At 36.5% G+C, this 57671-nt stretch carries 55 protein-coding genes and 15 tRNA genes (2 of these 70 cut by a window edge); 49 read left to right on the plus strand and 21 right to left on the minus strand.

Annotated features, from left to right (window positions below; translation table 11 throughout):
* From ABJN95_RS16690 to ABJN95_RS16700, 3 genes are all read left to right on the plus strand, one after another.
* On the plus strand, positions 1–211 hold the 3' portion of the coding sequence (locus tag ABJN95_RS16690) for a DUF664 domain-containing protein (RefSeq protein ID WP_348372077.1). Its footprint begins 353 nt before the window's first position; the window shows 211 of its 564 coding nt (coding positions 354–564); its start codon lies beyond the left edge, outside the window; the stop codon is at positions 209–211.
* Between the two features lie 319 nt (positions 212–530).
* A complete protein-coding gene (locus tag ABJN95_RS16695; RefSeq protein WP_348372078.1) occupies positions 531–869 on the plus strand; it encodes a PadR family transcriptional regulator in 339 nt (112 codons plus the stop codon).
* 2 nt (positions 870–871) lie between these two features.
* Entirely contained in the window at positions 872–3499 is a 2628-nt protein-coding gene (locus ABJN95_RS16700; RefSeq protein ID WP_348372080.1) for an ABC transporter permease, read from the plus strand.
* Positions 3500–3883: 384 nt separating this feature from the next.
* Here the strand turns inward: ABJN95_RS16700 and ABJN95_RS16705 are convergent, their stop codons facing one another.
* The 8 genes from ABJN95_RS16705 to ABJN95_RS16740 all read right to left on the minus strand — a co-directional run bounded on the left by ABJN95_RS16705 (position 3884) and on the right by ABJN95_RS16740 (position 13862).
* Complete coding sequence (locus tag ABJN95_RS16705) at positions 3884–4606, minus strand: phytanoyl-CoA dioxygenase family protein (RefSeq protein ID WP_348372081.1); 723 nt, start codon at positions 4604–4606, stop codon at positions 3884–3886.
* A gap of 27 nt (positions 4607–4633) precedes the next feature.
* Positions 4634–5095: a DUF416 family protein gene (locus ABJN95_RS16710; protein ID WP_348372084.1), complete on the minus strand. Its 462-nt coding sequence runs from the start codon at positions 5093–5095 to the stop codon at positions 4634–4636.
* Between the two features lie 32 nt (positions 5096–5127).
* On the minus strand, positions 5128–5538 hold the full coding sequence (locus ABJN95_RS16715; protein WP_348372085.1) for a hypothetical protein: 411 nt from the start codon (positions 5536–5538) through the stop codon (positions 5128–5130).
* 28 nt (positions 5539–5566) lie between these two features.
* Complete coding sequence (locus tag ABJN95_RS16720; RefSeq protein ID WP_348372087.1) at positions 5567–6289, minus strand: SMI1/KNR4 family protein; 723 nt, start codon at positions 6287–6289, stop codon at positions 5567–5569.
* Positions 6286–8724 carry a DUF4132 domain-containing protein gene (locus tag ABJN95_RS16725; protein ID WP_348372089.1) on the minus strand — a complete coding sequence of 813 codons (2439 nt, stop codon included), beginning with the start codon at positions 8722–8724 and terminating at the stop codon, positions 6286–6288. Before ABJN95_RS16725 ends, ABJN95_RS16720 begins: the two co-directional genes overlap by 4 nt.
* A 63-nt stretch (positions 8725–8787) precedes the next feature.
* Positions 8788–9180 carry a hypothetical protein gene (locus tag ABJN95_RS16730; protein ID WP_348372090.1) on the minus strand — a complete coding sequence of 131 codons (393 nt, stop codon included), beginning with the start codon at positions 9178–9180 and terminating at the stop codon, positions 8788–8790.
* Between the two features lie 118 nt (positions 9181–9298).
* The gene (locus ABJN95_RS16735) at positions 9299–12745 is read right to left on the minus strand and encodes a VIT domain-containing protein (protein ID WP_348372092.1); all 3447 of its coding nucleotides are present in this window, start codon (positions 12743–12745) and stop codon (positions 9299–9301) included.
* A gap of 100 nt (positions 12746–12845) precedes the next feature.
* Positions 12846–13862: a WYL domain-containing protein gene (locus ABJN95_RS16740; protein ID WP_348372093.1), complete on the minus strand. Its 1017-nt coding sequence runs from the start codon at positions 13860–13862 to the stop codon at positions 12846–12848.
* Between the two features lie 162 nt (positions 13863–14024).
* Here ABJN95_RS16740 and ABJN95_RS16745 point away from each other — a divergent pair, with 162 nt between their 5' ends.
* From ABJN95_RS16745 to ABJN95_RS16850, 22 genes are all read left to right on the plus strand, one after another.
* Positions 14025–15428, plus strand: coding sequence for an RtcB family protein (locus ABJN95_RS16745; protein ID WP_348372095.1), 1404 nt, complete (start codon positions 14025–14027; stop codon positions 15426–15428).
* On the plus strand, positions 15379–15798 hold the full coding sequence (locus ABJN95_RS16750; protein WP_348372096.1) for a hypothetical protein: 420 nt from the start codon (positions 15379–15381) through the stop codon (positions 15796–15798). The genes ABJN95_RS16745 and ABJN95_RS16750 overlap by 50 nt, the downstream gene beginning before the upstream one ends.
* Before the next feature lie 181 nt (positions 15799–15979).
* Entirely contained in the window at positions 15980–16267 is a 288-nt protein-coding gene (locus ABJN95_RS16755) for a hypothetical protein (RefSeq protein WP_348372098.1), read from the plus strand.
* A 628-nt stretch (positions 16268–16895) separates the two neighbouring features.
* Positions 16896–17666: a hypothetical protein gene (locus tag ABJN95_RS16760; RefSeq protein ID WP_348372099.1), complete on the plus strand. Its 771-nt coding sequence runs from the start codon at positions 16896–16898 to the stop codon at positions 17664–17666.
* Positions 17651–19042 carry an RtcB family protein gene (locus tag ABJN95_RS16765; RefSeq protein ID WP_348372101.1) on the plus strand — a complete coding sequence of 464 codons (1392 nt, stop codon included), beginning with the start codon at positions 17651–17653 and terminating at the stop codon, positions 19040–19042. The genes ABJN95_RS16760 and ABJN95_RS16765 overlap by 16 nt, the downstream gene beginning before the upstream one ends.
* A gap of 92 nt (positions 19043–19134) precedes the next feature.
* Entirely contained in the window at positions 19135–19827 is a 693-nt protein-coding gene (prfH, locus tag ABJN95_RS16770; RefSeq protein WP_348372103.1) for a peptide chain release factor H, read from the plus strand.
* Complete coding sequence (locus ABJN95_RS16775) at positions 19818–20363, plus strand: hypothetical protein (protein WP_348372104.1); 546 nt, start codon at positions 19818–19820, stop codon at positions 20361–20363. Before prfH ends, ABJN95_RS16775 begins: the two co-directional genes overlap by 10 nt.
* A gap of 839 nt (positions 20364–21202) precedes the next feature.
* Positions 21203–21291, plus strand: a tRNA-Ser gene (locus tag ABJN95_RS16780).
* A 4-nt stretch (positions 21292–21295) separates the two neighbouring features.
* Positions 21296–21368, plus strand: a tRNA-Cys gene (locus tag ABJN95_RS16785).
* 11 nt (positions 21369–21379) lie between these two features.
* Positions 21380–21516: transfer RNA gene (locus ABJN95_RS16790), tRNA-OTHER, on the plus strand.
* 4 nt (positions 21517–21520) lie between these two features.
* Positions 21521–21591: transfer RNA gene (locus tag ABJN95_RS16795), tRNA-Trp, on the plus strand.
* A 3-nt stretch (positions 21592–21594) separates the two neighbouring features.
* Positions 21595–21667, plus strand: a tRNA-Asp gene (locus ABJN95_RS16800).
* Positions 21668–21672: 5 nt separating this feature from the next.
* Positions 21673–21745: transfer RNA gene (locus ABJN95_RS16805), tRNA-Pro, on the plus strand.
* A gap of 5 nt (positions 21746–21750) precedes the next feature.
* Positions 21751–21821: transfer RNA gene (locus ABJN95_RS16810), tRNA-Glu, on the plus strand.
* A gap of 5 nt (positions 21822–21826) precedes the next feature.
* Positions 21827–21899 (plus strand) — tRNA-Lys (locus ABJN95_RS16815).
* Between the two features lie 6 nt (positions 21900–21905).
* Positions 21906–21979, plus strand: a tRNA-Leu gene (locus ABJN95_RS16820).
* Between the two features lie 5 nt (positions 21980–21984).
* Positions 21985–22101: transfer RNA gene (locus tag ABJN95_RS16825), tRNA-Leu, on the plus strand.
* A gap of 6 nt (positions 22102–22107) precedes the next feature.
* Positions 22108–22179: transfer RNA gene (locus ABJN95_RS16830), tRNA-Arg, on the plus strand.
* Positions 22180–22184: 5 nt separating this feature from the next.
* Positions 22185–22256 (plus strand) — tRNA-Gln (locus ABJN95_RS16835).
* A 5-nt stretch (positions 22257–22261) separates the two neighbouring features.
* Positions 22262–22336, plus strand: a tRNA-His gene (locus ABJN95_RS16840).
* Between the two features lie 4 nt (positions 22337–22340).
* Positions 22341–22413 (plus strand) — tRNA-Phe (locus tag ABJN95_RS16845).
* A 4-nt stretch (positions 22414–22417) separates the two neighbouring features.
* A tRNA-Arg gene (locus ABJN95_RS16850) sits at positions 22418–22490 on the plus strand.
* A 305-nt stretch (positions 22491–22795) separates the two neighbouring features.
* Here the strand turns inward: ABJN95_RS16850 and ABJN95_RS16855 are convergent.
* Positions 22796–23119 (minus strand): hypothetical protein, encoded by a 324-nt coding sequence (locus ABJN95_RS16855; RefSeq protein WP_348372106.1) that lies wholly within the window; start codon positions 23117–23119, stop codon positions 22796–22798.
* A gap of 226 nt (positions 23120–23345) precedes the next feature.
* On the opposite strand from ABJN95_RS16855, the gene ABJN95_RS16860 reads away from it, so the two are divergent.
* Positions 23346–24446: a slipin family protein gene (locus ABJN95_RS16860; protein WP_348372107.1), complete on the plus strand. Its 1101-nt coding sequence runs from the start codon at positions 23346–23348 to the stop codon at positions 24444–24446.
* Positions 24447–24483: 37 nt separating this feature from the next.
* On the opposite strand, the gene ABJN95_RS16865 is transcribed toward ABJN95_RS16860, so the two are convergent.
* The 4 genes from ABJN95_RS16865 to ABJN95_RS16880 form a co-directional block, all read right to left on the minus strand.
* Positions 24484–25437: an ADP-ribosylglycohydrolase family protein gene (locus ABJN95_RS16865; protein WP_348372109.1), complete on the minus strand. Its 954-nt coding sequence runs from the start codon at positions 25435–25437 to the stop codon at positions 24484–24486.
* A 3-nt stretch (positions 25438–25440) separates the two neighbouring features.
* On the minus strand, positions 25441–26364 hold the full coding sequence (locus ABJN95_RS16870) for a sugar kinase (RefSeq protein ID WP_348372111.1): 924 nt from the start codon (positions 26362–26364) through the stop codon (positions 25441–25443).
* A gap of 1 nt (position 26365) precedes the next feature.
* The gene (locus ABJN95_RS16875; RefSeq protein ID WP_348372112.1) at positions 26366–27382 is read right to left on the minus strand and encodes an SPFH domain-containing protein; all 1017 of its coding nucleotides are present in this window, start codon (positions 27380–27382) and stop codon (positions 26366–26368) included.
* A 122-nt stretch (positions 27383–27504) separates the two neighbouring features.
* On the minus strand, positions 27505–28179 hold the full coding sequence (locus ABJN95_RS16880) for an NUDIX domain-containing protein (protein ID WP_348372114.1): 675 nt from the start codon (positions 28177–28179) through the stop codon (positions 27505–27507).
* 482 nt (positions 28180–28661) lie between these two features.
* On the opposite strand from ABJN95_RS16880, the gene ABJN95_RS16885 reads away from it, so the two are divergent.
* From ABJN95_RS16885 to ABJN95_RS16950, 14 genes are all read left to right on the plus strand, one after another.
* Positions 28662–29870: a site-specific integrase gene (locus tag ABJN95_RS16885; RefSeq protein ID WP_348372115.1), complete on the plus strand. Its 1209-nt coding sequence runs from the start codon at positions 28662–28664 to the stop codon at positions 29868–29870.
* A gap of 295 nt (positions 29871–30165) precedes the next feature.
* Positions 30166–31125, plus strand: coding sequence for a hypothetical protein (locus ABJN95_RS16890; RefSeq protein ID WP_348372117.1), 960 nt, complete (start codon positions 30166–30168; stop codon positions 31123–31125).
* A 21-nt stretch (positions 31126–31146) separates the two neighbouring features.
* Positions 31147–32739, plus strand: a complete 1593-nt coding sequence (locus ABJN95_RS16895) for a nickel-dependent hydrogenase large subunit (protein WP_348372118.1) — start codon at positions 31147–31149, stop codon at positions 32737–32739.
* Positions 32740–32820: 81 nt separating this feature from the next.
* Complete coding sequence (locus ABJN95_RS16900) at positions 32821–33300, plus strand: hydrogenase maturation protease (RefSeq protein ID WP_348372120.1); 480 nt, start codon at positions 32821–32823, stop codon at positions 33298–33300.
* On the plus strand, positions 33297–33614 hold the full coding sequence (locus ABJN95_RS16905) for a hypothetical protein (protein ID WP_348372121.1): 318 nt from the start codon (positions 33297–33299) through the stop codon (positions 33612–33614). Before ABJN95_RS16900 ends, ABJN95_RS16905 begins: the two co-directional genes overlap by 4 nt.
* Before the next feature lie 9 nt (positions 33615–33623).
* The gene (locus ABJN95_RS16910) at positions 33624–33881 is read left to right on the plus strand and encodes a hypothetical protein (RefSeq protein ID WP_348372123.1); all 258 of its coding nucleotides are present in this window, start codon (positions 33624–33626) and stop codon (positions 33879–33881) included.
* Positions 33856–35337: a hypothetical protein gene (locus tag ABJN95_RS16915; protein WP_348372125.1), complete on the plus strand. Its 1482-nt coding sequence runs from the start codon at positions 33856–33858 to the stop codon at positions 35335–35337. The genes ABJN95_RS16910 and ABJN95_RS16915 overlap by 26 nt, the downstream gene beginning before the upstream one ends.
* Positions 35337–35684, plus strand: coding sequence for a hydrogenase maturation nickel metallochaperone HypA (locus tag ABJN95_RS16920; RefSeq protein WP_348372126.1), 348 nt, complete (start codon positions 35337–35339; stop codon positions 35682–35684). The genes ABJN95_RS16915 and ABJN95_RS16920 overlap by 1 nt, the downstream gene beginning before the upstream one ends.
* 30 nt (positions 35685–35714) lie before the next feature.
* Positions 35715–36410 (plus strand): hydrogenase nickel incorporation protein HypB, encoded by a 696-nt coding sequence (gene hypB, locus ABJN95_RS16925; RefSeq protein WP_348372128.1) that lies wholly within the window; start codon positions 35715–35717, stop codon positions 36408–36410.
* A gap of 7 nt (positions 36411–36417) precedes the next feature.
* Positions 36418–38679: a carbamoyltransferase HypF gene (gene hypF, locus ABJN95_RS16930; protein ID WP_348372129.1), complete on the plus strand. Its 2262-nt coding sequence runs from the start codon at positions 36418–36420 to the stop codon at positions 38677–38679.
* Positions 38680–38682: 3 nt separating this feature from the next.
* On the plus strand, positions 38683–38958 hold the full coding sequence (locus ABJN95_RS16935) for a HypC/HybG/HupF family hydrogenase formation chaperone (protein ID WP_348372131.1): 276 nt from the start codon (positions 38683–38685) through the stop codon (positions 38956–38958).
* Between the two features lie 10 nt (positions 38959–38968).
* Positions 38969–40063, plus strand: coding sequence for a hydrogenase formation protein HypD (gene hypD, locus ABJN95_RS16940; RefSeq protein ID WP_348372133.1), 1095 nt, complete (start codon positions 38969–38971; stop codon positions 40061–40063).
* Between the two features lie 10 nt (positions 40064–40073).
* A complete protein-coding gene (hypE, locus tag ABJN95_RS16945; protein WP_348372135.1) occupies positions 40074–41135 on the plus strand; it encodes a hydrogenase expression/formation protein HypE in 1062 nt (353 codons plus the stop codon).
* 1 nt (position 41136) lies between these two features.
* The gene (locus tag ABJN95_RS16950) at positions 41137–42231 is read left to right on the plus strand and encodes a hypothetical protein (protein ID WP_348372136.1); all 1095 of its coding nucleotides are present in this window, start codon (positions 41137–41139) and stop codon (positions 42229–42231) included.
* Here the strand turns inward: ABJN95_RS16950 and ABJN95_RS16955 are convergent.
* Positions 42228–42935 (minus strand): sulfite exporter TauE/SafE family protein, encoded by a 708-nt coding sequence (locus tag ABJN95_RS16955; protein WP_348372138.1) that lies wholly within the window; start codon positions 42933–42935, stop codon positions 42228–42230. The genes ABJN95_RS16950 and ABJN95_RS16955 overlap by 4 nt on opposite strands.
* Positions 42936–43463: 528 nt before the next feature.
* Here ABJN95_RS16955 and ABJN95_RS16960 point away from each other — a divergent pair.
* The 9 genes from ABJN95_RS16960 to ABJN95_RS17000 all read left to right on the plus strand — a co-directional run bounded on the left by ABJN95_RS16960 (position 43464) and on the right by ABJN95_RS17000 (position 53833).
* Positions 43464–44765, plus strand: coding sequence for a patatin-like phospholipase family protein (locus ABJN95_RS16960; protein ID WP_348372140.1), 1302 nt, complete (start codon positions 43464–43466; stop codon positions 44763–44765).
* A gap of 64 nt (positions 44766–44829) precedes the next feature.
* Positions 44830–45897 (plus strand): MBL fold metallo-hydrolase, encoded by a 1068-nt coding sequence (locus ABJN95_RS16965; RefSeq protein ID WP_348372141.1) that lies wholly within the window; start codon positions 44830–44832, stop codon positions 45895–45897.
* Positions 45897–47300, plus strand: coding sequence for an ABC-three component system protein (locus tag ABJN95_RS16970; RefSeq protein WP_348372143.1), 1404 nt, complete (start codon positions 45897–45899; stop codon positions 47298–47300). The genes ABJN95_RS16965 and ABJN95_RS16970 overlap by 1 nt, the downstream gene beginning before the upstream one ends.
* On the plus strand, positions 47281–47817 hold the full coding sequence (locus ABJN95_RS16975; protein ID WP_348372145.1) for an ABC-three component system middle component 1: 537 nt from the start codon (positions 47281–47283) through the stop codon (positions 47815–47817). The genes ABJN95_RS16970 and ABJN95_RS16975 overlap by 20 nt, the downstream gene beginning before the upstream one ends.
* Complete coding sequence (locus ABJN95_RS16980; RefSeq protein WP_348372147.1) at positions 47814–50972, plus strand: hypothetical protein; 3159 nt, start codon at positions 47814–47816, stop codon at positions 50970–50972. The genes ABJN95_RS16975 and ABJN95_RS16980 overlap by 4 nt, the downstream gene beginning before the upstream one ends.
* Before the next feature lie 32 nt (positions 50973–51004).
* Positions 51005–51697, plus strand: a complete 693-nt coding sequence (locus ABJN95_RS16985; RefSeq protein ID WP_348372149.1) for a hypothetical protein — start codon at positions 51005–51007, stop codon at positions 51695–51697.
* A gap of 253 nt (positions 51698–51950) precedes the next feature.
* The gene (locus ABJN95_RS16990) at positions 51951–52103 is read left to right on the plus strand and encodes a hypothetical protein (protein WP_348372151.1); all 153 of its coding nucleotides are present in this window, start codon (positions 51951–51953) and stop codon (positions 52101–52103) included.
* Between the two features lie 153 nt (positions 52104–52256).
* Entirely contained in the window at positions 52257–52574 is a 318-nt protein-coding gene (locus tag ABJN95_RS16995; RefSeq protein WP_348372153.1) for a hypothetical protein, read from the plus strand.
* Between the two features lie 455 nt (positions 52575–53029).
* Positions 53030–53833 (plus strand): SOS response-associated peptidase family protein, encoded by an 804-nt coding sequence (locus ABJN95_RS17000; protein WP_348372154.1) that lies wholly within the window; start codon positions 53030–53032, stop codon positions 53831–53833.
* A 105-nt stretch (positions 53834–53938) separates the two neighbouring features.
* Here ABJN95_RS17000 and ABJN95_RS17005 read toward each other — a convergent pair whose 3' ends face one another.
* From ABJN95_RS17005 to ABJN95_RS17035, 7 genes are all read right to left on the minus strand, one after another.
* Positions 53939–54634, minus strand: a complete 696-nt coding sequence (locus ABJN95_RS17005; RefSeq protein WP_348372156.1) for a hypothetical protein — start codon at positions 54632–54634, stop codon at positions 53939–53941.
* A gap of 231 nt (positions 54635–54865) precedes the next feature.
* Positions 54866–55102, minus strand: a complete 237-nt coding sequence (locus tag ABJN95_RS17010) for a hypothetical protein (RefSeq protein WP_348372157.1) — start codon at positions 55100–55102, stop codon at positions 54866–54868.
* 58 nt (positions 55103–55160) lie between these two features.
* Complete coding sequence (locus ABJN95_RS17015; RefSeq protein ID WP_348372159.1) at positions 55161–55745, minus strand: ParA family protein; 585 nt, start codon at positions 55743–55745, stop codon at positions 55161–55163.
* A 9-nt stretch (positions 55746–55754) separates the two neighbouring features.
* Positions 55755–56162 carry a hypothetical protein gene (locus ABJN95_RS17020; RefSeq protein ID WP_348372160.1) on the minus strand — a complete coding sequence of 136 codons (408 nt, stop codon included), beginning with the start codon at positions 56160–56162 and terminating at the stop codon, positions 55755–55757.
* A gap of 165 nt (positions 56163–56327) precedes the next feature.
* On the minus strand, positions 56328–57032 hold the full coding sequence (locus ABJN95_RS17025) for a hypothetical protein (RefSeq protein ID WP_348372162.1): 705 nt from the start codon (positions 57030–57032) through the stop codon (positions 56328–56330).
* 10 nt (positions 57033–57042) lie between these two features.
* Positions 57043–57492, minus strand: coding sequence for a helix-turn-helix domain-containing protein (locus tag ABJN95_RS17030; protein WP_348372164.1), 450 nt, complete (start codon positions 57490–57492; stop codon positions 57043–57045).
* An 88-nt stretch (positions 57493–57580) separates the two neighbouring features.
* Positions 57581–57671, minus strand: the end of a protein-coding gene (locus ABJN95_RS17035) for a DNA-binding protein (protein WP_348372166.1). Its footprint extends 203 nt past the window's final position; 91 of the gene's 294 nt are visible here — the last part of the coding sequence; its start codon lies off the right edge, out of view — the gene reads right to left on this strand; it ends in the stop codon at positions 57581–57583.

The following is a 57671-nucleotide window of genomic DNA, read 5'->3' on the forward strand; positions in this document are numbered from 1 at the left end:
ACTTCGAGGAAAACCGATACAGCACTATTTGGATTTGTGGGATGAGGTACGCCAAAAAACCCTTGCCGGATTGAAAACCAAAGACGATGCATGGTTCGCATCGAATATCGAAGAGGGTATTAACTACCACTGGGTTTGGTTTCATGTTATGGAGCATTCGGCCAATCATATGGGCCAAATAGGCACCATCAAGAACCGATTGCCAAAGTAAGCTGGTAAAACTCAACTATAGGAACGATCTGAAATCATTACCCTTGATAAGCGATTCGTAATGATGTGAGGTCAATGCCCCCTCCTTTCTTTTGATAGCACTTTTGTTCTTGGCTATGCTATCGTTTTCGTTTTGGTAATGCAAGGAGCATTTCGGATACTGAAATTGAGTAATTAAGAGGAACGCACTTACCTAGTCGCTCAGTGTACAAATCACCCACTTTTCCAATTACTTACTAAATTGTAGAATAAATAAAATATTTCTTTATATATTTGTTCTACATTCTAGGAGTATATAAGCACCTTATCCCGTATTCAAAATGAAAGAAGCACGTTTAGGAGAGTTTGAAGAGATCATATTATTATTGGTGGGCATTCTTGAAGAGCAGGCCTACGCCTTTAAAATTGCCGAAGAATTTGAAGCTCAAACCGGAAAATCTGTTTCTATTGGAGCCACCCACTCCACCCTAGACCGATTGTGCAAAAAAGGATTCTTAAGCTCTGAATTAAGCAGGCCGACTGCCGTACGAGGAGGTCGTAGAAAACGCATATACACCATCTCGGCCAGCGGTCAACGGGCACTTACAGCATCGAAAGAGCTGCGAATGTCTTTATGGAACCAATACCCGGCATTTACAAAATTTACCTTTCAAGCATAAAAATGGCAGAGCGAAAACACATACCCCCAAAAATGGCCAAGCGCCTGCTAAAATGGTTTGTCAAAGAAGCCTTGGCCGAAGAAGTGCTGGGTGATTTAGAGGAGAAGTTTTATGCAGATGCAGAGAAAAAAACCACGCTGTCTATAAAGCTCAACTACTGGTACCAGGTTCTTAACTATTTGCGCCCTTTTGCGCTACGAAAATCACTAGCAATCACATCAATCAACTACGGCATGTATAAAAATCATTTTAAAATCGGGTATCGCAATCTGCTTTCTGACAAGTGGCATTCATTTTTTAATATTATCGGTCTTGCCATGGGAATGGCCGCAACCCTACTCATGGGTATTTGGGTTTTCGATGAGCTTTCCTATAATAAAGGCTTTGAAAATTATGATGCCATCGCACAGGCAATGCAGACCCAAACCTTTAACGGAGAAGTACAAACAGCTGTTAATCAACCCATGCAGTTGGCGCCAGAACTCCGGGCGCTTTACAAAGATCATTTTAAGCATGTGGTGACCAGTTCGTTTATAGACAATGAGCTCTTAACCGTAGGAGACACCAAAGTATCTCGCCCGGGTAACTTTATGGAACCCGGCATTGCCCATATGTTGTCACTTCAGATGATAAGCGGAAGCCGAGATGCCCTGCAAGACCCTACATCTATGCTACTATCTGAATCGACAGCAAATGCCCTCTTCGGCAATGCAGACCCCATGGGTCAAAACGTGGAAATTGGCAGCGGTATGAAAGCTCAAGTAGCTGGGGTATACCAAGATCTTCCCAAAAATTCAGACTTTGCCAACCTCAGCTTTATCGCACCTTGGCAGTTGCTGAATACCACCGCAAATTTTGAAGCACGGGTAGGCTGGGGCAACAATTGGTTTCAAACCTTCGTGCAATTAGCAGACGGTGCTGATCTTACCGAGGTATCTTCCTTAATAGCCGATGTAAAATACGATAACATAAAAAATGAGGGTAATCCTCGCGGGGTAAAAACCAAACCGGTCATTCATTTGCACCCCATGAAAAAGTGGCATTTGTATTCGCGTTTTGAAAATGGAATCAGTACCGGTGGGGCCATAGAACGTGTCTGGCTGTTTGGTACCATCGGCATTTTTATACTGCTTTTGGCCTGTATCAATTTTATGAACCTTTCTACCGCGAAATCGGTAAAAAGGGCAAAAGAAGTGGGTATTCGCAAGACTATTGGTTCGGTCAAAAATCAATTGATCTTCCAATTTTTGAACGAATCTTTTTTGGTAGTAGCGCTGGCCTTCGTGATTTCACTTTTCTTAGTTTTATTGGCACTACCATTTTTCAACGGCCTTACAGATAAAACCATGACAATTCCTTATGCCAAGCCTGTATTTTGGTTAAGTTGCCTGTTGTTCATCTTATGCACCGGCATAGTGGCTGGAAGTTACCCCGCTTTTTACCTTTCATCTTTCAATCCTGTTAAAGTATTAAAAGGCACTTTCAACAGCGGACAGGGCGCATCTAATTTACGTAGGGCGCTTGTGGTGTTCCAGTTTACGATCTCTGTAGTGCTCATTATTGGTACCATTACCATTTACAGGCAGATACAATACGTAAAGGATAGACCGCTAGGTTACGACAAAGAGCAGATGCTCTATGTTCCCATAAATGGCCCAGCAGTGCGCCATAGTTTTGAAACCATACGAAACGAACTTTTACTTTCCAATGCTATCAAAGACGTAGCAGCCTCAGATGTTCTCGTAACGGGTACCTTCGTTACCAATAGTGGTTTTGACTGGAAAGGCAAGGACCCCGAGATGAGTGAAGAATTCAATACGCTGCGGGCTACCCATGGCTTTGGAGCAATGATTGATTGGGAAATTAAGGAGGGTCGCGACTTTTTACGTGACTTTAGAAGTGATTCCTTAGCCTTGATCATCAACGAAACAGCAGCGCGCTATATGGGACTTGAAAAGCCCGTAGGAGAATCAGTAAAATGGGGAGACATGGGGCCATTCAAAATAATTGGTGTCGCCAAAGATATGGTGACGCGTTCGCCCTACGATCAAGTGCGACCTACAATTTTTAGCTTGCACAATGGTAATTTTCTAAATTTTGTGAACATAAAAATTGGTCAAGAGGCACCTATGGGCGAGGCATTGACCCATATCGAAAAAGTGTTTCACAAACACGACCCCAAAAGCCTGTTCACCTATAATTTTTTAGATGATGATTACGCACGTAATTTCATTGATGAAGAACGCACGGGTAAATTGGCAAGCTTTTTTGCGTTTTTGGCTATCTGCATCAGTTGCTTGGGCATCTTCGGGCTTTCGGCCTTTGTGGCAGAACAACGCACCAAGGAAATAGGCGTACGCAAAGTACTTGGCGCCTCGGTCATGAGCCTATGGAAATTACTCTCCAAAGATTTTGTATTCATGGTCATCTTATCTTGCTTTATCGCTATACCCATCGGCCATTATTATATGAACCTATGGATTCAAGACTATAGCTATCGCACCGAACTGAACTGGTGGATTTTTGCCATCGCCACCTTAGGTGCTTTGGCCATCACGCTGTTGACCGTAAGTTTCCAAGCGATCAAAGCAGCGGTGCATAACCCCGTTAAAAGTTTAAGAGCAGAATAACCTCTTGATGCACCCTTAGGTCGATGTAGCAAACAAAAAACCCTTCAATTTCTTGAAGGATTAATCATTACTATTGTGGACCCCCTAATTATAAGTCAGAAAATAATTGTTTTCAATACTCCTATTCTTTACTATTCCTTCCAATTGGAAGGATAGAGAGGAGAAAAGATATATATGTTTTTAGGTATTTACTATTCACTCGTAACTAGACTTATTAAAATACTCTTGTTTTATGCAACTCTTAACACTACACCTTTCGAACATGGCTTCAGGAGTGTAATTGTCGCCCATAAAAAATACCACAAAGAAGTATATCTCTTTGCAAAATTCGCTTTATGTAAAGAGTTTAAAGTCATCCTTCATTTGAATGTTAAGTAAATTGAGTTAAACTATTTCTAGTCTTTCCTTCCAATCTAATTCTTCAGGTAATGGTTTATCACAAAACTCAAGATGAATTACCCTTCTGTTGCTATGACCCGACGCTTTACTTGATGCATGAAAGGTAAGTGGCCTCATTAACATTATACCGCCTGATTTCACTTCACAGGTAAACTCTTTGCTATTTTGCGAGCGTTCTTCCGTCCTAACTACTCCGTTTAAATGTGATTCTGGGACAACCCTTAATGCTCCATTAGTTTCATCAGTATCATCTAGATGAATTCGTATTGTAATTGTTCTATCTAAATACTCTGTTGGAGGTTGAACTCCAATTTGGCCTCTCTTATTAGTCCAATTTTTGAACCCTTCTATTTGCTTTTGTTCAATTACATTGATTGTTAAGTCTTGATGATATGCTACGAACCAATTTGAACCTTCGAGCTTGTCAAAATAGATGGCTTTGCTTAAGAACAATTTACCTTCCTGATGAAGTTTAACTAATAGTCTTCTTAGATTTTTATTAAATAATACTCTTGCCAGTTCTGGAATCTCATTTACTAATTCCCTAATCGCAAAAAGGTCTTTCGACTTTGAAATCGAATTGCTATCCAATTCTTTTTCAGCTATCACTTTAGTTATTTCGAATATCTCAGACTCAGAATAGACATTAGGAATAATTGAGTAACCCTTATTATTCAGTTGTGATATATGTTCATTCACTTTCATCATTTATTTGAACTCTAGTTTAGCATTCAATTAATTATCCGTTTGCTGGAGCTGCCATTTTATCTCTTTATCATTTAGGTTTGGATATCTATCACTTACTTGAAAATCAACAGAGTCAAACATAAAATTGGCAATGTCGAAAATATGCTTGTCATTTGAATTTAATACAAATTTCAGCATCTCAGAAACCGACGCCGCGGCATTAAGTGCCAAAAATCCAATCAATTCGCCATAATCTTCGGTATCTGGAGTAACAGATTTTATCTTCAGAATTAAATCGTTGATTTCTTTTTCTGAGAATTTGGACTTCTCATATTTTCGACAAACATCGATACCCTTTTCAAGTAATTCAGGGTTTCCAAAGTCATTTAGTTCGTAAAACTTTAAGTATTCGGGATAAATCCGTTCACAAATTTGAATGGCAAAATTCAGCTTCCTTTTGAAGGAAATCTTTTGGAGGTTATTTCGTAACTGAATATGATATTTAATCAAATTTTCTATGATTTATTTGAACTTTGATTTCATCATATCGGCTTAAAATGAACTTCGACATTTGGTATTCCAGGAGGGTCATTTTCACCAGATACAAGAATCAATATTAATTTGCTTTCATCAATTGATTTAATCCTAGATGTAATCTTATCTTTTATTGAAAGTTCGACATACTTATTTTCAGGAAAATATTTCCAAATTCCACTCTCATTATTGCCATCTTTTCGAATCAAGTCATATTTACCATCTGAAATAAATTTGAAATCAAAGTCGGCTGCTCCTGGCATCTGTTTGATTTTCATTCCACCCATTAAGGCATATTCAATTTGCCACTGCTTACATAAAACTGTTTCTAACTGTGTTTTACTTAAACCAATATCTTGGGCGGATAGGCCATTACTCAGTCCCACTAAAAACCCAAAAATTAAGAGTATTCCTTTCATATATTTTAATCCTTTATTTGAACTTTTATTAACTAAACAGTCTAGCAAAAAAACCTTTCTTCTTTTTCTTAATCACCCAAATCAATTCATTTGGATGTCGTTTGGTTAAATTATTAGGTCCAAATTTCCCCCAAGCAAATCCATCTTTATTCTTTGCTTTTCTCATATCCGCAACTACCCACTCGTTTCCTTCAAATTCGCTCAGAAACTTATTAAATTCTTTGTTGCTAAGTACAAAGGCCTCTTTTTCAAAAATAGAACCGCCGCTTGACCAAATGTCAAATACAACTTTGTCATGTATTTCGTTCAGATAGTTTTCTGATGGAGATTCATAAAACTCAATCAAACCGTTTAGAAACTCATTTAGAGTATCTGAATACTTTACAAAAACAGCTGGGTCATGACATGCATAGTATACTTGCCCAAGGGTTCCGTCGTCCAAAATATCTAGTATCCAAAAATTACCAAATCCATCATGGCCAAGAGTTATAGAGTTTGGAGATAATTCTAAAAATCCGAATTGACCTATTGATGAAAAATCAACTTGCTCCAAACCGTATCCTTCCCATCCTCTTGTCTCCTTCAATATCTCGACAAGCTCGATATCAATAATGTTGCTTGGAAATAAGTTTGAAAGGTCTTTAACTTCAGAATCAGTTAATCCTGCTTGGAAGTCGAGATCGTATTCTTCCCCATCTTCATCCGTAAAGGTTGCTCCTCTTAACTTTTTAATGATTTCGAGATTTTTCATCTATTAATTTGGCTAATTATTGTCCTATCCTTGATTTTCGTGTCTTCAGCTAACATGAATGCCTTACTTAAAATGACCGATAGGGTAGTATCTCCTTCAAAAGGCAAGAATACATTATCCTTACTCTTAGATCTATCAGCTACAATACACAAATATTGATCATTTGGCTTCATTAAGATATTACCACTACCCATATGAATTTTGTAAATTCTTAAACTCCCCTTTACAACAAGAAAATTGCCTTCGAAAGAGCATTGACCAGCAATCTTTAGTTTGGGAATAATATTTTCAAGAAGTTTCTTTCTCTCCTTTCCACTAATGGCAAGATCTCCAAATGAAAAGTCAGACCAATATCCATGAAATCTTTCTTCTCCGCCATCTCTCCAGTTCGGGTCCGCACCAATGCTTGTAACACCAACAAAGAGGTCAACATCTCTCATTGCTTCTGAAAAAACAATAGCTGGAACATTAGCCATATCGACTTGACTTTCTTCATCATAAAACCGTACTTGATCCGTTTGCAAATAATTGAAAATAGCTGATTCATTTGCAGATCCTTCAACACCATCTGCCCAAAATTCTATGCTATATTTCCAAGCAGGTATTTTTAAAGTAGGCGTATTATGAGAGTCCCACTGACCTTGAAGGGTATACCCCCATCCACGCTCTCTACAAAGGGCGATAAAAATATGCTGTCTTAAAATATGTGCAGCAAACCGATTAGAATAACTGTTTGTGTTTTTCTCTGCATCGGTGACAATATATAGTTCACGGTGTGCTTGCTTGAATGGCTGTTTTACTTCATTCGTCTCTAACCAGTTCCGCCAAGATTGGACTTCTTCTACTGAAGCGTTTACCGGGTGCCATAATTCAACTTTGGCGTTTTCAAAACTTTCTAAGATTACTCCATTATAGCTTACAAACTCATTGCTTCTAAAAATAGCGCTGGTAGTCTTGTTGTCTATCGTAAAACTCCAAATCAGTTTCGTGCCAAAAAAACCTAAAAGCTTATTTTCTATATAGAGTTTTTTCCATTGGTCATACTCCCATTCTCGTTTGCCTAAAAAAATCTTTTCTATTCTGCTTTTTTGGGCAGTTAGATTTGATTGAATGTCTTTTATTTTTTTCTTAAAATCTTTTAATTCCTCAGGATAATTATCCTTTACATATTTGGGAATCGACTTAATTTGTTTGCCTTTATCGTTTTGCCATAGTAAACTAAAAGTAGAGCTATTTACAATTACTCCTAACCCTATGTAATTACCAAAATTTTGAATTAATTGGTAGTTGGCATCTAAGCCAAAATCTTGAACGGCAAGTTCTTCAATCTCATCCATGGTTTTTCCCTCGGCTTTGGCGACTCTGCCGATAGCCTTACCAATGGTGTTTCTTACCGATGGGTATTTGATTTTCATTCTAAATTTTGTGAGTCGAGAGATGCCATCTTGGTACGGTAGTTTTGAAAAAGCATAAATACAACCATTACCAAGTTTTACACTGACTGCACCGTGACCTGATAGTTTTTTAAAGCTCCATAATCCTAAATCTTCAATAGATTGATTTAAATCTTTATCATTAATAAGAGCTCCACTCCAAACTGCCGCCCTTAATAATTGAAGGTTCTCATCAGAAACAAAACGAAATTCGTAGCTCCTATCCTTATGTATCTTTTGGAATATGCCGATGATTGCTTCAATCCATAAAATGAAATTTTTTGACAATTCTTTCTTACCAATATTTTCTATTTGTGTATCAGAAGACTTTAGCCAAGAAATGGTAGGTGTACTTTTTTCGCTTCCCTTTGCGAAATGCTTTAAAAGGTTTTGAAAGAGAAGTTGCTTATCTGTTTTAAAAGAACGAATCGTGCTATCAATACTTTTTCCTAATTTATCTCTTGTATCAATAGAGAATTCGGTAGGTTTTTGTCTAATGCTCTTTATGCGCTTAAGAATTTTTTGTTCATCAGAATAGATATAGTTCCGTTTTGAAATTGCGCTTTTAATTACAACTAAACATTGATTTAAGGTAGAATTAAGTCCTTCTTCTTGAGACCTTTGTTGTATTTTACTAAGAATTGGATTAAACGGCCATTCAGAAATATGAAAATAACCTCTTTTCTTAGAGACAAATCCCTTAACAAGATCTAGCAACTCTTCATCGCTAAAACTTAATTCAGAAGACCTTACCGACAGACTCAATGTTCTAGACCATATATCTTTTACCCAATAGGAAGAATTTGCCCATGGCCCGCCGTCATTTGCAAGTCCGTTTTTATTATTGATTAATGCAAAAATGAATTCTTTTTTAAACTCTTCTGGTTTGTTTTTAAGTTCCTTGTACTTAGTTACCCTAGTTAGTTTTACACTATAGTCCTCCCTCTTTTCAAGGGCCTCTTCGGTAAAATCTTTTAAAAATTTACGTACGTCATCACTCACATGGAAAGTAGCCTTTTGCTCTTTTTCATACCCAAATAATTTTTTAAAAGCATCTAACATAGACTATCCTCCAACTAATTGCGTAAGTTTTACAAAACTAATCGCTGTTGTTTTACCTACTAAAACCTCTTGTTCTAAGTCTTCAGCTTGTTGATTATTTATAAGTATGAAATACCCATTCTTTTGAAAGGCATCTAAAGCAGTCCAGATTTGTTTTTCTACATCGATTTTCTTTTCCCTTCTCTTTAGCCGAAACCCATTTAAAGTCTTCTCCGCTTCAGAAGGTTGAATAAGTCCTTTAAAATATTCAGGTAGTTTTTCATTGTAGGATTTCACCTCAGAAGCTACACGGGCGGCAATAAGGTCTTTGACCGTGGTACGTTCGTTTTGAACTGCAATCTCTATTTCATTTAAAATATCTCCTGAGAAGGTGGCATCTTTTATAGTAATAACCATATCATATTTTTCTTGAATGTATTCATTTTTTGACTTTCTACGATAATTTCTCGATGAGATTAATTTAAATCCTAGTAATTGACAGCTTTTACCAATTTCTTTGTAATTCGTTTTAAAATCAAAACTTCAAACTCCCAACCTCAAGTTCATCTTCTTCTTTGTCAAGTCTTACAACCGTTATTTTACGTTCTTCATTTGGCCTGCCGTAATTGGTAAACATTGTAACCTTTAGGAAGGTTGGACCTGATATTTTTTGAACATTATCCGCGTAATAGTCTATCAGAACTTTGTACTGACCATTTGGTGCGTTCTTTAGCATAAATTCCTCTGGTCCATAACCATCCATCATATCTTCTGACATATGACCACCTATATCAGTTTCTGTGTTACTGTAATCTGCTTTTTCGCCTTTCGGATCTTCGACCCATAAATCTATATCCGTGTCGTTATGATTCCAATCGATTACAACTCTAACATCCATGGGAAGGTCTTTAAACTTCTCTTTTTCGGCCTTGTTTAGTTTAAGTCGTTTTCCATATTTATTGACGAGCCTTGTAAGTTCGACAAAGGCAATTTGTTCTATTCCATAGAAACGTTCGTCTTCATCCTTTTCCAATAAATCACCTTTATACAATTTGTTTAGCAAATCATAACTCTTTTGTATTTCACCAGACTGCTCATACGCCAAAGCCAAATCTCTGTACGACTGAGGTTCTTCTGGCCGCAACTCTAATACTTTCTCATACACAATTACAGCAAGTTCATACTGTCTGAAATATTCCAGCTTATACGCTAAAGCCTTCATGATTTCGTGATTGTTCAATTCAACTTCCATTAGATTGGTAAGAATTGTAATGGCTATATTGTATTTTTCTTTTTTCTCAAAAAAGTCAGATACGTCAAGATAAAATGAAGGGCTGTTGGAATAATCATCTCTGATGTCCAGATACTTTTTATAAGCTGATTCAGCGGTTGCCTCTTTTTCTAGAATCTTAATATAGGGAGTATCTGGATTCCATGATTTTAGTTCTATCTTATTCGTTATTTCTTGATTCAATTGCTCTATCGCTTCTTGATTGGATTCTAAGCCTTCCTTTGTGGTTATAATTATAACTCCATTAGAAGCTCTAGCTCCATAAATTGCTGCAGCACTTAACGCTTTCAAAACCTGGATCTCTTCAATATCTTCTGGATTTAAGTCCTGCATCGGATTATTTGCTGCTATTTGCCCGTCCACTATATAAAGTGGATTGCTATTATTAGACATTGAATTCACTCCCCTTACTACAACAGTTGTATTTGAACCTGGCTCTCCAGAATTTTGAGTGATTTGAACCCCTGCTGCCTTGCCTTGTAAGGCTTGAGAAACAACCGAGGTCAATGAACTGGTCATATTTTGCACTCTTTGAACACCATACCCTACAACCACTACCTCTTCTAAATGTGCGGCATCTTCTTCCAATGAAATTGAAATGCTATCGGCATTTCCGATAACAGCATTTGTCGTCGTAAATCCGATATAGGAGAAAACAAGTTCATCACCTTCTTCTGCATTGATGCTGAAATTACCATCAAAGTCAGTTGTTGTTCCGGTCGTAGTTCCTTTTACTAACACATTCGCTGCCGGTAATGGTTCTCCATCAACATCCAAAACTGTACCCGAAATTATTCCTCTAGTTGAATCAATATTGATATTTATTCTAGTGGATGAAGTATGGCTCCTAATACTTTCAGTTGCCATGGTAGTGTCCACATTAGCAGTATTAATTCTTGGTGTGGAAGTATCTTCATTATTTGATGTTTCCTTTCTAGTTTGTTTTACTTTCTTCTTTGGATACTTAGTAGCGTACCATTCCAAAATAGCTGTGTAATCATCAAACAAATCTTCTTTTCTGTCATTTAAGTCTTCAAGCTTATCAACTTCCTCTTCTTCTAAATTTTTAATCCGTTCCTTATATTCAGCTTTCAATTCCTGAGGTGGCTCAATACGATAACGCACATAATCTTCAATTCTATCTAAAATCAACATTGAGGTATAATCTGTTATCAAATGATGGCTTTTTGCAAGTGAAACTATTTTCCCTTTATTTTCCCCTTTGCTCGTATTCAAATGCTTTAGTTTTTGTTTGGCCCATAGTCTTTTGACCAACGCTGTACCATGAGATTTTCTAATTGGAATCTTGATTCGCTCAGTTACTTTTTCACCATAGCCGAATAACAGTTCTATGGAGGTTTCTTCTGAAAATCTCCCTGAAATGGAAAAATCTTTGGAAACGTATGTTTTATTCTTTGGATATACTTCCCAGACCGTACTGTTATGTTTTGCTCCTAAAAATTGAAAGGTCTCTTGTTTTAAAGAATTTATGGCTTCAGTTTGAGGTAATCGAACTAGATTGATATAAGTGCCGCCAGATGAAGTAGCTATTTCTCTTAGCAATTCATGATTTGCAGAAGTTGTCGAATTGATTGTATAAATGGCTTGCTTATTCGTAATAGAGAAATCGCCTAGATTTGCTAATCCATCCGTGAACATAAGTGTTTCGCCCGACTTCTTGAGTAGTGATTTGAACAAATTCATAGATGTGCCCCCATCATAAACAGCTTCTTTCAGTGCTTTTTCCAGTCCTTCCCAATTACCATTCTGAACCTTGAAAACATTGTTTTTATGTATAGAATTACTAAAGGAAATATAATGTACTTCAACGTCTCCGAGGTATTCTAAATATTCACCTAAAATCGATAGCTCTTTACTTACATTTCTATTTCTTAATGAATAAGACGTATCCCACAGCAAGTTGATTTTTTTAGGTTTTTGTTTTAGTCTAGTGTTCGGTTCGAGCTTCTGATTTACATAGAAATAATCTCTGAAGCTTAATATAGTTTCTGTATTGCTTGTATTTGGTAGTTCTACTAGCACAGGGGAAGTTGGAGCATGATTTTGTCTCTCTAAATTTGCAGTGAAAACAGCATTCTTCTTTTTAAAAAAGAAGTTTTCGTAGCTACTACTTTTTATTTTTGGCAGCATCTCTCCATTAAAAACTTGCATTTGTATTGAAAAATTATCTAAAGCTGCCTTTATACCCAATGGCAGTTCAAAGGTTTTATACTCGTTCGATGTTGACAATTCTTGCTCAAAAGTCAAAACAACTTGTTTATGCTTTCTTGGTAATATGGGATATACTCTTGCCTTATAGTTGTTTCCCTCCGTTTTTTCCAATAGGCCTGGGTCAATGTTCTGTCTTACCGTACTTTCAAAAGCAACACGAGCCAATTCCTTTTCCACAATGACTGCGTCACGAAGTTTGCCGTTAACATCCATAGCAAATTGAGAAACTGACTGACCCTCTCCTAAAGGAAATACCAATTCTCCTTCTAAAGTTCTATCTAGTTCGTTATAGAACTTCATATCGTAGGTAGTAGTGGCAAAATTACCAACGATACTTACATCTATTTTTAGATTAGTCAATTTTAATCTACTAGAATCTTTTAACACTATTTCCAAAGACTCTTGGGCAAAAAACTGGGAGCATACGGACAAAAAAAGAAGTGAAATTAGCTTTTTCATGGTTGGTCTGTTTTATTGTTTAATGTAAAACTGGCTCGAAATTATCTTTTATAAAACAGGCATTGAGGGAAAGCTTACTTTGGCTTAGGGAAGTGTAAAACTAACTTTTACTATACAGACTGACAGCTTTTTCCAATTTCTTAGCAATTCGCTTACGAAGTCTTTCTGGTTGAATTACTTCAATAGCATCACCAAAACCTAAAATCAAACGTTCCAATTCAAAGTTGATTTTCACTTTGATATTCACTTCAACACTTCCATCCTCATTTTCTTTTTCAATCACCTGTGAATGATGCAAAGGTTTGGTGATGACATAAGGAGCATTGTATTTGTCAATCCATAATTTGATATTGGAAGCCCGTTCCCCTTGGTTAACGGTCACACCTACTACGTCTTTATAAAAGCTGTCTGCATCAAATTCATAGTTGGAATATGGAGTTGTGAAATGATAGTCAATCGAAATGATTCGGTCAAGGGCAAGATTAACTATGCCTTTGTTCCTATTTCCCATTCCTATCAGGAACCATCGGTTATTAAACTCCTTCAATAAGCACGGATGAAAAGTAATTACATTAGCGGTAGCAGCTTTAAAAGACTTGTACTCCACTTTCAAGACTACTTTTTTCTGAATAGCTTGATACAATTCATCTAACCAATGGAGCCCCTTTAAGTTTTCATTTTTATCCAAATGGATGATTGAAGATTTATGTGTTTTCTCAGTATATACTTTATCTTCTAACCGCTGAATAATTCCACCCAGTTCTGAAAACAAAGAAAAGTCTTTAAACTGCTTTAGCATTTCTACAGTTTCGGAAAGCACATTCATATCATTTTCCGTTATTGGAATATCAGTAATCGAATAATCCTCATCTTCGTATTTGTAATACTTTCTATCATAAGCAACAATTGGAGCATTGTAACCTAGCTTATCACTTCGCATCAACTGAATATCGAGTTGCACTGTTCGTTTGCTTACATTCACTTCCCTACCCTCGTATTCGTATAAGGCATCTGAACAGGCTTCTATCAAATCATTCAGCGTCCATTGACGATAGTTGTTTTGAAGGCACTTGTCAATAGTTTTGTAGCGGATAAGGGCGTTTTTGTTTAGGGCCATCTAGCAGTATTTTTAATGAAAGTAAAAATATAATTTTACTACGCAAAATAATTGCGCACATGAGTCGCAAGTTTGTTCCGGAATCATAAAGAAGCCGGTTCACCGACTTCATGTAGCGCCCCGCCGAACGCTGGAGTCGGTGGGGCTAATTAAAGAAAACTAATGGAACAAAAAGCAACAATTACCGGAAAAGAATTAATCGCCATGGGCTTTAAATCAGGAAAATGGATTCCTGAAGCCTTGGCACATATCAACACCAACCAATTGCAGGGAAATGCCCTTTTAAACTACTTGGAGCAATTCCGTCCAGGACCCATTGTGGATTTACATTCGGAAACAATGACGTACTCAGTGAATATCAAAGCAGAAAACGAATTGGAGGAAAACAATGTAAAGTCGGTTCTTGAATCTATGGATATTTTGATGCGTACGCCTACCCTAGTTAATGGCGCAGTGATGCCTGATGCTTGTCCGGCTGGACCTAAAGGAACGATTCCTGTTGGTGGAGTTGTTGCTGCTAAGAATGCCATTCACCCAGGTATGCACAGCGCGGATATCTGCTGCTCAGTGATGTTGACGGATTTTGGTTCAGCTGACCCAAAGGATGTCTTGAATGCCGCACATGCCAGTACGCATTTTGGTCCTGGTGGACGAGATAGAAATGCCCAGTATCGATTTCCTACTGAATTGTTAGAAGCATTTGAAAGCAATTATTTCCTTAGAGATAATCAAATGATTCAAATTGCGAGAACGCATCTGGGAACACAAGGTGATGGAAACCATTTCTTATTTGTTGGAATTTCCAAAGAAACTGGAAATACCATGTTGATTACCCATCACGGTTCACGTGGTCCTGGTGCTCGTTTGTATACTAAGGGGATGAAAATTGCCGAACGTTTCCGACAAGAGCTTTCTCCGGAAACCTTAAAGCAAAATGCGTGGATTCCCTTTGATACAGAAGAAGGTGAAAACTATTGGCATGCTTTACAAATCATAAGAGCATGGACAAAGAAAAACCATGAAGTTATTCATGATGCCACTTTGGATGCTTTGGGGGTCAAAATTGAAAACCGTTTTTGGAACGAACATAATTTTGTATTCCAAGATGATGATATCTTCTATCATGCAAAAGGAGCTACACCTTTGGATGCCAAGTTTATGCCTGATATTACGGGTCCAAGATTGATTCCTTTGAACATGGCCGAGCCTGTATTAATAGTTGATGGAAATACCACAGCAAAGAATTTAGGTTTTGCGCCTCACGGAGCAGGTCGAAACATGAGTAGAACACAGCATAAGAAAAACAAAGCTGAGTTCACTAATGAAGAAGTATTCTTTGAGGAAACCAAAGGATTGGATGTGCGTTTCTTCTCGAATGAGATTGACGTTTCAGAATTGCCTAGTGCCTATAAAAATGCAGCTACTGTTCGTGACCAAATGAATGAATTTGGTTTGGGTACGGTTCAGGATGAAGTGATGCCTTATGGATGTATCATGGCCGGGGATTGGATGAAGAATGCGCCTTGGAAGAAGAGAAAAAGGGACAGGAATAAAAGAAAAGAATAAAATGGAACTATACTGTAAAAAATGTAACCAAAAATTAACTAAGGGGCCTCTTTCGCAAGCTAAGGTATCTTCAATAAATCATGGTGATGAAAAAGATTTAGTACCTCTTCACCAATATGTTTTTTTGGCTGAAGCAGAATACAACTTTGAAATTCCAATAGATTTTCTTGTTAACAATAAGAGTTTAAACCTTGATAACCATACGGAATCTATAAGATTACAGGGGTGTTGCGGCCCTAGTGAATTTGGTCAATTAAATCAAATCTGTCCAAACTGTAAATCTGAAATAGGCTTGTTAATCGATGATTGCTGGACACCTCGTTTTATAGCAATAGATTCAAACAAAATATCTAAAAAACCTTTGTGGTAGTTCATGCAAAATAAAAAAGTATTATGTTTTTTTATCTAAGCTAACAACCTAACATCGGAATTTTTTGAAAATTCAAGATATTAGTAACATCTTTGCACCAGTTCATTGAAATCGTTCTTTTGAAAAATTTTATCGGATATGCACATCAATAGTGATTTGCATAACTTTTAAAATTTAAAATATGAATTGGAAAATTCAAAAATTACTTGATGGTGAGACCATCATTTCAAAAGAACCCGGTAATTCTATGTTGCCTTTACTTAAATCAAAACAACCGGTGCGCCTTGCGCCCATAAGTTGGGAAGATTGTAAAGTAGGTGACATTGTGTTCTGTAAAGTACGTGGAAACGTCTTTACGCATCTCGTAAAAGGGAAAAGCGACAAACGTGGTTTACTTATTGGTAACAATCACGGTAGAATTAACGGATGGACCAAAAATGTGTATGGTAAAGTAATAGAGATATTATAGGCATCATGCCGCATTTTAACCTTTGAATTTTAAAAGTAAATTATAAAAATATAGTACATGCCAGATTATTTAAATCACATACCGGACGCTGAAAAGCTAGGATTGCATCAAATTGATGGGTAGATACTATTGAAAAAAGATACATAACTAGAGCGTCCAAGAAATTGGGCGCTTTTTTTTGTAAATTTTTTAGAGAATTCTCAAAATTCTAAAAGAATGCCATTTGAAAGCTAAGCATTTGAAAAACAGCAAATTGATAAAATATGCTGCTATCTGTTGAATAACGGACAGGAATACTCATGTTCAAATATTATCATAACTAATTGATAATCAATTAATTATATTGTATTTTTCTTGCGTAATCTAAAAATCCGTTTTAGCTTTGCACCGCAATACAGCAACAAAATTTATTAACTGAAGTATATATGACTTTTTCAAACACATATCAGAAAACACTAAAAGCACCAGGTGCTTTATTAGTGTCGCTTCAGGACTTCTACAATACATAAAGCTACCATAGCTTAATATAGAAAGTCCGAAGCCCTAACGTTTCGGACTTTTTTTATGCCCAAATTTTTCGCGGCAGAACTTTCCGGGATTTACTCAAGTATCATTTAAAACAAAATCAATGCAATTACGCAGACGATTTTGGCATCCAGAGATGCGTCAAAATGACTTAAAAATTTGTAAAACCAAAAATGAATGTGTAGTGAAACCACCACATATCAAATGTAAAAGACAAAAAGAAATTCGTCGTATCCGAAAGAGACAGCGTCAAATATGGGCAGAAAAACGTGCATTGGGGTTTATAGAATTAAGGAAACCTATTCGACATGGTTGGTTTAAAGAAATTGTCATTACTCATCGTGTGGAGAACTATAAAAATAGAGCCGCTATACGAGAGGTGTATGATAAAGTTGAAAAAATATTCTGGGGAAAAACTAAGGAAGAAGCAGAAAGAAAATGGCTTCATGAGACCTCAAAATATCTAATCAACAAGGAGATTCCAACTATCAGTAGGAAACAATACAATCGATTGAGTCATAAAGCAAAATCTTTATGTGTGCCTTTCTACTATATGATTGAAAGTAGAAAGCTGAAGCTTAGATACTATGTGAAAATTCCAAAAGGGGCATATAGAATAAAATTTACAAAAGCTTATATCACTCATAGCAAGCGTATTGACCCAAAATTGGAAAGTGAATGTGCTTTGTTAGAACAACAAACATTGAAACATGGATACTTTGAAGCAAGTGAAAAATTAGATAAATGGAAAGATTGGTGGAAAGTAGAAGAGACTAAAAAGAGAGAGCGAGAAACAAAGCAGAATCTCCTTGGGCTTAGAAATTATTCTATCAATCAATTACTAAAAGATGAAATATCATGGGAAAGAAATTAAGCGGAAAGGACCTAATCAAATTAGGTTTTCCAAAGAACAATAGTATCAATATTACATTAGGTCAAATCAATCGATATCACAAAAGAAAAAAGAAAGAACAGGTATTGATGGAGGCCAAAAAAGTATTGTTGCATCCTGAAAACTATAAAGGTGATGGAGTTTGGGGAAAGATAGCAGAAAGCTTGTTAGATCCAGTTGTGGTCAAAAAACAAGCGCTGAATTCGGCAAGAGCACCTTTCCAAATCTATGGCGAGAACGAAATAGAGGAACAAGCGAAATACCAATTGTATGATGCTTTAAAACTTCCGATTTCTGTTGCTGGGGCTTTAATGCCCGATGCGCATAGTGGTTATGGATTGCCTATCGGGGGTGTCTTGGCCACTAAGAATGCGGTTATTCCATATGGAGTTGGTGTTGATATCGGTTGCCGAATGTGTTTGACTATTTATCCGATTCCGGTTTCTTACCTCAAAGGAAAGAAACATCAATTGGCAAATATGCTCTCGGAGCATACCAAGTTCGGAATGCGGGAAACCCATAAGATAAAGCATGACCACAAAATCTTTGAGCGTGATGAATTCAAAAACATTCCGCTGGTAAAAAGATTAAAGGACAAAGCGTACAAGCAATTAGGAACCTCAGGTGGTGGAAATCACTTTGTAGAATTCGGAAAGGTCACTATTACAGATGACAAGAACAAATGGGGTTTGAAATTGGGCGAATATCTGGGTGTGCTTTCCCATAGTGGTTCAAGAGGATTAGGTGCAAACATTGCAAAACATTACACCTATTTGGCAACAAAGCAATGTCCGTTACCCAAACATGTACAGCATTTGGCATGGTTGGATTTGAATACACATGACGGACAAGAGTATTGGCTCGCTATGAATTTAGCGGGTGACTACGCAAAGGCATGTCATGATGATATTCACGCAAGACTTGCCAAGCTTTTAGGAGCAAAGCCTGTGGTTAAAATAGAGAACCATCACAATTTTGCATGGAAACAGGACGTAAATGGTGCCGAGTGTATTGTGCATAGAAAGGGAGCAACTCCCGCCGCTAAAGGCGAGTTGGGAATTATTCCAGGGTCAATGACAGCACCGGGTTACATCGTAAAAGGTTTGGGCAATACAGAGAGTTTAAACTCTGCTTCCCATGGTGCTGGACGGCTTTTTTCAAGGCGAAAATGTAAAGAAACGTTTACACGAAGCGAAATTAAAAAGCAATTAGAGGCAAACGAAGTAACACTAATTGATGGAGGAATTGACGAAGCACCCATGGCCTACAAAAACATTGAAAAGGTCATGTCAAATCAACAAGAATTGGTTGAAGTACTCGGAACCTTTACACCCAAAATAGTACGAATGGATAAATAACAGATAGTAGTTAGCGACGGTATTCATAAAGCATATTGAAAACCTAAGATTATTGGAATACCAACGCTAGCTGCTTCTTTTAAAGAAATAAAATGGAAAAGATAATTCAAATAACAGCAGGTAGAGGCCCAGCGGAATGTAGCTGGGTCGTTGCCCAAGTACTCAAGCGATTTTTGGAAGAGACCAAATCGGGAGGATTTAAACATAGTATCCTCCATCGAGAAACAGGAAGCCAAAACGGAACAGTACAATCAGTGACTATCCGCTTGACAGGAAAAAATATGGAAGCATTTTTAGCAACTTGGTTGGGTACTATTCAGTGGATAGGCGTTTCAACATTTCGAAAATACCATAAACGAAAGAATTGGTTTATCGGGGCTTTCGAATTGAAACAAACGCAAACTACGAAAGTGGATGAGCAAGATATTTCGTTTCAAACCATGCGGAGCACCGGTCCTGGCGGCCAGAATATCAACAAGGTTAATTCTGCTGTTCGGGCAATTCATACCCCCACAGGGGTACAAGTAGTTGCCATGGATAGTCGTTCGCAACATCAAAACAAAAAACTTGCGATAGCCCGATTAAAAGAAAAAGTAAACGAGGCTAACATAGAAAAGCTGAAAGAACGGATGACGGACCAATGGGAAAATCATCTGAATATAGAACGCGGAAATCCGGTTCGGGTTTTTAAGGGAAAGGATTTCAAATATAAAAAAGAAAGCAAAAGCTTTAAACCAAAACGGCAAAAGCTAAAAAACGATTTAAAACAACAAAAATGGGACTAACAATAGCCGACACTTATTATTTAAAAGCAAAGGCAGCATCTGGTTACGATTGGGACGAAGTTTGTGAATCACTGAACTACGCCCTATCATACAATGAAAATCATTGTGCCGCCCTTTGTCTTCTAGGTAAAGTATATGCAGGAAACTTGAATCAGTATACTGAAGCTTTCGATTGCTTTGACAAAGTAATTGCTATTGATAGTCAGTATATGGATGTTTATCCTGTCTACGCAAAATATCTTATTTGGGCTGATGAAATTGAAAGAGCAACTAAACTAATTGCTTTTGCTCTCACCATAAAAGGCATATCAAAAGGAAGTTTATTTTGGCTTTCCGCGTATGCATCTGAAACCAAGGAAGCCTATAAAGATGCGCTGAAGCAGCTTAAGAAAGCTAAAAAGTATTCATACAATGATGACTATTTCTCATTTATTGAGGATGAAGAGAATAGAATTAAGAAAAAGTTGAAATTGGATAAATCCAAATCAAAAAAGAAGAAATCATCATCTAAAAAAAGGAAGAAAAAGAATAAATAGTAGTAACAAAACGTTTAAAAATAACATCTTTGTAAAACAAATGACACCGAGAAAGTTACATATCATCCAACAAATAGAGCTTTGGCTCTGCGATTTTCGCTCAGAATATAGTGAGCGAAACGGGCGCTATGTGACTTTATCCAACAGTTGATTCTATGAAATAACTCGATTAAGCGATAAAATGAAAGCGTCCAATTGTAATTGGACGCTTTTTTTGTGGAATTTTTTAAAGTAAAATGTGAAAAGTAGTAAACTAATAAAATAGCATAGTTGAAACAGAAAACAATTGGTAGACAGACAGTTGTAATAAATGTTCAAAGTCCGCAATATGACGGACAGGGATTCTATTATTCATATTTTAATGTAACTATCTGATTATCAATAAATTAAATTAATTTTTTCTTGTATAATTTAAAAATCGTTTTCATCTTTGCACCGTCATAAATTATAAACCCATACAAATGGAATCTTTAAAAAGACATATACAATTATTGGAACTACATCTCTGTTCGCCGAAATGGTTTGAACGGTTTTATAGTGATCAACTGTCCATTTGTAAACAAAGGAGAAATACGTGTATCATGTGTTGACGTCATAGACAACATTCACATATGTATAGAGCATCTCCGATAAAGAGATGCTTTTTTTATGCGCGTTAGATTTTGAGAAAAGGAAGAGCAAGCCAAAGGGCGGTGGCCACCCTCTTGGCCCGAGCTGGGCTAGCGAATAAATGAAAAACGTTCTAAAATAAAAAATATGAATAAAAGCATTAGTAGATAATGGCTCATAAAGATTCTTTTCGAATCTAGCAAATTGAGACCCCCACGGCTGAAGCAACTGGAGGGTAGGCAAATATTGGTTTGTTGCGCTCGCCTGCTAAGCGAGTCTGCTTAAGGCAGTGAAGGTTCAATTCCTTTGCCCTCCGCCAAATTGACAAGGTGGCTGAATGGTTAAGGCAATGGTCTGCAAAATCATTTTTTATGAGTTCGAATCTCATCCTTGTCTCTAAATATTATGGAAGTATTGAGCAATTGGCTGGCTCGCCTGACTGAAATGAGTTTACGAATTCAACGAGACAAATAAAAACAATAGAAATGAACGAGTTAAAATCAGGTTCAGAAATGACATGTAGGTTCGAGTCCTGCTGCTTCCACAACGCGTCTGTGGTGTAATGGTAGCATCTGGGTCTCCAAAACCTATGATTGAGGTTCGAATCCTTACGGACGCGCAAAGTACCGTAGTTCAAAGGCTAGAGCGCCCGACTGTCTATCGGGAAGGTACGGGTTCGAGTCCCGTCGGTACTGCGAAACTGGGAAGATAACGGTGGTTAGTTTACCCGCTTTGGAAGCGGGAGGTCGCAAGTTCGAATCTTGCTTCTCAGACTTTTGCTCTGTTCGTATAATGGTAGTACGCCTGACTTTCTATCAGGAAACAGGGGTTCGATTCCCCTACAGAGTACAAAATGAGGTATAACTCAGTTGGTAGAGTACCGTGCTTTTAACACGGGAGTCTTAGGTTCGAATCCTAATGCCTCAACGATTTGCAGGGATGGCCAAAATGGTAAAGGCGCCTGACTTAGAATCAGGTATTTGAGAGTTCGAATCTCTCTCCCTGTACGAATACCCCACTAGCCCAACTGGCAGAGAGTGGCGAGAAGAAACACGGTTTCTGCGAAGGTACCGAACGGAGTTCTGGACTTAAAATCCTTAAAGTCCAAGTTCGAATCTTGGGTGGGGTACATAATAAGCTTATGGTGTAATGGATAGCACGCAGGATTTCTAACCCTGAGGTATGAGTTCAAATCTTGTTAGGCTTACAAATAGACCCGTGATGTAATGGTTAGCATACAAGGTTTTGATCCTTGTCGTAAAGGTTCAAGTCCTTTCGGGTTTTCAAATGGTGTCTCTAGCTTATTTGGTAAAGCGCCCCGCTGTGAACGGGAAGAATAGGGTTCGAGTCCCGGAGTACACCCAAAAGGGAACAGTAGCAAAGATGGTCAATGCGGCGGATTGAAGATCCGACGATACAGGTTCGAGTCCTGTCTGTTCCACAACAGGAGTGTAGTTCAATTGGACAGAACGCTGGGCTACGAACCTAGAAATGCGAGTTCGAGTCTTGCTACTCCTACTAAAATAAAAGAAATTTTAGCTACGCATAATCATTGCGCAGTTGTGTTTCAGCTTTGCAGGGTAATTAAAAACAAACGAATTGGAAAACATAGTTTGTGATAGTGCCTCGCTTTAACAAGGAGTAAAGCGAGGCTTAAAAAAGTTCATTGAAAAGAAATTTCTGCTTAGGCAGAATTAACAATATCAAGCTGGTCTTGTTGGGTGTTTCTGTATAGCACTATTGTGTGAAGTTTTACTGAGAAGTATTAGGTCTTCATATGCAACTTGACTTGAAGGTTTTGGCTGTTTTCCAAAAAATAGTCACTACTCTGTAGGACATGGGTTCGATTCCCATTCTCGTTTTTGACGAGGTAGTTCAGTGGTAAGAACAACAGACGTAGGTGTCGCGGGTTCGATTCCCGTCAGGTATAAAAACCTGTAGCTCAGTGGGTAGAGCACTACACTTTTAATGTAGGTTATGGACTCAAAATCCATTTTCAAGAAGAAGGTCACTTGTAAAAAGACCACCGGACGGTCACTCCGTATAATTGACAAAAAGCCGTAGGTATAGGTCGGTTGGTTTTTCTTCGGATGAATCAACAGTCTTGAAACTACTTTGAAATACTGAATTTTTGATGTGAAAGGCAATTTCTTTTTTGAATATCCTTCCCTCGGAAAAACCAATAAATAGTATTGGAGACCGACTGAAGCATACTAAAAAACAAATTGTAAAGAACTTCGAAAACCAATATTTCCGTATCGAATAGATGAGTTATAGTTGCGGTTTTTTAAAAGAGAAAAACAAATTAATAATAAATGAAAATAGTTTAACCCGTTCGTCCGTCAATCGACTGGCGGACACAAATTTTAAGTAATGAAAAGAGTAAGAATCAATGCAGGAAAAGTAGGTTTGGTCTTCAAAAGAGGCGATTACCAAAAAGTTATTACCCAAGGTACACACTGGGTAGGTTTTCAAAATATGGTTAAGGTCTATGACCTTACCAAAGCCTTTGTCGCTCCTATAGCATTAGAAATCTTGCTAAAGGACCAAGGATTGGAAGCTATGTTGCATATCATCGAAGTTAAGGATGCCGAATTGGCCTTGGTTTCTGAAAACGGAAACTTGAAACAAGTCCTTACCGCTGGTAAGTACGCTTTCTGGAAAGGTCTGATAAACTTCGAGTTCGTTATGGCGGACTTGAGTAAGATCTATATCACAGAAGCTATCAGCAAAGCAATGCTGAGCCATCCTCAGTTGCGAGCGTATGTTCGTACTTTGGAAGTTGCGGCATATGAGAAAGCTGTCCTCTTGGTTGATGATGTTTATGTCAAAACACTGGAAAGTGGTACCTACCATTTCTGGAAGAACGACATTTCCATCAAAATCGCCAGAGCGGATATGCGTCAATTGCAATTGGAAATTTCTGGTCAAGAATTGTTGACTAAAGACAAGGCCGCTATTCGTATCAACTTCTATACACAGTATAAAGTTGTTGATATCGAAAAGGCTTTGCTAGGTAGCAAAGACTATGAAAAGCAATTGTACATTGCTATGCAGCTGGTATTGCGCGCCTATATTGGCACCTATACCCTGGATGAGCTTCTAGAGCGAAAAGAAAGCATCGCAGAAGCGGTATTTGCAGATATCAAAACGACTGCTATCCAATTGGGTGTTGAAGTTTTGAGTTGCGGTATTCGTGATGTAATCTTGACTGGTGAAATGAAAGACATCATGAACCAGGTTTTGGTTGCCCAAAAGAGAGCTCAGGCGAATATCATTACTCGACGTGAAGAGACTGCGTCTACCAGAAGCTTGCTGAACACCGCAAAGTTGATGGAAGACAACGAAATGCTCTTCAAGCTGAAGGAAATGGAATACGTTGAAAAGATCGCCGAAAAAATCGGTGAGATTACCGTCTCTGGTAACGGAGGTATGGTAAAACAATTGAAGGAGATTTTCTCCGTCAATAAGTAGGTTGGTTAGAATGCGTCAATGTGAGTTGGCGCATTTTTTATTTCCATTTTTCTTCAAGTCGATTAGCCAGTTCTTCTATTTGTTTTGTCATTACTAAACCATCAAGCCAATTTTCGGGAAACGATTCATAGCCATAATAAATACCAGCCAATCCACCAGTAATTGCAGCTGTAGTATCAGTATCTTCTCCTAGATTCACGGCTTTTAAAATACAGTCTTTATAGTTTTCACTCTTCAAAAAACACCATAAAGAAGCCTCCAAGCTATCAACTGCATAACCACTTGATTTAATTTCATTCCTATCTAAATCTTGAATATTGTTTGTAATAATTCTATCAAATTGTTGTGTTTCTCTTGTAACGATTTCACGTTCTTGAAAGAATTTATTAATTCGTGTTCTTGTATTAAAATAGGCTGTCGCTTTTTCTCTTTCTTCCAGTAACTCATCTACTAAAACTAAATATATTAAGCAGGATATCGCTGCCCTGATATGACCGTGTGTTAATGCAGAAACTTCCCATATAATTTCAAATCCTTTTTCAACACCTTCGCCCTTTAAAACATGATAAAGCGGAAGTATTCGCATAAGCGAACCATTTCCATTTGTGAATTCATCTACTTCATACCTTAAGTATTTCAGGCTTTCCCAATCCTTATCTTGATTGATTTGAATTAATTGATTTATGGCTTTCATTGTTTGAATACCTATATCAAAAACTTCATCATGCGCTGTCCATTTAGCATTGAGTTTCCATGCGATAAACTGCTTCGCAATATCAGCTAAATCAAAACCGTCACATAAGCTATCGGCTAAACAAAAAGTAAGTGAGCTATCATCTGACCAAGTTCCTGGTGGTTGATGGTGAGTACCGAATCCTCGCATGTCGGTAACTGGGCTTTTATCCAGCACAACTCGAGAATGAAATTCAACAGGCACTCCAATGGCGTCCCCAATGGCTAAACCTAAAATTCCATCCTTAATAGTTTTCATAATTTAGATTATCAGGTTAGCCTTTTCTTTTGCTACTCCTATTTCAACGATACTTCCTGAATTAAAGTTCAAAAAATCAGATTCAATTCCATCACTAAAAATCACTCCTTTAGTTGGCATCTTAGATTCAATTTTTAAAGATTTTCCTCTTTTAATAGTTCCATAACCCAAGTCAATCTGGGACATTTTACTAAGGAATGGCTCACGAACCACAAATAACAACTTATCATCTTCCCAATCCAATCCAGAATCAAACTCTCTCTTCTGATTATAAAAATAGCTGTTAATATTGTTCGTCATATTAAAGACAGAACTAATCCAACCCGTAGAACCGGCACCTGTTGAAACCAAAATACCACTGGAAGATTGGCTTTCCCTTTTTCCTCCAAATTCAAGACTATATCGAGAAGATATATGCGAAGCGGCCCCAATATAAAAATCGTTAAATGCTAAAAGAGATTGTCCATCATTCATTGTTGCCTTTGCCATAGTTACCATTTTCGATTTATGATTTCCATGAACAAAACTATTTATTGCTGTTAGAAAAGTCTCTGGGTTATGAGGTAATAAAACACCATCATAACGTTCTGCATCTGGGTTAACGGCCACTATTGGTAAGCCGTTTACATACTTGGCTGTATTGGCAACCAATCCGTCTTGTCCTATAACAACAATTAAATCTCCATCCGCGAACATATAGGTTGGTAAAAATGAGCGGAATAAGACCTTATGCTTGAACAAAGGGGAGATAGATTTTTCCACTTGACTTAGTGAAGCGTAAAACGTATCATGTTCGTTTTCATAGAAACCGAAATCTTCTCCCGATCGCTCTAGATAAAACTTGGCTTGAGCTTTTGAGTTGAAACGCTCTATGAGCTGCTCTAGCCTTGTTTTATCTCTAACGACTATTACCTTATCTAGTTCCATATTACTTGGTCTTGGTGCTCATTATAGACTCCAATAATTCTGGTGAAATATTTAGGTTGCCAATTTTATCGGCATTCTCGGCCAATTCTCTAAACGCAAGAGCAATGTGGTTTCTTGGGTCCACACCTTCTGAATTGATTGCCATAAGCGTTTTCCAATCCAGTTCTTTATAAGGACGAAGATTAGCGTGCAAGACATACTCTTTGACATCAGCTTCTTTTTTCTCGTTTTCCACCTTTATTTCGATTAACTTCTGTTTGCTATCCTCAAGTGAAATGTTGGAAGCCATATCCATTTCTTTAAGCTTCTGCTCATTTTCTTGTTTCACCACTTCCGTTTCCATTTGCTTTTCAGCAATCTGTTTTTGTTTCTCCTCAATAGCAATTTCAGTATTCAATTCGGTTTCCTTAATAATACGCTCCTGTTCAACCGCAAAGTTTCGTCGTTCATAGATAGCTTGATCCGCTTCTTTTTGAAGAGACTCTCGCATTTGGGCTTCCAATGCTCTAGCCATCTCGGGATTCGGTGTTACCCCTAAAACATTCACACTCAAGATTTCAAGTCCGAGCATATTCACAGTTTTAGAATTTTGAACACTGTCCATAATCTGTGTTTCTATTTGCTGCAGTTGACGCAGTGCTTCTTTCAAGCTCAATTTTTGTATAACTCCGGCACTAGCAGTTTGGGCTTCATTAATAATACGTTGTTGAATTTTCTCATTATCATCTTTTACATAATAACCCTTACTATCTACTGTAAAGTCAAGAACTTCTGCTAATTGCTTCGGGTCTTTTACCTTATAGGTTATTTGCCCTTGAATAGAAACTTCTTGGTAGTCTTTCGTTGTTTCGTTAAAAATGAACTGAAAATCTTTACTCTCCATAGGAATAGAAACTATGGAAGAGTTAGGAGCAAAGTAGAAAAAAGATAATCCCCTTCCCTCATTCTTAGTTTTTCCATTTTTAAAATGGATAACATAATTCATTGAATCGAATTTGATATAGTTTATTCCGAACATAATATATAGTTTTAAAAATTAATTTGTGTATTTATTACGCAAATATAAAATGTGTTTTTGAATAACACAAGATATTTTGTGTTTTTTTTACGCAAATTAAAATTCAGAGCTTGTAGATAAGGCTATATTTCGAAGATGATACCTTCCTTTTTCAGTTGGAAATAGCGTTTCTTATTAAAGCTAAAAAGGCTGGCAGGCCTACCTCTTCCTATAGAAACCTTCTCGTCTAATTCATCTAAAACTTTCAGGCTAGTAATTTTCTTTTTGAAATTTCTTCTGTCAATTTCACGATCCAGCAGGGTGGTATAAAGTTTTTCTAAATCGGAAAAAGGGAACTTTTTATCGAGTAACTCAAATCCGATAGGCTCATAAGTAATTTTTCCTTGTAGTCTTTCAATAGCAATTTTTAAAATTTTCTTGTGGTCAAAAGCCAACTTAGGCAACTTTTTGATATCGAACCATTCTGCTTTTTTTGCATCAGTAGACGCGGTCAACTTGAAGGCGTTTGGTTTGACCAATCCGAAGTAAGCTACTGAGACTACTCTACCCCTTGGGTCTCGCCCTAAATCTCCAAAGGTGTATAATTGTTCCAAGTAGTTAATTCTAGCACCCGTCTCTTCCGACAATTCTCTTTGAACTGCTTGCTCTAAATCTTCATTTTCCAATACAAAGCCTCCTGGCAAAGCCCAACCATCTTTGAAGGGTTCGTATTTACGTTTAACCAGAAGCACAGATATATTCCCCGAATCATAACCAAATACTACTGCGTCTACGGTAAGTTTAATTTTGTTTTTCAAGATATGTGTATATTATACACAAATATAAATTAAAATCTCAAGCTATAGAGACTCTTGTTCAAATCTAGTTTACTACAAATCTATATTTACAGGTCATTTATTTTATTGGCTTGACTTTAGAACGGCACCTCCATATCTTCATTTTTGAAATTTTCTCGAATGTATTCCTTTTCACATTCTAACAAATAGCGCCTCAGTTTTCGTGATAGCTACTTTGAGAAATAAAAGTGAATTGGTCTACCCATCAGAAAAAAGAAAGCCTCTCGATTTCTCAAAAGGCTTGAAATTAAATGTGGTCCCACATGGGCTCGAACCATGGACCCCCTGATTATGAGTCAGAAAGTAATTGTTTTTAATGCTTTCTATTCTTTTCTATTCTCTCCATACTGATTGATTTACAGTTAATTAAGCTTTTATTTAGTTCTATAGAGTTTCTGAAATTTCTATAAATGTTCGACCCATGTTCGACCCAACACTAAATTATGGCTAGTATAAAGTTCAAGCTGAAAAACAAAGAATATGCAAATGGAGAGTATCCAATTGTATTACAAATTATCAAAAATAGAAAGACCAAAATTATAAGTCTTGGCTTCTTTGCTCAACCAAAAAACTGGGATTCTAAGGGAGGTTTATTTAAATCAAACCACTCTAATGCTATTGTTTTAAATACAGCTTTAGAAAAAATTAAGCTTAAAGCCCATTTAATCTTACTCGGATTTGAAGAAGATAATCTCAATTTTACCTTGAAGGAGTTTGAAGACAAATTTAGAACATCATCAAACCAACATCTTTCCGTTTTCGATTTTTGGGAAGAAATTATAACTGAAATGGAAAACTCTAACAGAATCGGAAATGCTAGAGTTAATAAAGAAACTTCGAAGTCCATTAAAAAGTTTTATGGGAGCAACGAATTGACTTTTGGACAAGTTAATGTCAGCTTCCTTGAAAAATATGAAGTCTTTCTAAGGAAAAACGGCGGTTCAAATGGAGGTGTTGGGGTACGAATGAGAGCATTAAGAGCCCTATATAATAATGCTATTCGTAGGGGCCTCATTAAAAAAAGCAAATATCCTTTTATGGATTATAAAATCTCAAAACTGAAAAGTAATCCTTTTAAAAGAGCATTATCAATAGATGTAATTAAGAGAATTGAAGGGTTAAGTAATTTAGAAGCAAATAGATTAATTAATGCGAGGAACTATTTCTTATTCAGCTTCTATACCCGAGGGATGAATTTCGCCGATATGATCCATTTAAAATGGAGTAATATCTCCGAAAACAACATCTATTATACAAGAGCTAAAACGAAGGTTAGTTTTGTTATTAAAATATTACCTCCAATTCAAGATATACTTGAACATTATAAAATTTATGGAAATCAAACAGATTATATATTTCCGATTCTTTTTAGAGAAGATTATACTCCAAATCAAATTCAAAATAGGAAGAAAAAAATGCTGTCAGAATACAACCAAGATCTTAGGCATATTGCGCGGCTTTGCAATATAGATTATGCATTTACCAGTTATGCTGCTCGTCATAGCTTTGCTAATTGTCTAAAACAAAAAGGAATTTCAACGGATATAATTAGTGAATCAATGGGTCATCAAACTCTAACGGTTACTCAGTCTTATCTAAAAACGTTAGGCAATACAACACTTGATGATGCTTGTGAATCACTCTTAGAGTAGAATTCTTTAAACCTTTCTAATTAAAAACAAATATGAATTTTAGAAATTCATGGTAGCAGATACTTACAATTATTCTAACTATTGGATTTTCTTTATACATGCAATCCCTTGATAAAATCGACCTTTAGTAAATTACTCACGAACAAGTAACCAAAATCATGTATTCAATAAAGTTGAGAATATTCTGACGAAGTTATTTAGATATATTCCAAATAGCATAGAATATCATAATATTTTTGTTAAAATTTAACAATATTCTTATTTTAAAGGCTTCCAAAATTAATATCTAAGATTTATGGCAAACGTACTATGGTTACAAGGAGGTGCATGTAGTGGCAACACGATGTCCTTTTTGAATGCCGAAGAACCAACGGTAGTAGAGCTTATTACCGATTTCGGATTAAACATTTTATGGCACCCAACAACCGGTTTACAGATTGGGGACCAAGTTCAAGACTTATTAAGAGATATCCTAGACGGAAAGGTGCAAATGGACATTCTTGTTTTTGAAGGTTCAATAATTCAGGGTCCTAACAATACAGGTACCATGAATTTATTTGCAGATCGTCCGCAGATGGACTGGATCAACGATCTTTCGAAAGTGGCAGGTTATGTGGTCGCCATTGGCGATTGTGCAACATGGGGTGGTATTCCTGCGGTTCCTCCGAACCCTAGTGAATCTACCGGAATGCAATTTCATAAAAAGAATAAGGGTGGTTTCTTAGGAGCCGACTTTGTATCGAAAGGTGGCTTGCCCGTAATCAATATTCCCGGTTGCCCGGCGCACCCCGATTGGATTACACAAATACTTGTAGCGATTTCAGTTGGAAGAATTGGAGATGTACTAATTGATGATTACCATAGACCAAAAACTTTCTTTACTGACTTCGTTCAAGATGGCTGTACCAACGTGACTAATTTTGCACAAAAGGTAGATGGTGGCTTTGGTCGCCGAGGCGGATGTCTCTTCTATGAAGTAGGTTGCAGAGGCCCCATGACACGGGCAAGTTGTAATAATATTCTTTGGAATAGGCAATCGAGTAAGACTCGATCAAATCATCCTTGTTTAGGATGTACCGAGCCAGGTTTTCCGCATAACGACCTTAAAAAGGGAAGTGTTTTGAAAACTATGAAGCACTTAGGGGTATTTCCTAAAGAAGTACCAGAAGGTAGAAGTAAGTTAGCCTATTATATGGAGGCAGGTTTTCAAAAAGTCATGCCTACAAATAAGAGAGTAATGGAAACTTCTAAATAATAGAACCTTAAAGAAAAAGAAATGTCAGTTACAGAATTAAATATATCTCCTGTAGGTCGTGTTGAAGGCGATTTAGATGTGAAAGTCTATATCGACAACGGCAAAGTGACTCGCGCACATACGCAAGCAGCAATGTTTAGGGGTTTCGAGAAAATCATGGCAGGCAAAGACCCACAATCGGGACTCATTGTTACGCCTAGAATTTGTGGTATTTGCGGAGGCTCGCACTTATATTGTGCTTCATCTGCATTGGATACAGCATGGGGAACCAAGTTGACTCCCAACGCACTTTTATTAAGGGCAATTGGTCAAGCTTCGGAAACACTTCAAAGTATTCCAAGATGGTACTATGCAATTTTCGCTACGGATTTGGCAAATAAAAAATACGCCGATAAACCTTTATATAAGGAAGTCGTAAAACGCTGGTCTGCTTATGTTGGAGAAACGTTCCAAAAAGGATTGACCGCAAGTGGATTGCCTGTTCAGATTTATGCCTTGTTTGGTGGTCAATGGCCGCATTCAAGTTATATGGTGCCAGGTGGTGTTATGTGTGCTCCAACCCTAAAAGATATTACAAGAGCGCATGCGATTTTAGCACAGTTCAAAAACGATTGGCTTGAACCAATTTGGTTGGGCTGCTCTATTGAGCGTTATATGGAAATCAAATCTTGGGACGATATGCTGGCCTGGGTAGATGAGAATGAATCACAACGAAATAGTGATTTAGGATTATTGATTCGAGCAGGACTTGAATTCGGATTGGATAAATTCGGGCAAGGTGTTGGAAAATTCTTGGCAACAGGAACATACCTGCATAAAGACATGTACAACAACCCGACGATTGAGGGAAGAAATGCAGCTTTGATTTCATCTAGTGGATTCTTTGATGGTGAAAACTATCATGAGTTTGACCATATGAAAGTGAGCGAGCATGTGAAACATTCTTGGTATGACAATCAGGAAGACGGACTTCACCCTTGGGACGAGCCGCTACCAACTCCTGCAAAATCTCAGACTTTACACGATAGTGATTTTGATGGACAATATAGTTGGGCGAAATCGCCTCGTTATGATGGACATGCTGCTGAAGCAGGGCCGCTAGCGAGAGTGGTAATGAATGCCAACCCAAACAATAAAGAACATCAAATCAGAGACCCTTTATTTGGGGATATCATCAAAAAGCTTGGGCCTAGCGTATTCACTAGAGTATTGGCTAGAGTTCATGAAGCGCCAAGAATCTATAAGTTCATTGAGCAATGGTTATCTGAAATTGATTTAGATGGCGAGTTCTATGTGAAGCCTGTAGAAAAAGACGGTAAAGGTTTCGGTGCTACCGAAGCTGCCCGTGGTGCTTTGGCACATTGGATAGAAATTAAAGATGGTGTTATCAAAAACTACCAAGTAATGGCTCCAACAACATGGAATGTTGGTCCGCAAGATGGTAATGATAATCCTGGGCCTATTGAAACGGCGCTTTTGGGTACAACTATAGAAGACCCTTTAGACCCAGTAGAAGTAGGTATAGTAGCTCGTTCGTTTGACTCATGTCTGGTATGTACCGTACATGCCCATGATGCGGAGAGCGGTGTTGAGCTATCACGATTTAAACTATAACTTCTGACATATAGTTTTATCAAGACTTTCCTGAGGGCAACCTCGGGAAAGTTTTTTACTTTAACTGGAAATTAAAAAGATATGAAGACGGCAATAATGGGATTTGGAAATCCAGTGCGAAGTGATGATGCGGTAGGCATTTATGTGATTGAACAGCTACGTGAAAAACTTCCAGAATCAGAGGATATTAGTATTTTCGATATGGGCACGGCGGCGTTCGAAGTGCTCTTCGGATTAAAAGGTCATGACAAAATAATTTTGGCCGATGCGGTTTTGAATAGCAATGAGCCTGTAGGTACTTTGTTTAAAGTCCCCGCAGAAGAAGTGATGAAAGCTCCTCAAGATGACCCTTTGGTTTTTCTCCATGGAATGAAATGGGATCAAGCCTTATCATATACCAAGAAGATATTACAGGATGATTATCCGGAAGATATTCAAGTGTATTTGGTAGCGATAGAAAACACCAAATTGGAAGTTGATTTGAGTGACATTGTAAAAGAAGCAGGAGACAAAGTGGTACGGTACATTCTGGAAGATTTAAACCTATCGATACCTACGTGAGTGCTAAAATCACCCTGAAGACTTCTCATATTTATTTGGATAATGAATTGATTGAACCCATTTTCGGAGAAATTCATTATGCCTACATCACCTATGTGGAAGAACAGGGAAAAATTCTAATCACGCCCGTTTCAAGTCAATGGTTTGTTAAAATGTATAAGCCGACACAATTTTTATTAAAATCGCGTAACTTAAAAGGAGATAAAACCCTGGCTATTCGTGAAATTTTAATTGACAACGATTTAGATATGACGGATAGGGAATTAGAATATGAAATCATTGAAAAAACGAATCTCATAAAGGTGAGTATTTAGATTAAAACAATGGCGAAACAAGAAAACGACTGGCTTTTAGATGCGGAGGTACAGTACAAAGTAACTCCGGTCAAAGGCCGTTGGGAAGTTTCGCTTATATTTATCAATACTAAAGACCCAAACCAAGTCTTAATTCAAACTATAGGCGATTATCGCACCGAACGACTGGCCGAAATTTATGGCAGAAGCATGCAGCAAACTGCAGCAAAAGACCCAAGGGGCAACCAAAAAGTAGACAAAGATGCTTACGATATTAACAACAACTAATGACCATAACAAAGTTCAAGAGGCTATTGCCTCTGTAGACCGATTAGATGAATTGGTCACTATTACTGAGGATTCAGAGACTATAAAAGACTTAAAAACTTTGGTTGTGGATACTGATGAAATTTCAATTCCGTTGGATTGGTATGATATGGAACCACCATATGCATTTCCCACTACTCCATTTAACAGAGAAAACTTGCTCGCATTAGTATTCTATAAGCTGGGGAATCAACAGAAATCGTTTGAGTTTGTTTCTGAAGAATATCCAATATATCATCACCTTTTGATTGCAACTCATTTGCAATTCGGATATGAGATTTCGACAGGTATGGTCGACTTCTGTTACAATACTTCACCTCATAATCATGCGATTTTAAATTATTATGGGGTTGTTGAAAATCCCTTAAACCACGAAGAACTTAAAAATCTTTTTTCGCATGCAGTTGCTAAAGCTGAAAATGATGAGATAAGAGTATTTTCCGCAAAGCACTATTTGAATTTACTTTTGGATGCTGGTGAACTACAGACAGCTAAAGAATTAGCGGAAGAACAAGCTGCAATTGTCATTTCTGAGGATGCAAAAAACGCTATGAACACCCATTTAGCTGGAGTTCTAATGGCGCAATTACAAGTGCCTTACAGCAATGAAAAACTAGATAAAGTTCATGACTTACAACTACAATCTATTGCGCACTATGAAGCAAAAGGTCAAAAGATACAAGCAGGAATGCTATTAGTCGACGCTGCTGAAGTCGCCAATTTCAAAGAAGATTTTATAGCCTCTAAAGAACTCATTAATAGAGCCATTCAATATTTTAAGCAAGAAGATATCCCCGATTTTTTAGGTGAAGCTGGCTTCAAGAAAGCAATCCTTTTATACACTTGGTCAAAAAATGGGAGTCCGCAATATTACAAAGCTGCTATCAATGCTTTTCAGGATGTGTTGAAAGTATTCAAGCGGGATACCCATCCAAAGAAATTTGCAGATGTACATCACAATTTGGCCTTGATTTATTCTGAAATTCCTGTAGGAGCTGAAGAAAAACCAATGTGGACAGCCTTTTGTGCCTCGTCCTTCAAAGAGGTATTGGCATTTTATACGAAAGACGAATATCCGTATGAGAATGCTATGGCAAGTCATAATTATGCTACTGCATTAATGCATTTTCCTCCTGCAAAAATTCATAATAATTTAGAAAAGGCATCCGGATTATTTGAAGAGGCACTTGAAGTACGCACAGCAGAAGCTTATCCGTTTGAGCGTGCACTAACCCTGATGAATCAATTAGAACTAGGTTGGCTTACCCACAATGAGACTAGTAAGGAGGAGTTAAAAAAGTATGAAGATATGAAGGCGAAAGCTGAGGAAGTTAAAACCTTAGTTTCAGATGTAGGCTTGATAGAACAGGCAGATAAGCACCTTCAAGAATTAGAAAAAGTTAAGAGCTTAATATAATGCATGAAACCTCCATTGTAAATAGTATTATGCGTACCCTTGAACAAGAGTTTGAGGCGGAGAAATTGAATAAAATGAATGCCATTCATCTAAAGGTGGGTATTCTTTCAAATATTGAACCCCGCCTTTTATATAATGCTTATGAAGCATTTCATATGACCAATCCTGGGTATCAACATGTGAAGCTAAAAATTGAAATGACGGATTTAAAAATTCAATGTGAAGTTTGCGACCATATTACCGATGTGCAGAAATACCGATTTATTTGTGATAATTGTGAACGGCCGAGTAAAAATGTGATTCAAGGAGAAGAAATGTTGATTCACAAAGTAGAATTCAACGACTAGCAGGAAGATTGATTAAAAGAAGAAAAGACTATGGTAGATAAATCAACAAAAGCAGCACGGGGTACCGTGCAATGCGAGAACACAAATATCAATTTGCTCAAGGCAAATGATTTTGTTGCGGATATAATTAAGAAGGAGATGGCAAAAACCAAAACCCTTCTCATTAATGTGACGTCCTCCGCTGGTAGTGGCAAGACTACTTTAATGCAAAAAACCGCACAGAAACTAAAGGATAAAATTACCATGGCGGTTATGGTTGGCGATTTGGAAACCGAGCGCGATGCTGACCGTATTCGTGAAACGGGCATTCAAGCCTTGCAAATTGTAACTGGAGGTATTTGTCATCTGGAAGCACAAATGATACATCAAGTACTTGACCAATTCGACCTGGAGAATATCGATTTACTATTCATTGAAAATGTCGGAAATCTAGTTTGCCCGTCTTCTTTTGACTTAGGCGAAGACTACCGGGTAACACTAATGGCAACGACTGAAGGTGATGATAAGCCAAAAAAATATCCAAAAATGTTTTTGACAAGCGATATGATGTTGGTTTCAAAGGCAGATTTATTGCCCTATGTGCCCTTCTCTGTAGAGGCAGTTACCAAAGATGCCCGCGAAGTAAATCATGAATTAGAAGTCATTCAACTTTCAGCACTTTCGGATGAGGGTATTGATGAATGGTGCGATTGGTTGCTTGGAAAAATCCAACAGAAGAAAGGTTAATGTTTAAATGCAACAAACCTTTGAAATCAAAATTTCAGGACAAGTACAAGGGGTGGGCTTCCGCCCTTTTGTGTTTGGTTTAGCAAAACAATTTGAGCTCAATGGTTCTGTTTGCAATAATCAAGATGGCGTATTAATTCATATAAACTCATCAGAAGAAAAAGGGATTATTTTTTTAGAGAAACTACTTAATAACGCTCCCGTAATTTCAATAATTCAATCGCATTCTATTTCAGAAATTCCCTTTCGAGGATATGACGAATTCAGGATTGTTTCTTCGGAAACAAATCATCAAATCAATATTCCATTAACCCCTGATTTCGCGATTTGCGAATCTTGCAAAGAAGATATTAGAGACTTAAGCAACAGACGGTATGGATATGCTTTTACTACTTGTACAAACTGTGGCCCTAGATATGCGGTGACAACAAAATTTCCTTTTGAGCGGGCAAATACAACGGTTTCTGAGTTTGAAATGTGCAATGCATGTCAAACGGAATACGCAAACCCAGATGACAGACGATTTCATTCGCAAACGAATAGCTGCTCAGATTGCGGAATTCAACTCCAATTAAATGATACCGATGGTAGAGAGTTAAATGAAACTCAAAGTAATATTATTAAAAAAGCCGCTACTTTACTTTCAGGTGGAAGCATATTGGCTATAAAAAACACCAATGGTTATTTGCTCTGCTGCGATGCCAACAACAAGGAAGCAATCGAACGATTGCGACAAAAAAAGCAGCGTCCAGCAAAACCTTTTGCACTACTCTATCCATCTATTGAAAAAGTCAAGAAAGATTTTGAAGTAAGCGCGCCGGAGGAAAAAGCACTTACTTCTTCTATTGCACCAATTGTCATCCTAAATCCGAAAAAGACTATTTCTGATTTAGAACAGGAAAGCATTGCTCCCAACTTAAATCAATTGGGCATTATGCTTCCATCATCTGCATTATTAACCCTTTTGATGGACGAACTCAAAACCCCCATTATTGCGACGAGTGGCAACATTCATGGCTCCCCGATTATTTCAGAAAAAGATGATGCCATTGAAAAGTTAATTGGGGTGACAGATTATTTCTTGCATCACGATTTAGCTATTTCTTTTCCGCAAGATGATTCTGTAGTTCGTTTTGCTGGTGACCATCAAATTACACTGAGACGGTCTCGTGGTTTAGCACCAAATTACTTGAACAGCAATCAAACAAACAAAAAGAAAATATTGGCGATGGGTGCGCACTTAAAAAGCACCTTCACGTTTACACCCAATTCGCATTCGTATGTGAGTCCGTATTTCGGGAATTTAGATAGCTATGATGTTTCGGAACGCTATCTGGATAGTATAAAGAAGTACGAAGACCTCTTTGATACCAAAGCGGAAACTATTTTAATAGACAATCATCCGCAGTATCAGAGCAGTATTTTGGGCAGAGAGCTTGCGGAGAAATGGAATACAGAACTCGTTTCAATTCAACATCATAAAGCACATTTTGCAAGCGTGTTGGGAGAACATCAGCTATTTGATTTCGAAGAAAAAATTCTCGGTGTAGTTTGGGATGGCACCGGATTCGGAGAGGACAATGCCATCTGGGGCGGTGAATTTTTTACCTATGACAATAACAAAATAGAGCGATTGACCCATTTCGAATACGTAGATTGGATTGCTGCAGATAAGATGGCTAAAGAACCGCGATTGTCCTTGTTGAGTATGCTTCAAGAAACTGAAAAGGATATCGCAAAAACCAAATTTTCTGAAACAGAGTGGAAAGTTTACACCAAAATGCTGCTAAGCAATTCGTTAAAAACTTCTTCCGTAGGTAGGCTCCTTGATGCGGTTGCTTCCCTATTACTTGATATTGACAATACTTCTTATGAGGGTGAAGCTGCGATGCGTTTAGAAAATGAAGCTAGAAATTATAAAGGTGCGGATTATATTGATTTTTTATGCGGAGTAGAATATCAGACCATCCCCATAAAAACTATAATCCATAACATTCAAAAAGCAATTCTAAATGGCCTTCCAAAAGCACAGATTGCAAATAGCTTTATTCATACTTTGGCTTTGGTCATTATCAAGATAGCTGAGCAAAACAATTTTAGCTGTGTTGCGTGTAGCGGAGGAGTTTTTCAAAATGCAATTTTGGTCGAAAAACTGCTTGAAATGGCTGAAAAGACTCCGATTGAATTAAAATTTAATCGTATATTGTCTAGTAACGATGAGAACATTTCGTTAGGTCAGTTATGGTATCATCAACATATTAAAAATTGAGTTATGTGTTTAGCAATTCCAGGAAAAATTAAGAGTGTTGAAATGCAATACGACGGTAAAGTGCGTATGGCTAAAGTTTTATTTGGAGGTATTACCAAAGAAGCAAGTTTAGAGATGTTACCTGATGCGGATATTGGTGATTATGTTTTGGTTCATGTTGGTGTTGCAATTAGTAAGGTTAACGAAGAAGAAGCACAAAAAACATTTAAATATTTAGAAGAAATAGGTGAATTGGGAGACCTAACCGATGTTGATGAATATTTGCCAAAAACCAATTAAATAAGGCACCATGAAATACATGTCAGAATACCGCGACCCCGAGTTGGCGAAAAAATATTTAGAAGAAATCAAAAACACCGTTTCTCGACCTTGGTCGATTATGGAGGTTTGTGGTGGACAAACACACAGTTTGGTAAAGAATGGTATCATCGAGATGTTACCTGATTCTGTGACCATGATTCACGGCCCTGGTTGTCCGGTTTGTGTAACTCCACTGAACTTAATTGACAAGGCAGTGTATTTGGCGGCTGAAAAAGGCGTTATTCTTTGTTCTTTCGGAGATATGCTACGTGTGCCAGGTTCTCAAAAAAGTCTTTTGGAAGCCAAAGCTGAAGGAGCCGATGTTCGCATTCTATACTCTCCTTTAGAAGCTGTAAAAATTGCAGAAGATAATCCTGATAGAGAAGTTGTTTTCTTTGCTGTTGGATTTGAAACTACAGCTCCAGCCAACGCCTTATCTGTTGTGCACGCGCATCGCAGAGGTGTGAAAAATTATTCCATTTTAGCATCACATGTTTTAGTTCCACCAGCAATAAAGGCGGTGATTGACGATGAAGAAAGTAAGATAGATGGATTTCTAGCTGCAGGTCACGTGTGCACCATAATGGGTAATACAGAATATCACCCTATATCTGCTGAATATAAAGTGCCTATTGTGGTAACTGGTTTTGAGCCGTTAGATGTTCTTCAAGGTATTTTGATGGTCATCCGTCAGTTAGAACAGAGTAAGTCAGAAGTTGAAAACCAATATGCCCGCATTGTTCGTGAAGATGGGAATCCTGATGCACAAAAAGTTATCAATGAGGTTTTTGAAATAAGAAATCAAATGTGGCGTGGTATTGGGGAAATTCCTGAAAGCGGTTATGCCGTTCGAGAAAAGTATGCTGACTTTGATGCAACCAAAAAATATAATGTCACAATTGAGGAGGCACCAGAAAACCCAGATTGTATTTCAGGTCAGATTATGAAAGGGATTAAAAAACCTTTCGAGTGCTCACAATTTGGTAAAACATGTAAACCTACAAATCCACTTGGCGCTCCAATGGTAAGTAGTGAAGGGGCTTGTGCGGCCTACTATCACTTTTCTGGACTAGTGGAGGCTTAATCAGAAATTCATGTCGGAAAACAACAAAATACGCATGCAGCTGCAATGCCCCATGCCTAAACTTGACTTTGATGTCATCACATTAGGTCATGGAAGCGGTGGAGTACTCACCAACAAACTTTTAGATAGTGGTGTTTTCGACCTGCTTAGCAATGATATTCTTGATGAACGCCATGATGGTGCTTTTCTAGAATTGAACGGGAAAACTGCTTTTTCTACGGATAGCTTTTTGGTGTCTCCTATCTTTTTTCCAGGAGGAAATATTGGGGAATTAGCCGTCAACGGAACGGTCAATGACTTGGCCATGTGCGGTGCTACTCCCAAATACCTTTCTTTAAGTTTTATTATTGAAGAAGGACTTCCTGTTAAAGAGTTCTGGGATATTCTAGTAGCTATCAAATTCGCATGTGAAAAAGCAGGTGTACAAATCGTAACGGGAGACACCAAAGTTGTTGAAAAGGGAAAAGGCGATAAGATTTTCGTGAATACTTCAGGGGTTGGACCCATTCATCCCAAGGCAAAAATCAGTGCCAAAAACATTGCTGTAGGTGATAAAATTATTATCAGCGGAAATGTCGCATCCCACGGTATGGCCATTATGTCTGTTCGCGAAGGTTTAGAATTTGATTCTGAAATCCAAAGTGATACTACCAACCTCAATCATACGATACTAAGTTTGATTGAGCAATTTGGTGAAAACCTTCATTTATTAACTGACCCAACTAGAGGCGGAGTTGCGACTGTTCTCAAAGAAATAGCACAATCTTCAGAAATAGGAATTGACTTAATTCAAAGAGATTTTCCCATGGATGAACAAGTAGCAAGCGCATGTGAATTACTAGGCTTAGACCCTTTGTATGTGGCTAATGAAGGATTATTTGTTGCTTTTGTTGCTGAGTCAGAGGCTAATGCTGTTTTAGCAGCTTTACAACAAGATGAAAATGGTAAAAATGCTCATATTATCGGAAGCGTTGTTTCAGGACACCCCAAGCAGGTAATAATGGAAAGTGCTATTGGAGGCAAGCGAGTTATCAGCATGTTGCCAGGAGAACAATTGCCTAGAATCTGTTAGTATGAATTTTGAAACCCTCGGTCCTCACGTTACCAATTCTTATGTTTTTAAGGGTTCTGAAAAGATGCCTTTTTTAGCGCCAAGAGGAGTCTTTACAGCTAACAATCATCTCTTCATTTCTGATACGGGACGTAATCGGGTTTTTATTTGGAATAACATCCCTACTTCAGAATATCAAGAACCCGATGTGGTTCTTGGTCAATTGGAAATTGAAGATACTGGAAGAAATTCAGGAGGTAGCGTTACTGCTAGCACATTGCATTATCCTTCTGGTATATGGAGCAACGGAAAAGTTTTAATTGTTGGAGACGCTTGGAATCATCGTGTGCTTATTTGGAATACCTTACCCACCAAAAATGGGCAAGCAGCTGATGTAGTTTTAGGGCAAGCAGATTTTAAATCGAACCTAACTAATTACAAGGGCATCGGGAATGACCCCTCATCACAGACCTTAAATTGGCCCTACGGTGTCTTCTCGGATGGACAATGTCTCTGGATAGCTGATACAGGAAATCGGAGGATATTGTTCTATAATGAAATTCCCAAATCAAATTTTGCGAAGGCGGACAAAGTAATTGGAAAGCCAGATTTTACAACCCGTGATTATGAGAACAATGAACCCATTTGGCCCTATTCCGTAAAGATTAATTCCAAAAAGCAAATGGTCGTAGCCGATACGCAATTCTATCGCAACCTTATTTGGAACAATGCGGACGAAGCATTTTCAAAACCAGCAGACATTCTTATTGGTCAAACCGATTTTGATGCAAGCGGACAAAACCAATTTGGCTTATTCCCTTCTTCAAAATCATTAAATTGGACGTATGACGCCTGTTTCTATAAAGATGGATTGCTGGTGAACGATACAGGAAACAGTAGAATATTGTGGTTTGATAAAATTCCGACAAATCATAATGTGCAAGCTACAGCGGTCATCGGAAAACGAGATTTCAAAACTGGAAGTGAAAACAAGGAAACATTAAATGGTACTTCAAGCTCATTATATTGGCCTTTTTCAATCACTACAGATGAAAATAACCTCATAATCGCCGACACCGGAAATCACCGAGTTGTTATTACCGAGCTGAAAGTTTAGAAGCTTAAATACAACCAATATATCCCAATTGCAATTGCGAAAATCCCTCCCGAGAGACGAATAGTTCTAAAAAGAGATTTATTGTTTCGTTCTTTAGAATAGTTCGCAATTTTTCCCAATAAGAAAGTGTAAATGGTCATGGCCAAAACAGTCCCCAAGCCAAAGCCAACGATGTATTGAATACTGTCAAATTGATTTTCAAATCCTAAAACAGGAAGTAATAAAATGAAATGAGCAATTCCCGCTAGGCCATGTAGAACACCAATCCCAAAAGAAGACCAAAGATTTTGTTTGACTTTCTTATCGTGCGCATGCGAATGTTCTAGTTTGCTTTTATCATGCTCGTGTTCATGCACATGAATATAGGGTTCTTCTCCATCATGCACATGCGGATGTTTGTGGTTTTTACTTTTGTAAAAGATGCTGAATAAAGCCCATAGACCGACGGCAATTAGAACAACTCCAACTAGTTGCTCACTATATTCCGAAATTTTTTCAAGTGGGATGTATTCTCTAAATAAAAGAAAAAGCAATCCAATGAGGAGCATTCCAATCAGATGTCCAAATCCCCAAAACAAACCTATTTTCCATACTTTGCGTCTAGTTTCTATAGCCAAAGGAGTAACAGCAGCCAAATGGTCTGGCCCTGATACTACATGTAATACTGAGGCAGCAACACCTGCTAACAAAGGAAAATTAATCATTGATTTTATTAAAGGCACAATGTAATAAAATTCCACATTATTATGGATTTTATAGAACGGCGGTTTTATGTGACAAAAATTTACGAGTATTAAACTTTCTCTTGAAGTGTCTTAAATACAGTCTTTTTTAGTCTTTCATAGGACACTTTTGAACTCTTTACAAAAAGCGGATTTTGTGAAGAGTTTTACTTTTTTGAGGTCTATTTCAGAGAGTTCAATTACAATTCTGAAAACATCTTAGAAAGGTGTAATGTAAAGAGTCTTATTCAATTTATTTGGTCAAGAAGCTTCAAGGTTTTAAAGCATCGTTATTCTAAAAAGAATAGAAAGAAATTTCTTATTGATTATGTTTGATAAAAAGTTATTTTAGTAACAAATTCTTACAACCAAAAAAAGCCAGTCTTCAGTTGACATGATTCAATCAGTAGTGGTTACATAATCATTTACCTTTTTTTGTTGCCAATATTAGGGAATGGACAGTGCTTTTTCGAGTAAGATAAAATAAGTGATACTTATTAAAAACTCATAATGATAAACAATAAAAAATTTGGATTAAGTTTAAGTGGTGGAGGTTATAGGGCAATGGTTTATCATTTAGGAACTTTCAAAAAATTAAAAGAGCTAAACTTGCTAGATAAAGTAGACGTCATTTCTTCAAATTCAGGAGGTTCAATCACAGGAGCGACATATGCATTGCATCTGAAAAATTATAATGAATTTGAAAAAATAATATTGCACGGTGCTAAGCGAAGTGTTATTAAGTTCACATTGACTTCTTTAAGGATTTTGATTCCTACAATACTCTTTTTTGGCTTAATAATTGGAAGTATTTGGCTACTATTTAGGGGACTAGATTTATTTGGTTTGTTGGGAATATTAAGCTTTATGTTACTGATTCTGTTTTTTCAGTTCAGGGTATTTCCATTAAGCGCCATGAATGAAAGAGCATACAATAGATTTTTTCTTAAAAACGCACTACTTTCAGATATTTCTCCTGATGTAGAATTAGCAATAAACTCCACAAATCTAGAAACAGGAAGACTTTTTGTATTCAATAACACTAGTATGGGTGATTCAAAATATACCTACGATGAAGAATTACCCCAAATAAATTATAAAGCATCTAATTTTCCATTAGCTCGGGCGGTGGCGGCTTCTACAGCTGTTCCAGGTGTTTTTACACCCGTTAGAATCAAAAAGAAGTTTTATAATAACCAAGAAGACTATAAGCTTATCAAACCTAGACTTGTAGATGGTGGCGTTTATGACAACCAAGGGCTGCATAAATTGACTCAAACATCCAGTAAATATGGCTGTTATCACATTTTAGTTAGTGATGCTGGTAATGAAATGCCCTTCAAAAACAAATATTGGAACTCTTTTGCCTTACTGTTTAGGACCTCAAACGTTTTTATGAATCGAATTAAGAATTTACAAATGGCTCATGAGCTATTTCAAGTTGGGACACATCAAGAGCATGAGGTAGCCTATCAATCTTTAGGGTGGAATTTTGAGGAATCAATACCTGAGTTTATCAAAGCTTTAAAAAAGGGACAAATAAAAGAACATGTCTGGAAATCGCACGACATTACTGATGCTGATATTGACACAAAAAAATGGGAAGTAATAAAAAACAAATTAAAAATAAGCGTTGATTATTCTACAATTATTAAAGAGCTACAACCCGACACTGAGCTGAAGCTTGCTAGAAACGTTGGAACTAACCTTGTTTCATTAACCGATAATCAAATAAATGCACTTATTTCACATGCTTCTATTATGACTGAAATTCAGTTGAAGCTTTACTGTCCAAGTTTTTTTGTTTCCTAATCTTCGAATCTTAATAGTTTATGGATTAGGAAAAAAATATGCGATCACCAATATAAAATGAATTATGAAAATTAAATTTTTAAAATCTGGAAACGGAGATGCCATTGTAATAAGCGTTACTGATGAGAACGGGCAACCTAAGAATATTCTAGTGGATGGCGGTAGAGAAGCTACCTATTTTGACAGAATAAGAAGAAAGGGCATATTAAAAAAAGAAATAGACGCCATTAAACTTAAAAATGAAGTCATTGATTTACTAATTCTATCTCACATAGATAATGATCATATTGAAGGGTTACTGAAGTGGTTTGAGCTCGACAAGAATGCACCAAAATTTATAAATGAAGTTTGGTTCAACTCAGGCGAATTAATTGCCAGTAGTCTTAACAAATCAAAAAACCAAGACTTAAACATATTCTTAGCAGATGGCTCAAATGTGTTTACCGGTGTTGACGAAGGTATAGAGTTTCAAGAATTTTTAAAAAAGCATGGCTTATCCCAAGATAGCTTAATTAAAAAAGGTTACCGCTGGGAAGGCCATGGATTATCTTTTGATATACTTACCCCTACTCAGAAGCAGTTGGAAGATTTGCTTGAACTCTACCACGAAGATACAGGTGATATAAAATATACTGCTGCAAAAAATGACTGGTCAACAAATCTGAGCGACATTATTTCAGCAGAGAACAAACCATCATTTCGTTTTAGACAAGATAGAAGTGAGAAAAATGGGAGTAGTATTACAAGTTTAGTGACTTACAAAAACAAGAGATTTTTACTGTTAGCCGATTCACATCCAAAGGCAGTATGCAATGCACTAAAAGACTTAGGGTATACAGAGGAAAATCCTGTAAGGGTAGAGTTTATGCAAGTATCTCATCATGGTAGTAAGGCAAATAATAATAAGGAACTTTTTGATTTGATAGACACTGAAAACTACATTATAAGCACAGATAGTACTGGTCATGGTCATCCACATAAGATTACAATCGCTAGAATAGCGGCAAAAAATCCAAACGCAACTATTTATTCAAATTATGAAGTAGTAGTAGATAATCTTCTTACGGAACAAGACAAAGCTGAATTTCCAGATCTCGAAGTCAAACTAATTTCAGAGTTTAACATAAAATAATGAGCGCGAATAATTTAAAAAGGCATACCGTAAAAATTGGTTCTGGAAGTGGATGTGTTTTTCAGCCTATGGATGATACGAGTACTTATATACTTACCGCTAAGCACCTTTTTCAAAATGAAAATCAAGAGACTAAGCAGTTAGAATATGTTGGCGACAATACCGAAACATCGCTGACATTTTTAGAATATGATGGCGATAGTTGGGATGATGCTACTGAAACATTTACGGTTCAGCTTGGTGAAAATTATTTTCCACATCAAAATGCAGACGCTGCTATTCTAAAAATCTCTTATCGTAAAGGCTTCGAAAACATCCATATCAGGAAAAAACGCTTAGAAAATTACTACTGGCTTTGTGGTTTTCCTGGTAGGCTTCAGCATCAAGATGGTATAGGGAATGATTACTCTAGCTTTATGATTGCAAATTTTAAACAGTCGGGTAATTTCTTTGACGTTGCAAAATTAAATAATGATATTCTAACGAAACAAGACATCGAAGGTACTTCGGGCGGTGGTATTATGACTTTTGATGGATTATCAAATATTTTCGTGACGGGGATTCAAAGCAGAATGGCAACTGATGTGGACCTACCTTTTGGTGAGGTTGGGTTTGTGCCAATAAAATATTTTGAAGAAATTGTTGAAGAGTATTACGCAGATGGTAGACTTGCGAGACTGTTACCGGTTTTCTTAAAATCATTTGTGTCACTTATTGGCGAAACATTCCAAATGGGTAAGGCGCCTTTACATAAAGAAGAAGCCGCACTTTCAGGGCTTCTAACAGCAAAGGCTCAATTAATACGGGAAAGCGATTTAACACCATTGGGCTTGAAGAGTTTCATGGGTGATAAGCGTCTTTTGATAAATTATAAAGATAACATTGAGCTTCGACGCAAAAAAGTATGGACTTTTTGGTTAGAGTTACTAGTTATTTTGAATATTGCAAAAGACAAGGTGCATAACACTGCAGATTTGAAAGTTCTAACTCAAAAAATTAGGTTTTTCTATTCCAATACGGATAGTTATTTCCTTGATGAGCATTTACAGGATTTATGGAAAATAGACTATACAAATTTGGAGGATGGTGGTCTTGTAGTATTTACGTCTAACAAACAGAGCCAAAACCCAAAAACAAAAGGCATTCATAAACTATGTGATATTGTTCCAGATATATCTTCTACAGCGCGCATCGAATTTACAAATATGCAAAATGAAGCATTGGCATCTGGGTTAATAGATATTGCTGAAGTTCGAGAGTTCCCATTTGACCGCTTTAAATATGCAAGTATCTCAACTTTTAAAGAAGATGCAGCTCTTGCCCTAAATGAAAACTTCGTGAATATGAAACCAGTGGATTGTTATCCATTACTAAAAGAATTGTATGAAGGACTCTTATCATAATATCACAGCTACATTTAAAGAAGACTTTTCAAGGGTAGTTTTGGAAAAGAGAATTGTCGATTTAGAAAAAGGCAAGGCTCACTGTCTTCTATTAAAAATACCAGATGAAAATTTTTTACTAGATAACTGGAAGCGCATCACAAACAGTGTAGCATTGAATTATCAAAATCATCTTGAAACGAGTTTTGAGAAATGGAACATATATTTATTCTTTTTGATGTCTGAAGCACTAGAAGATATGAATCTAAAATATACAATTGAAAATAATACTTTTTCTAGCCGTAAAATAGTGGAAGAAGCTGGGATTTCAGCCGAGGACCTAATCAAAAAACATGTCAATAATGAGTTGACTTTAGAGGATAATGAGATTAGAACCGAGTCAGTTGACTACTCGTATAATCCTCTAATTTATAATGTGCTAAAGGACAAAAAGATAAAGAAAAAGAATATTTTGCCCGAGCAATTAAATCTGGCTTATGACGAATTAATAACAAAATTTAGAGAAGAAGAGGAATGAAATTCAATTCAGTAGAGATATCTGGTTTTAGGATATATGACCATCCAGAGGATGCTAACTTCAATTTTGTAACAGAAGATGGCGAAACCGCAGATTTCGTTTCGCTGTTCGCGCCTAATGGTTTTGGCAAGACATCATTCTATGATGCGGTTGAGTGGGCCGTAACTAATAACATAGAGCGTTTTTGGGTAAATAGTTACAACACCAAGAGCTCACTGTCAATGCTCAGACAGTTGAATCCAAAGCAAATTAAACTTCTAAAAAACTACAATACTACCAATGACGTGTGGGTAAAGATTATGGATTCAAACAATGAAGAATTCCAAAATCGAGATCTTAAAGTCCCAGGTCAAAGGCATTATGACATCAATAAAGATGGACAAGGTAAGGAAAATGTAGATTTTTTGAGTGTCATTCTATCTCAAGAATGGATTTCGAGATTTTTAAAGGAGGCCAATGGACATCTACGATATCAAAAATTTATGGAAAGTAATCCAAGTCTCAACAAAATTGACTTGTACTACCAAAATGTTATTGCGCTTTCCAATGCCAATGATAGAAATATAGCATCCATTGAAAAGAATATTACAGAGTTTCAGGAAAGAATTAAAGAAACTTCAGAAGAAGATTTGTTAACTACCATAAACAACCAGATAGACAATGTCAACAAGTTTGAGCTCAGTGTGGCCCTTAACAAAATTGAAGTCGTCACTACCAAAAAAGAAATAACCGATTTTCGAGATGCGCTGTCAGATATTATTGCCGATGATTCCGAGGTGAACAGGTTAGAAAAATTGTTATCGCACATAACTTTAGCGCAGAACGGCACCACCGATTTTCTTTCGTGTAAGCAATACTTTGAAGCCATAAAAAACTTAACTGCTGTTGTAAAACAAAAAAAAGCAATAAATAACAACCTACTCGATTTCAAAAAACTCGAAGCCACAAATAATGAAATTGACCAAAAAGAAAAGTCAAAAGTTGAAAAGACAGTACAGTTAAAAGAACTGAGGGATATTCAAAAATTAGTTCCTGCTTTTAATGAAGCATTGTCAAAAATCATATCAAAAAATGAACTTAAGAATAAACATCAAGAACAACTAAAAAAACTTAAAACTGATATTGAAGAAAGCAATCGGCAACTAATAGAAGATGAAGGCGCAAGCAAAAAGTTTGAAAGGCAACGTCTCGAAGTCACTGAAGGATTAGGTAAAATTCCTCAACTCAAGAAAAATCTTGCCGCCCTTGAAAAAACAATAAAGAGTTTAAATGAAAAACTAGATTCTCAACGTACGAAGACTGCCAAGTCCCAAACTTCGTATTCTAAGTTTGAAGTTGAAATAGATGAGTTGGTAAAGGTTATTCAAGAATTTGATTTAGGGCAATATTCTGAAATCAGCCTTGGGAAAAACCAAGAACAAATCAAGAATCTTAAACTACTTGAAACTCTTGAAGAAGAAGGATTGCAGCTTAAGAAAGAGTTAAAGTCCGTGCAACAAAGTATAGACTCACAAGAATCACTGAATAAATCATTGAATGAGTTCATCGCCTCTGGTCTTGACATTGTTAACGAGCAAGAAACCAATACCTGTCCACTCTGCGAACAAGCGTATGAGAATTACCAAACTTTAGCAGATAGGGTTATGAACAATGATGCCCTTTCAGCTTCAATAAAATCGCTGTTGGAAGAACGCACAAAAAAGCAGAATGAAATAGACAATAATCGTGATTCAAAGAATAAACCCTCCGAAGAAATTCAGCAATTCTATACCGATAGACTTGATGATTTGCAAAGTCAGTTAAAACTTTTGGGTGAGCTGAAAGAAGATGACCAAAATCTGCTTAATGAAATCACCAAGCAGTTGAATACAGAAAGTGAAAAGCTTCTGGATTTGAAATCCGATTTTCAGGAAGATACCATAGATGCATTTGAGAAAGGGATGAAGATAGAATTGGATGTTATTCTGGCTTCTAAAAAATCCAGTGAAGAACAAATTGTCAAAAACGAAATAGTCCACCAAAAATTAGAGTCTGACAGGAATGAACTTTCAGGTAAGATTACGCTTTTAGATAGGGAAATTAAGGAGTTGAGAAATGATAAAGACTATAACAAAGTTGATGAATGGTTGGACTTCAATAAACAAAGCAAAGAAAATTTAGTCGATTTTTTCAATTCTAAAGTTGGCAATAACGAGGATGAGTCTAAGGCTTTGGATGATGCACTTGCTAATCTCCAGAATGATTTAAAAGCGTTAACTGAGAAACTCAAAAAACTAAAAGAAAAACAACTGAAGGAAGACTTGACAGAGATTGATAGCAAACTTCAGGAAATGGAATCCCTAATCTCGATATATCAGAATCATCTCAAAGAAAATCTATCCATATCTCCAGAAGGTTTAACGAGTGAAGTTTTAAATAGTACTCTGAAGGATAAGGGAATTGAAATGAAAGATAAATTGGGACAATATCAAAAATCTATTATTGAAATCAAGAAGCTTAAAGGATACTCTGAAAACATCGTGCCCTATCTGCAATCTGAGCAGGCAAAGTTAAAATTGGCTATATCGAAGGAAGAATTGAAATTTTTGAAAGATAGAGTCAAAGAATCTCTTGGTGCTGAGATTGAAAAGACTAAGAGCCATTTGGACGAGAGAATCAAAGCGTTCTTCTATGAAAATTTGATAAATGAGATTTATAGTAAGATTGACCCTCATCCAAGCTTTAAAAAGGTAGAATTCATAGTTACATTTGACAATGAAAACCCAAGTTTGGATGTTATTTTAAAAGGGAGTCAAGATGATAACAGTGAAGATAATATTATACCAAATCTCTATTTTAGTACAGCTCAGATAAATATTTTGAGCCTGAGTATTTTTCTTGCCTCCGCCCTTAATTCCAAAACTTATGACTGTATTTTTATAGATGATCCTATTCAGTCAATGGATAGTATAAATGTACTTTCGACTATAGATTTGTTGAGGAGTATCGTGGTAAACAATAAAAAACAAATTATTTTGTCTACACACGACGAGAATTTTCACAATCTTCTAAAAATGAAGATTCCTTCTAAACTTTTTAAATCAAAATTTTTAGAATTAGAGAGTTTTGGAAAATTAAAATCAAGTCCACCAACTAACACCGCGGTGATGGCGTAATCTTTCCCTTTAGAAAATAGCTTATAAGTAACATGACAGATGAACAACATTTAAGTCACCTATCCAAGGTTGAAATCTACTGTCAAATTTTACTGGGTATTTTAAGATATACGAATCTTAAGACTTATCCGACCGAAGAAGAGCATAAAAAACAGTTAACTAAAAAGTTGAAATTTCAAAATGCACATGACTTTGATTTGTATAGGGCATGTATTGATCAAATGGAAGATGCACAATATGCGATTAATGAGTTCATAGAAAATGGTTTATATATAAATGAAAATAGACAAGGAGAAATGTACCTTAGATTATATGGCGTTTTAAATGCTTGTTATTTACAAACTGGAGTTATGATAGATTTAGTAAGACTTTTCAACTTTCAAAATCAAAAAGAAATTCGAGAGGAATTGAAAAAATTAGATGCAATTGATTTGCGCAATAAAATTGCATCACATACCACAAACTACCGAGATGAAAATAATTATTCCAGTTATTTTAAAGTTGCTCAATCATCTTTAGATAAAAAGGCGAATAGAATATTAGTTGTCAAAAGAGATGAAGAAGCCAACTACATTAATTTATTAGACTATGTGATTGAATTTACGAAGACAATTGAACTATACTTAGATCAAATAATTGACAAGGAGTTGTATTCAAGGACTTTCAAAAAGGAATCATTTGTTTGGATGAAATCTAGACATGATTACATAAAAAACCGTAGCTAAAAGTATATCGTCTGTGATTTTAGTGGATTCTACTTAGCCAGAATCTACTGAGAATCGACAATGATTGTTCTAATAAATATTATCTGATAATTTAGCTAAGTGAAAATTATGGGTTTTTTAAAGTTTAAGTGAATGACAAACTCTTTACAAATTGCACCTTTTGTAAAGAATATATAAAATGGAATGAATTTCAGTAACTTCTCCAAAAGTTCAGATAAAGAGTAGTTTGCGACCAATGATCAATTAAGAATATATGAGCAAAAAAAAGGATGAGTTAGAGAATTGGAAGGATTTAATTGATTCAAGAAACCTTACTGACAAGGAAAAAATTGAAGAAAGACTAGCGATTCGTAAGGCGCGTGCAGCGAGAGGTGGCAAAGGGGCTAGTAATGATACAAAAGCCTGAATAGACACTAACACTTTGAATATTTCACCTTCTGTAAAGAGTTTACTACCTAGCATTAATTTTGCTATCTTCCTTCAAAGTTCAAAAAAAAGATGAAATTAATAAAGAAATGGTGGGCCAGATTAATTTATAAACAAAAGATAACTTTGAGTTATGCCTAAAGAATCAAGAAAATATGATTTTGGGAGTCTTTTCGTAGAAGCAGGCGCTACGGCCAATAAGCTGCATGTTGTTTGGAGGGATAATAAATGGTACTTGATACGGGAAGACAAGATTCGCCCAATATATCATGGCATATCTAAAACTCGTGTGTTGTGCAAGGCATTAGACTTTTTTCTTAGAATGGATTTAGATGCTCTAGTTGTACATAATCATGACGGTTCAGTAGAAGAAATGATTCCAATTGAAGATATTAGAGGAATGATTAAAACCACAACTACAAATAAGAGAACAAATCTTCGTTTGGAATGAATTAGAGATGCAGTTTGTGAAACGGGTGTTATAGGTGACCCTACCAAAGTTCAAATGAAGAATCAGATCAGTCAACTTTTGACAGAATAAGTTAAAGATTCAATTCTTTTTTTCGAAGCGTCGCCACTCACCACGGGAATAATAGTAATAATATGCATTGTGTTCAAAGTTCAGGTTTCTAGATACTAATGCATGAAGTGTTTTCTCCAATTTTTCAGGCTCTTTTATATATCTTTTTAAATGACCGTGTTTGTAAAGCATAGCTTTTCCTTTCGATACAGAAATGTAGTCACGTCCGGAGTTAGATACCTTGAAATTTCCCTCGAAATAAACAGCTTGCCTTATCCAAAGGGATATTAATCCTTCATGTATATTAAAATATTCGGACATATTCCAAATTTATGGATATAATCCATTTTATCTAATTTTAATTATATTTATATAAATTGTAAATCATGTGCTACTCAACATCAAATAAAGAAAAATCAATAGCCCAAATGGAGCGAGAGCTAGAAGCACAAAAAAAAGCTAGTTTAAATTACCGGCCTCATTACTGGATGACTGGCTTTGCTCATGAAACCATCTATGCAGTAACCCAAGAAAACCCGAATATTATTGACGAAATGACTTGGGGCATTGTAGAACCCTGGACCAATGATGTGAGTGAAAGGTGGAAAAAGCTTGCAGGCAAATCTTTAAATACCCAAGCAGAATATGTCTTTGAGAACAACAGGAGTGAAGAAGCTATTTTAAGACGTAGATGTATTATTCCCGTTACGGGATATTTTGAGCCCTATAAGATAAAGTCGGCCTCATATCCCCATCTTGTGCAACCAGTACATGAAACATACTTGGGCTTATTGGGTGTTTACAACACCATTAATGGTATCAATTATACCAGTATCTTGACTGCACCAGCCAATTCATTTATGGAAATGGTTCATAATGGAAAAAAGCGCCAACCGATTATGCTAGACCCAAATTATTGGAAGGAATGGGTTTCCAATGATTTGAGTGATGGGCAAATTAGAAACATGATGTTTCAGTGTGATACAGAGCAGGAACTCGAAGCTTTTACTGTTCTCCGTACGGCGACTAATGCTAGAGCTGACAATAACACCCCGGAAATACTCGAAAAGCAATATTTCCCGGAAGTAGTTGAGCAACAAAAATATGATATTCGTCAAGCGGATGTTTACAACGAAAATTGGGATAATCTAAATAGTGGAAACCTAAACCCCAGTAGTCTATTTGGATAAATTGTATTTCATCAAAATATTGTTCTTGATAAAAGTAAGATGTAATAATATATTCATTGATTTAAATAGATTAAGCGAGCATAATTTAATTTAATTTGCTCCGCTTTAGAAAGGTATTTCCATCTCTTCATTTTTGTAATTTTCTTGGAAGTCTTTCTTTTTAAATTCTAATAAATAACACCTTAGCTTACGAGGTAAATATTTGGAGAAATCAAGCTCTAATTTATAATAACCATAATCCATACCTTTTACAATTAACCCTAGAGAATCATATTTATCAAGGATTTTCTGTTTCTCAGTACGGTTTAAATGGTTAAGTTTCCCAAAATCAATAGTTCTATCCGGATTCTTAACAAGGCCAAGTAATACATGACATTCTTCAATACTTAATTTTTCCCACGCACGAATTTGTATTGCACGATTTAATTTCTGCTTCCGGGTAGCAATATGTCTTTTTCTTAGCTCTGCACTGCGTCTCTTATTATTTTCATTAATAATGTTCTGGCATGCATCGCAAAAGTTGCTAGATCGAAAATGTAAAAGAAATTTTGTTTGAGATTTAACTTTATAGAAAAGTTGCTTTGCACACTGATAGCAATAATCGGTTACATACCCAGAAGAGTGTTTTTGAATAATCTTGATTAAAGGCGTATAATCAAGACAAAACTCTTTACCTATTTTGCCTATTTGTTCTTGAAATTCACTTCCATCGAATTTCCAGTATCTATTCAGGATTTCCTTGGTTTCTGAATCAATGTCTTTATCTATAATAACTTGAAATTCTTTTGATTTATTCTGCATAAAAAAGCGTGGAACCGAACTTGAAGATTTCGAAGGTATCGCCAGACACCCCATAGCCAAACAAGAACAGCCCACGCCAGAGCGTGGGCATCAGTCTTGATTTTGGCTATTTCTATTAAAACTGGCGATTTTATCGAAACCAAATCAAAAGCAAATGCTTTCGTATTTTATAATTCTTTTATGTTCCTTATTTCATTTGTTTAAATCAAATTTAGGAAAATATAATACAATTTAATGTTTACCTAAATACTCTCGGATGGCCGTAGTAATTATTTCTTTTATACTATGTCCGTCTTCCAAAGCTCTAAACTTTAATCGTTTTTTTAAATCAGGATGGATGTCAAAATTACATTGTACCATTTCCTTGTTAATACTCTCGATAATCGGATTAACCTCTTGAAGGGCCATAGGATATTTTTTATTCTGTAATTCTTTAACTAAGTCTCGTATGTTCTTTTTTTTATCCATAGTAATATAGTTTTATAGTAGGGTAGGATTATAGAAACCTACATTTCTAGATTTGTATCTATAGTAACCTTATTAGAATTTCTTTGGTTAAATTATTTATTTGGCCTTGTGCTTTGATATGATGCCGAACACCTTGCAGAGCTACGGACCTTGTGAAGGCAACTAAATCGCTAATCTTCGTGCGAGCAACTGGAATTTCAAATGGTTTAACCAGTTCCATAATATTCTTAGTAAGTGTCGTGTTGGGTTTAATCATATTAAAGACTATAAGAGCTTTAGAATCCATTTTCTCTCTCTTTACCAAGTCCAAGGTGCTTTTGATTGCCAATACGTCTAAAATCCCTGCTTTTGTTGGTATAACAATCAAATCTGAGACTTGAATTAAATTTGGTAATGCGTTGGAAAGATATGGTGGGGTATCTATGATGATGAAATCATATTCGATATTGTTAGAAATTATTTGCTCGTCATTTGTAATGTAGATTCCATCAATCTTTTCATGCAGTTGTAATAAGCTACCCTGATGGTCCATGTCTAGTATTGCTACCTTTGAACTATCGGAAAGGTTTAGTGCAAGGTTAAGGGCTATAGTAGATTTACCTACACCGCCTTTTTGATGTACACATAGAATTAGTTTGGTCATATTTTTCACCTAGAGTATAACCCCTTTGAGCTTTGTAATTATTTTTTGCTGTTGCATAATATATAGCGATAGCTGTTCATCAATAGCGTCAGATACATTCATAGGAATAATGTTTTGCAATCTTAGTTCATTAAGGTGGCGAGCTATTTGATTTATGTTCACACCAACCCTGTTAACTTCTAGCGAAAGATTTTTTATATCATTAAGGAACTCGACCGGATTTAGATGTCTAGGTTTGTAGTTTTCTAGGATGATACTATATCTCATATATTCGGAAATATATTTATGCCCGGCATCCTTAGTTCTGGTTTTTAAAATCTCTAATTCATATGCGTTTAAATACAGATATATGCGTTTTCTCTTATCGTGATGATTAAGTTTTTTTCTTCCTGAAATTGTTCTTTTTTTTTGATCCATAAACAAAGTATTTGTGTTGGTTTTTATCCACGGTAGTGGCAAGAGGTTTTCGGACTCCTCAATTTTGAGGGGGCGGAAAACACATCTTGCAAAGTAAAAGTCGCAAACACTTCTAATTAAAATTCCTTTGCAAATTTTCGCTGCTGGCTAAAGGAAAAATAACATTCATCTTCTACTCTTTCCCGTTACGTTCAATGGCACTAGGTTGAACATTTCGTAAAAGCGGTCTTCAACTCTTGGGCCGTATCTTTTCCGAATTTCCTCTAGGGTAAGATTACAGGTAATATGAGTTTTTACACCTTTATCTACGAATTGATTATAACGAGCTTCAAGTATTCTGATGAATATGTCTTCCTTTCCAAAAACAAAAACATTCTGAGCGGTAGTTTCCGCTCCAAGTTCGTCGAACATAAAGTTACCTTTGGAATAGTTTTTTATTATTGAGTCTTTGTTTTTATCTGAGTTAAATTTGTTCACTACCTCTTGAGTTTCGATAAAGGGAAACCATAATTGTTTTAGGTTGTATTTTTGAGAAATACTTTGAATAATTTTAAAACTGGTAGTTTTTCCACTTCCAGAATTTCCATAGACAAAAAGCCCTTTGTTCAAATCACCTTCATGGTCAATTTCAAATAAGGAATCCCTTGAAAAGTACTTGCAGATTTGATTGAAATATTTTTTATTATCGGTGTCAACCTGAAATTCTCTGTTTCTTTTTTCTCGGTAAAATAATCTCGCTTCTCTTGCAAAAATTCTTTTCATTTGATTTAAATCGATTGATGACTGCATTTTTAAAACTTTGTTATTACTGTTGTTTAATTTCGAAAAGAATTCGCTTAAGACTCTTTTCGCTGGTATCGATTTACTCATTTTTTTCTTTTTATTTTAGGGGCGATCGATTACTTTTTGATGTATTTAATTTTTCTTTTAAAGAATAATCTTGTTTTATAATTGGTTTTATATGTTGGACATTTTCGTCATTGCTGCCTAGACATTTTTGTCTAGGCTGAATAGAAGCTTGTGTCATGGCTGCTTCGCCCGTTGTAAAGTTTATAATCATACAACTTCTTAAGTACCTTTTTCTGCCGTCAAAGCCATATTCTTCAATCCAACCAATTTCCTTTAATTGAGTCAAATACCGAGAAACTTGACGTTCCGATATTTGAAGAAACTTGGCCATATATTCATTCGACATATAGCACTCTTTTCCGTTAGCAGTAAAACTGTGAATTTCAACCGCTAGAATTTTTGCAGGCCACTTCATATCGGTATTTAGATAAATTACCTTAGGAATAAATACGCCTGTAAACTGTCTTAAATTTTTTTCCATTTTTAACGCGCAGGTGATTATGCCAATCCAATTAAATGATTTACGTCTTAGTACTAATTGAAGAATAGAAAGCAAAACGTTCTCTACACTAGGCTTTTTTATTCTTAAATAAGTGATTGTTTACCAAGCTATCGACTTCTTGGTTTGATGGAGAGCTATTACTTAGTAGCCATTCTTCA

Source organism: Maribacter sp. (assembly GCF_039974175.1).
In the GTDB taxonomy this organism is placed as follows: Bacteria; Bacteroidota; Bacteroidia; order Flavobacteriales; family Flavobacteriaceae; genus Maribacter_C.

Bases quoted from the DNA above. Each gene is read 5' to 3' on its own strand.
- ABJN95_RS16865 (WP_348372109.1), bottom strand. From the start codon at position 25,437: ATGAAAACTATTAAGGATGGAATTTTAGGTTTAGCCATTGGGGACGCC.
- ABJN95_RS16915 (WP_348372125.1), top strand. From the start codon at position 33,856: ATGCTTACGATATTAACAACAACTAATGACCATAACAAAGTTCAAGAG.
- ABJN95_RS16870 (WP_348372111.1), bottom strand. From the start codon at position 26,364: ATGGAACTAGATAAGGTAATAGTCGTTAGAGATAAAACAAGGCTAGAG.
- ABJN95_RS16900 (WP_348372120.1), top strand. From the start codon at position 32,821: ATGAAGACGGCAATAATGGGATTTGGAAATCCAGTGCGAAGTGATGAT.
- ABJN95_RS16975 (WP_348372145.1), top strand. From the start codon at position 47,281: ATGAAGGACTCTTATCATAATATCACAGCTACATTTAAAGAAGACTTT.
- ABJN95_RS16755 (WP_348372098.1), top strand. From the start codon at position 15,980: ATGAATTGGAAAATTCAAAAATTACTTGATGGTGAGACCATCATTTCA.
- ABJN95_RS16730 (WP_348372090.1), bottom strand. From the start codon at position 9,180: ATGGTTATTACTATAAAAGATGCCACCTTCTCAGGAGATATTTTAAAT.
- ABJN95_RS16990 (WP_348372151.1), top strand. From the start codon at position 51,951: ATGAGCAAAAAAAAGGATGAGTTAGAGAATTGGAAGGATTTAATTGAT.
- ABJN95_RS16935 (WP_348372131.1), top strand. From the start codon at position 38,683: ATGTGTTTAGCAATTCCAGGAAAAATTAAGAGTGTTGAAATGCAATAC.
- ABJN95_RS16735 (WP_348372092.1), bottom strand. From the start codon at position 12,745: ATGAAAAAGCTAATTTCACTTCTTTTTTTGTCCGTATGCTCCCAGTTT.
- ABJN95_RS16920 (WP_348372126.1), top strand. From the start codon at position 35,337: ATGCATGAAACCTCCATTGTAAATAGTATTATGCGTACCCTTGAACAA.
- hypD (WP_348372133.1), top strand. From the start codon at position 38,969: ATGAAATACATGTCAGAATACCGCGACCCCGAGTTGGCGAAAAAATAT.
- ABJN95_RS16995 (WP_348372153.1), top strand. From the start codon at position 52,257: ATGCCTAAAGAATCAAGAAAATATGATTTTGGGAGTCTTTTCGTAGAA.
- ABJN95_RS17000 (WP_348372154.1), top strand. From the start codon at position 53,030: ATGTGCTACTCAACATCAAATAAAGAAAAATCAATAGCCCAAATGGAG.
- ABJN95_RS16955 (WP_348372138.1), bottom strand. From the start codon at position 42,935: ATGATTAATTTTCCTTTGTTAGCAGGTGTTGCTGCCTCAGTATTACAT.
- ABJN95_RS17015 (WP_348372159.1), bottom strand. From the start codon at position 55,745: ATGACCAAACTAATTCTATGTGTACATCAAAAAGGCGGTGTAGGTAAA.
- ABJN95_RS17030 (WP_348372164.1), bottom strand. From the start codon at position 57,492: ATGGAAAAAAATTTAAGACAGTTTACAGGCGTATTTATTCCTAAGGTA.
- ABJN95_RS16885 (WP_348372115.1), top strand. From the start codon at position 28,662: ATGGCTAGTATAAAGTTCAAGCTGAAAAACAAAGAATATGCAAATGGA.
- ABJN95_RS16985 (WP_348372149.1), top strand. From the start codon at position 51,005: ATGACAGATGAACAACATTTAAGTCACCTATCCAAGGTTGAAATCTAC.
- ABJN95_RS16705 (WP_348372081.1), bottom strand. From the start codon at position 4,606: ATGATGAAAGTGAATGAACATATATCACAACTGAATAATAAGGGTTAC.
- ABJN95_RS16980 (WP_348372147.1), top strand. From the start codon at position 47,814: ATGAAATTCAATTCAGTAGAGATATCTGGTTTTAGGATATATGACCAT.
- ABJN95_RS16860 (WP_348372107.1), top strand. From the start codon at position 23,346: ATGAAAAGAGTAAGAATCAATGCAGGAAAAGTAGGTTTGGTCTTCAAA.
- hypB (WP_348372128.1), top strand. From the start codon at position 35,715: ATGGTAGATAAATCAACAAAAGCAGCACGGGGTACCGTGCAATGCGAG.
- ABJN95_RS16760 (WP_348372099.1), top strand. From the start codon at position 16,896: ATGCAATTACGCAGACGATTTTGGCATCCAGAGATGCGTCAAAATGAC.
- ABJN95_RS16890 (WP_348372117.1), top strand. From the start codon at position 30,166: ATGGCAAACGTACTATGGTTACAAGGAGGTGCATGTAGTGGCAACACG.
- ABJN95_RS16875 (WP_348372112.1), bottom strand. From the start codon at position 27,382: ATGTTCGGAATAAACTATATCAAATTCGATTCAATGAATTATGTTATC.
- ABJN95_RS16910 (WP_348372123.1), top strand. From the start codon at position 33,624: ATGGCGAAACAAGAAAACGACTGGCTTTTAGATGCGGAGGTACAGTAC.
- prfH (WP_348372103.1), top strand. From the start codon at position 19,135: ATGGAAAAGATAATTCAAATAACAGCAGGTAGAGGCCCAGCGGAATGT.
- ABJN95_RS16720 (WP_348372087.1), bottom strand. From the start codon at position 6,289: ATGAAAAATCTCGAAATCATTAAAAAGTTAAGAGGAGCAACCTTTACG.
- ABJN95_RS16715 (WP_348372085.1), bottom strand. From the start codon at position 5,538: ATGAAAGGAATACTCTTAATTTTTGGGTTTTTAGTGGGACTGAGTAAT.
- ABJN95_RS16695 (WP_348372078.1), top strand. From the start codon at position 531: ATGAAAGAAGCACGTTTAGGAGAGTTTGAAGAGATCATATTATTATTG.
- ABJN95_RS16965 (WP_348372141.1), top strand. From the start codon at position 44,830: ATGAAAATTAAATTTTTAAAATCTGGAAACGGAGATGCCATTGTAATA.
- ABJN95_RS16775 (WP_348372104.1), top strand. From the start codon at position 19,818: ATGGGACTAACAATAGCCGACACTTATTATTTAAAAGCAAAGGCAGCA.
- ABJN95_RS16970 (WP_348372143.1), top strand. From the start codon at position 45,897: ATGAGCGCGAATAATTTAAAAAGGCATACCGTAAAAATTGGTTCTGGA.
- ABJN95_RS16745 (WP_348372095.1), top strand. From the start codon at position 14,025: ATGGAACAAAAAGCAACAATTACCGGAAAAGAATTAATCGCCATGGGC.
- hypF (WP_348372129.1), top strand. From the start codon at position 36,418: ATGCAACAAACCTTTGAAATCAAAATTTCAGGACAAGTACAAGGGGTG.
- ABJN95_RS17010 (WP_348372157.1), bottom strand. From the start codon at position 55,102: ATGGATAAAAAAAAGAACATACGAGACTTAGTTAAAGAATTACAGAAT.
- ABJN95_RS16750 (WP_348372096.1), top strand. From the start codon at position 15,379: ATGCGCCTTGGAAGAAGAGAAAAAGGGACAGGAATAAAAGAAAAGAAT.
- hypE (WP_348372135.1), top strand. From the start codon at position 40,074: ATGTCGGAAAACAACAAAATACGCATGCAGCTGCAATGCCCCATGCCT.
- ABJN95_RS17025 (WP_348372162.1), bottom strand. From the start codon at position 57,032: ATGAGTAAATCGATACCAGCGAAAAGAGTCTTAAGCGAATTCTTTTCG.
- ABJN95_RS16895 (WP_348372118.1), top strand. From the start codon at position 31,147: ATGTCAGTTACAGAATTAAATATATCTCCTGTAGGTCGTGTTGAAGGC.
- ABJN95_RS16950 (WP_348372136.1), top strand. From the start codon at position 41,137: ATGAATTTTGAAACCCTCGGTCCTCACGTTACCAATTCTTATGTTTTT.
- ABJN95_RS16740 (WP_348372093.1), bottom strand. From the start codon at position 13,862: ATGGCCCTAAACAAAAACGCCCTTATCCGCTACAAAACTATTGACAAG.
- ABJN95_RS17005 (WP_348372156.1), bottom strand. From the start codon at position 54,634: ATGCAGAATAAATCAAAAGAATTTCAAGTTATTATAGATAAAGACATT.
- ABJN95_RS17020 (WP_348372160.1), bottom strand. From the start codon at position 56,162: ATGGATCAAAAAAAAAGAACAATTTCAGGAAGAAAAAAACTTAATCAT.
- ABJN95_RS16765 (WP_348372101.1), top strand. From the start codon at position 17,651: ATGGGAAAGAAATTAAGCGGAAAGGACCTAATCAAATTAGGTTTTCCA.
- ABJN95_RS16960 (WP_348372140.1), top strand. From the start codon at position 43,464: ATGATAAACAATAAAAAATTTGGATTAAGTTTAAGTGGTGGAGGTTAT.
- ABJN95_RS16700 (WP_348372080.1), top strand. From the start codon at position 872: ATGGCAGAGCGAAAACACATACCCCCAAAAATGGCCAAGCGCCTGCTA.